The sequence below is a fragment of the Brevibacillus sp. LEMMJ03 genome, assembly GCF_007197875.1.
GTDB lineage: Bacteria > Bacillota > Bacilli > Brevibacillales > Brevibacillaceae > Brevibacillus > Brevibacillus thermoruber.
On record NZ_VKJN01000008.1, the window covers coordinates 1 to 57671 of the forward strand.

Annotated in this window: 57 protein-coding genes and 3 pseudogenes; 13 read left to right on the plus strand and 47 right to left on the minus strand. The window is 59.1% G+C overall.

Annotated elements, in window-relative coordinates; all coding sequences use genetic code 11:
- From FOI68_RS23780 to FOI68_RS11525, 5 genes are all read left to right on the plus strand, one after another.
- The coding region (locus FOI68_RS23780) for a hypothetical protein (RefSeq protein WP_221935119.1) at positions 1-217 on the plus strand (217 nt) is incomplete at its 5' end.
- Positions 218-820: 603 nt separating this feature from the next.
- The gene (locus tag FOI68_RS11510) at positions 821-1264 is read left to right on the plus strand and encodes a hypothetical protein (RefSeq protein ID WP_143863271.1); all 444 of its coding nucleotides are present in this window, start codon (positions 821-823) and stop codon (positions 1262-1264) included.
- A gap of 22 nt (positions 1265-1286) precedes the next feature.
- Positions 1287-1646, plus strand: coding sequence for a DUF1878 family protein (locus FOI68_RS11515; protein ID WP_143863272.1), 360 nt, complete (start codon positions 1287-1289; stop codon positions 1644-1646).
- A gap of 621 nt (positions 1647-2267) precedes the next feature.
- Positions 2268-2744 carry an ImmA/IrrE family metallo-endopeptidase gene (locus FOI68_RS11520; protein ID WP_143863273.1) on the plus strand — a complete coding sequence of 159 codons (477 nt, stop codon included), beginning with the start codon at positions 2268-2270 and terminating at the stop codon, positions 2742-2744.
- A 119-nt stretch (positions 2745-2863) separates the two neighbouring features.
- Positions 2864-4507 carry a recombinase family protein gene (locus FOI68_RS11525; protein ID WP_255433443.1) on the plus strand — a complete coding sequence of 548 codons (1644 nt, stop codon included), beginning with the start codon at positions 2864-2866 and terminating at the stop codon, positions 4505-4507.
- Here the strand turns inward: FOI68_RS11525 and FOI68_RS11530 are convergent.
- From FOI68_RS11530 to FOI68_RS11610, 17 genes and pseudogenes are all read right to left on the minus strand, one after another.
- Positions 4455-5519 (minus strand): annotated as a pseudogene (locus FOI68_RS11530) (YifB family Mg chelatase-like AAA ATPase); the annotation flags it as partial. The gene FOI68_RS11525 and the pseudogene FOI68_RS11530 overlap by 53 nt on opposite strands.
- Positions 5520-5770: 251 nt before the next feature.
- Positions 5771-6130: a YraN family protein gene (locus FOI68_RS11535; protein ID WP_143863275.1), complete on the minus strand. Its 360-nt coding sequence runs from the start codon at positions 6128-6130 to the stop codon at positions 5771-5773.
- Positions 6127-6420 carry an EscU/YscU/HrcU family type III secretion system export apparatus switch protein gene (locus FOI68_RS11540; protein ID WP_029100193.1) on the minus strand — a complete coding sequence of 98 codons (294 nt, stop codon included), beginning with the start codon at positions 6418-6420 and terminating at the stop codon, positions 6127-6129. The genes FOI68_RS11535 and FOI68_RS11540 overlap by 4 nt, the downstream gene beginning before the upstream one ends.
- Positions 6417-8399 (minus strand): hypothetical protein, encoded by a 1983-nt coding sequence (locus FOI68_RS11545; RefSeq protein WP_143863276.1) that lies wholly within the window; start codon positions 8397-8399, stop codon positions 6417-6419. Before FOI68_RS11545 ends, FOI68_RS11540 begins: the two co-directional genes overlap by 4 nt.
- A 39-nt stretch (positions 8400-8438) precedes the next feature.
- A complete protein-coding gene (locus tag FOI68_RS11550; RefSeq protein ID WP_029100191.1) occupies positions 8439-9215 on the minus strand; it encodes a ribonuclease HII in 777 nt (258 codons plus the stop codon).
- A gap of 92 nt (positions 9216-9307) precedes the next feature.
- Complete coding sequence (gene ylqF / locus FOI68_RS11555) at positions 9308-10198, minus strand: ribosome biogenesis GTPase YlqF (protein WP_029100190.1); 891 nt, start codon at positions 10196-10198, stop codon at positions 9308-9310.
- A gap of 40 nt (positions 10199-10238) precedes the next feature.
- On the minus strand, positions 10239-10796 hold the full coding sequence (gene lepB / locus FOI68_RS11560) for a signal peptidase I (RefSeq protein WP_029100189.1): 558 nt from the start codon (positions 10794-10796) through the stop codon (positions 10239-10241).
- A 129-nt stretch (positions 10797-10925) separates the two neighbouring features.
- Complete coding sequence (rplS, locus tag FOI68_RS11565) at positions 10926-11273, minus strand: 50S ribosomal protein L19 (protein WP_029100188.1); 348 nt, start codon at positions 11271-11273, stop codon at positions 10926-10928.
- A gap of 147 nt (positions 11274-11420) precedes the next feature.
- Positions 11421-12173 (minus strand): tRNA (guanosine(37)-N1)-methyltransferase TrmD, encoded by a 753-nt coding sequence (gene trmD / locus FOI68_RS11570; protein WP_029100187.1) that lies wholly within the window; start codon positions 12171-12173, stop codon positions 11421-11423.
- A 13-nt stretch (positions 12174-12186) separates the two neighbouring features.
- Positions 12187-12705, minus strand: coding sequence for a ribosome maturation factor RimM (gene rimM, locus FOI68_RS11575; protein WP_029100186.1), 519 nt, complete (start codon positions 12703-12705; stop codon positions 12187-12189).
- Between the two features lie 44 nt (positions 12706-12749).
- The gene (locus FOI68_RS11580) at positions 12750-13166 is read right to left on the minus strand and encodes a YlqD family protein (RefSeq protein WP_029100185.1); all 417 of its coding nucleotides are present in this window, start codon (positions 13164-13166) and stop codon (positions 12750-12752) included.
- Between the two features lie 64 nt (positions 13167-13230).
- On the minus strand, positions 13231-13458 hold the full coding sequence (locus tag FOI68_RS11585; RefSeq protein WP_029100184.1) for a KH domain-containing protein: 228 nt from the start codon (positions 13456-13458) through the stop codon (positions 13231-13233).
- A gap of 23 nt (positions 13459-13481) precedes the next feature.
- Positions 13482-13754, minus strand: a complete 273-nt coding sequence (rpsP, locus tag FOI68_RS11590) for a 30S ribosomal protein S16 (RefSeq protein WP_029100183.1) — start codon at positions 13752-13754, stop codon at positions 13482-13484.
- A gap of 114 nt (positions 13755-13868) precedes the next feature.
- Entirely contained in the window at positions 13869-15278 is a 1410-nt protein-coding gene (gene ffh / locus FOI68_RS11595; RefSeq protein WP_029100182.1) for a signal recognition particle protein, read from the minus strand.
- A 10-nt stretch (positions 15279-15288) separates the two neighbouring features.
- A complete protein-coding gene (locus tag FOI68_RS11600; RefSeq protein WP_029100181.1) occupies positions 15289-15627 on the minus strand; it encodes a putative DNA-binding protein in 339 nt (112 codons plus the stop codon).
- Positions 15628-15746: 119 nt separating this feature from the next.
- Positions 15747-16511: an anti-sigma factor domain-containing protein gene (locus FOI68_RS11605; protein ID WP_029100180.1), complete on the minus strand. Its 765-nt coding sequence runs from the start codon at positions 16509-16511 to the stop codon at positions 15747-15749.
- A complete protein-coding gene (locus FOI68_RS11610; RefSeq protein ID WP_029100179.1) occupies positions 16504-17091 on the minus strand; it encodes a sigma-70 family RNA polymerase sigma factor in 588 nt (195 codons plus the stop codon). The genes FOI68_RS11605 and FOI68_RS11610 overlap by 8 nt, the downstream gene beginning before the upstream one ends.
- A gap of 199 nt (positions 17092-17290) precedes the next feature.
- Between FOI68_RS11610 and FOI68_RS11615 the strand changes: the two genes are divergently transcribed.
- The 3 genes from FOI68_RS11615 to FOI68_RS11625 are packed head-to-tail and all read left to right on the plus strand — an operon-like array spanning position 17291 to position 20372.
- Positions 17291-18445: a COG1470 family protein gene (locus FOI68_RS11615; protein WP_044899101.1), complete on the plus strand. Its 1155-nt coding sequence runs from the start codon at positions 17291-17293 to the stop codon at positions 18443-18445.
- A 3-nt stretch (positions 18446-18448) separates the two neighbouring features.
- Positions 18449-19399, plus strand: a complete 951-nt coding sequence (locus FOI68_RS11620; RefSeq protein ID WP_143863277.1) for an ABC transporter ATP-binding protein — start codon at positions 18449-18451, stop codon at positions 19397-19399.
- Complete coding sequence (locus FOI68_RS11625) at positions 19386-20372, plus strand: ABC transporter permease (RefSeq protein WP_143863278.1); 987 nt, start codon at positions 19386-19388, stop codon at positions 20370-20372. Before FOI68_RS11620 ends, FOI68_RS11625 begins: the two co-directional genes overlap by 14 nt.
- A 47-nt stretch (positions 20373-20419) precedes the next feature.
- Here the strand turns inward: FOI68_RS11625 and FOI68_RS11630 are convergent, their stop codons facing one another.
- The 8 genes from FOI68_RS11630 to FOI68_RS11665 form a co-directional block, all read right to left on the minus strand.
- Complete coding sequence (locus FOI68_RS11630; protein ID WP_185973929.1) at positions 20420-21505, minus strand: Ger(x)C family spore germination protein; 1086 nt, start codon at positions 21503-21505, stop codon at positions 20420-20422.
- A complete protein-coding gene (locus FOI68_RS11635; protein WP_052660282.1) occupies positions 21489-22622 on the minus strand; it encodes a GerAB/ArcD/ProY family transporter in 1134 nt (377 codons plus the stop codon). Before FOI68_RS11635 ends, FOI68_RS11630 begins: the two co-directional genes overlap by 17 nt.
- Positions 22619-24124: a spore germination protein gene (locus tag FOI68_RS11640; RefSeq protein ID WP_255433445.1), complete on the minus strand. Its 1506-nt coding sequence runs from the start codon at positions 24122-24124 to the stop codon at positions 22619-22621. The genes FOI68_RS11635 and FOI68_RS11640 overlap by 4 nt, the downstream gene beginning before the upstream one ends.
- A gap of 159 nt (positions 24125-24283) precedes the next feature.
- Positions 24284-25285, minus strand: coding sequence for a signal recognition particle-docking protein FtsY (gene ftsY, locus FOI68_RS11645; protein ID WP_029100172.1), 1002 nt, complete (start codon positions 25283-25285; stop codon positions 24284-24286).
- A gap of 12 nt (positions 25286-25297) precedes the next feature.
- Positions 25298-28870: a chromosome segregation protein SMC gene (gene smc, locus FOI68_RS11650; RefSeq protein ID WP_143863280.1), complete on the minus strand. Its 3573-nt coding sequence runs from the start codon at positions 28868-28870 to the stop codon at positions 25298-25300.
- A gap of 499 nt (positions 28871-29369) precedes the next feature.
- Positions 29370-30716, minus strand: coding sequence for a glutamine synthetase family protein (locus FOI68_RS11655; protein WP_035294851.1), 1347 nt, complete (start codon positions 30714-30716; stop codon positions 29370-29372).
- Between the two features lie 45 nt (positions 30717-30761).
- Entirely contained in the window at positions 30762-32096 is a 1335-nt protein-coding gene (locus FOI68_RS11660) for an APC family permease (protein WP_143863281.1), read from the minus strand.
- A gap of 11 nt (positions 32097-32107) precedes the next feature.
- Entirely contained in the window at positions 32108-33265 is a 1158-nt protein-coding gene (locus tag FOI68_RS11665; protein ID WP_143863282.1) for an amidohydrolase family protein, read from the minus strand.
- Positions 33266-33521: 256 nt separating this feature from the next.
- Between FOI68_RS11665 and FOI68_RS11670 the strand changes: the two are divergent.
- Positions 33522-35068, plus strand: a pseudogene (locus FOI68_RS11670) (sigma 54-interacting transcriptional regulator).
- Between the two features lie 59 nt (positions 35069-35127).
- On the opposite strand, the gene rnc reads toward FOI68_RS11670, so the two are convergent.
- The 16 genes and pseudogenes from rnc to FOI68_RS11755 all read right to left on the minus strand — a co-directional run bounded on the left by rnc (position 35128) and on the right by FOI68_RS11755 (position 48676).
- A complete protein-coding gene (rnc, locus tag FOI68_RS11680) occupies positions 35128-35829 on the minus strand; it encodes a ribonuclease III (RefSeq protein ID WP_185973930.1) in 702 nt (233 codons plus the stop codon).
- Between the two features lie 39 nt (positions 35830-35868).
- Positions 35869-37104 (minus strand): beta-ketoacyl-ACP synthase II, encoded by a 1236-nt coding sequence (gene fabF / locus FOI68_RS11685; protein ID WP_143863286.1) that lies wholly within the window; start codon positions 37102-37104, stop codon positions 35869-35871.
- A gap of 138 nt (positions 37105-37242) precedes the next feature.
- A complete protein-coding gene (acpP, locus tag FOI68_RS11690; protein WP_029100164.1) occupies positions 37243-37476 on the minus strand; it encodes an acyl carrier protein in 234 nt (77 codons plus the stop codon).
- A 93-nt stretch (positions 37477-37569) separates the two neighbouring features.
- Complete coding sequence (fabG, locus tag FOI68_RS11695; protein ID WP_143863287.1) at positions 37570-38310, minus strand: 3-oxoacyl-[acyl-carrier-protein] reductase; 741 nt, start codon at positions 38308-38310, stop codon at positions 37570-37572.
- Positions 38304-39254, minus strand: a complete 951-nt coding sequence (gene fabD, locus FOI68_RS11700; protein WP_143863288.1) for an ACP S-malonyltransferase — start codon at positions 39252-39254, stop codon at positions 38304-38306. The genes fabG and fabD overlap by 7 nt, the downstream gene beginning before the upstream one ends.
- Positions 39255-39269: 15 nt before the next feature.
- On the minus strand, positions 39270-40274 hold the full coding sequence (locus tag FOI68_RS11705) for a beta-ketoacyl-ACP synthase III (protein WP_143863382.1): 1005 nt from the start codon (positions 40272-40274) through the stop codon (positions 39270-39272).
- A gap of 5 nt (positions 40275-40279) precedes the next feature.
- Positions 40280-41287, minus strand: coding sequence for a phosphate acyltransferase PlsX (gene plsX / locus FOI68_RS11710; protein ID WP_035294859.1), 1008 nt, complete (start codon positions 41285-41287; stop codon positions 40280-40282).
- A gap of 21 nt (positions 41288-41308) precedes the next feature.
- Positions 41309-41893 carry a transcription factor FapR gene (fapR, locus tag FOI68_RS11715; RefSeq protein WP_029100159.1) on the minus strand — a complete coding sequence of 195 codons (585 nt, stop codon included), beginning with the start codon at positions 41891-41893 and terminating at the stop codon, positions 41309-41311.
- 136 nt (positions 41894-42029) lie between these two features.
- A complete protein-coding gene (locus tag FOI68_RS11720) occupies positions 42030-42995 on the minus strand; it encodes an ABC transporter ATP-binding protein (RefSeq protein WP_143863289.1) in 966 nt (321 codons plus the stop codon).
- 12 nt (positions 42996-43007) lie between these two features.
- A pseudogene (locus FOI68_RS11725) lies at positions 43008-43796 on the minus strand (ABC transporter permease).
- Position 43797: 1 nt separating this feature from the next.
- Positions 43798-44577, minus strand: coding sequence for an ABC transporter permease (locus FOI68_RS11730; protein WP_143863290.1), 780 nt, complete (start codon positions 44575-44577; stop codon positions 43798-43800).
- A gap of 290 nt (positions 44578-44867) precedes the next feature.
- On the minus strand, positions 44868-45632 hold the full coding sequence (locus tag FOI68_RS11735) for a DeoR/GlpR family DNA-binding transcription regulator (RefSeq protein ID WP_029100157.1): 765 nt from the start codon (positions 45630-45632) through the stop codon (positions 44868-44870).
- 275 nt (positions 45633-45907) lie between these two features.
- Positions 45908-46078 carry a 50S ribosomal protein L32 gene (gene rpmF / locus FOI68_RS11740; RefSeq protein ID WP_081656575.1) on the minus strand — a complete coding sequence of 57 codons (171 nt, stop codon included), beginning with the start codon at positions 46076-46078 and terminating at the stop codon, positions 45908-45910.
- 138 nt (positions 46079-46216) lie between these two features.
- Positions 46217-46732 carry a YceD family protein gene (locus FOI68_RS11745; RefSeq protein WP_143863291.1) on the minus strand — a complete coding sequence of 172 codons (516 nt, stop codon included), beginning with the start codon at positions 46730-46732 and terminating at the stop codon, positions 46217-46219.
- An 85-nt stretch (positions 46733-46817) separates the two neighbouring features.
- Positions 46818-47885, minus strand: coding sequence for a SepM family pheromone-processing serine protease (locus tag FOI68_RS11750; RefSeq protein WP_143863292.1), 1068 nt, complete (start codon positions 47883-47885; stop codon positions 46818-46820).
- The gene (locus FOI68_RS11755) at positions 47882-48676 is read right to left on the minus strand and encodes a patatin-like phospholipase family protein (protein ID WP_029100154.1); all 795 of its coding nucleotides are present in this window, start codon (positions 48674-48676) and stop codon (positions 47882-47884) included. Before FOI68_RS11755 ends, FOI68_RS11750 begins: the two co-directional genes overlap by 4 nt.
- Before the next feature lie 220 nt (positions 48677-48896).
- On the opposite strand from FOI68_RS11755, the gene ylbJ reads away from it, so the two are divergent.
- Complete coding sequence (ylbJ, locus tag FOI68_RS11760; RefSeq protein ID WP_143863293.1) at positions 48897-50126, plus strand: sporulation integral membrane protein YlbJ; 1230 nt, start codon at positions 48897-48899, stop codon at positions 50124-50126.
- Between the two features lie 4 nt (positions 50127-50130).
- Here ylbJ and coaD read toward each other — a convergent pair whose 3' ends face one another.
- Together coaD and rsmD are read right to left on the minus strand one after the other, a co-directional pair.
- Complete coding sequence (gene coaD / locus FOI68_RS11765) at positions 50131-50616, minus strand: pantetheine-phosphate adenylyltransferase (RefSeq protein WP_065066716.1); 486 nt, start codon at positions 50614-50616, stop codon at positions 50131-50133.
- Positions 50613-51221, minus strand: coding sequence for a 16S rRNA (guanine(966)-N(2))-methyltransferase RsmD (rsmD, locus tag FOI68_RS11770; RefSeq protein ID WP_044899083.1), 609 nt, complete (start codon positions 51219-51221; stop codon positions 50613-50615). The genes coaD and rsmD overlap by 4 nt, the downstream gene beginning before the upstream one ends.
- Positions 51222-51602: 381 nt before the next feature.
- On the opposite strand from rsmD, the gene FOI68_RS23445 reads away from it, so the two are divergent.
- Positions 51603-51746, plus strand: coding sequence for a hypothetical protein (locus FOI68_RS23445; RefSeq protein WP_176703238.1), 144 nt, complete (start codon positions 51603-51605; stop codon positions 51744-51746).
- A 101-nt stretch (positions 51747-51847) separates the two neighbouring features.
- Here the strand turns inward: FOI68_RS23445 and FOI68_RS11780 are convergent, their stop codons facing one another.
- Positions 51848-52330, minus strand: coding sequence for a GNAT family N-acetyltransferase (locus FOI68_RS11780; protein WP_255433446.1), 483 nt, complete (start codon positions 52328-52330; stop codon positions 51848-51850).
- 90 nt (positions 52331-52420) lie between these two features.
- Entirely contained in the window at positions 52421-52780 is a 360-nt protein-coding gene (locus FOI68_RS11785; RefSeq protein WP_143863295.1) for a hypothetical protein, read from the minus strand.
- A 134-nt stretch (positions 52781-52914) separates the two neighbouring features.
- On the opposite strand from FOI68_RS11785, the gene ku reads away from it, so the two are divergent.
- Positions 52915-53841: a non-homologous end joining protein Ku gene (gene ku / locus FOI68_RS11790; protein WP_143863296.1), complete on the plus strand. Its 927-nt coding sequence runs from the start codon at positions 52915-52917 to the stop codon at positions 53839-53841.
- Positions 53842-53884: 43 nt separating this feature from the next.
- Positions 53885-55021: a cation:proton antiporter gene (locus tag FOI68_RS11795; protein ID WP_029100149.1), complete on the plus strand. Its 1137-nt coding sequence runs from the start codon at positions 53885-53887 to the stop codon at positions 55019-55021.
- Here the strand turns inward: FOI68_RS11795 and FOI68_RS11800 are convergent.
- Positions 55018-56499, minus strand: coding sequence for a YcdB/YcdC domain-containing protein (locus FOI68_RS11800; RefSeq protein ID WP_185973931.1), 1482 nt, complete (start codon positions 56497-56499; stop codon positions 55018-55020). The genes FOI68_RS11795 and FOI68_RS11800 overlap by 4 nt on opposite strands.
- Before the next feature lie 154 nt (positions 56500-56653).
- Positions 56654-57532: a cation diffusion facilitator family transporter gene (locus FOI68_RS11805; RefSeq protein ID WP_029100147.1), complete on the minus strand. Its 879-nt coding sequence runs from the start codon at positions 57530-57532 to the stop codon at positions 56654-56656.
- Positions 57533-57671 lie beyond the last annotated feature (139 nt).

Here is a 57671-nt window from a genome sequence, read left to right on the forward strand (position 1 = left end):
GCCGAATTTGCCCTGGATAACCTTGGGCTTTGATCTCATCAAACAAAACGACAGCATTGAAGCAGCCTTCTTCCATTATCGCTTTGATATAGGGTTTAAATGGATCGAGAATGCTTGTTTTTTTAACAGATCGTTGGTATTTCGTAGGCTCACCCTTTTTCAGCCACTTACGAATCGTTTTTTCGATCCCTCCCTAATGAATCAGCAATTTGTTTGATATTCATTCCTCTTTGTCTCATGTCTTTGATCAAGTAGAACTCCCCATTCTTAAGCATATTTTCTCTCCTCCAGGGAGAGATTTTCTGCCGAAAGTGGGGAATTTTCAAGTGCCGTTATTGAGGATTTTAACAGTGCCGTTCACAGATGTACACACGGCGACACATGTCGGGCAAAGCTCGTCATATTACGGATTAGAATAGACCAATTTTTGGTACACAAAAAGTCGGCTGACTGCTCAAAGGTAACCACATGAAGTAACCAAACAGTTATAATATCCACTTCATACGTGACCACAAGAGTGGAGAAAATGGACTGGGTTTCTAATCCCACACGCTCTGTCGGGATGACCTGGATAGGCAACTGCAAGTAACCAGGTTTATCAATCGTTGTGGCGTGGAGCGAATACATTACAGGTTTCAGGATGGCAACCAGCGCAGCGTGCTATCCAAAACGTCTAGATTATGGAGCGGTATTACAAACTCGATTTTGGAGTTACCAGACAGGCTACGGATTAACTATTTTTAGGGGGAATCTATTGCAAAAAATATAATAAATTAGTATAATCAGTATATGGAAAATATTTTCAAAGGAGGATAATGATATGCTTAGAAAGACCATTGCCCCTATTGTATCTATGGCTGTATTGGGAGTCTCTTTAATTGTACCTTCCTCTGCTTACGCATCTGGAAGTAGTGTAATTCAAACAAAACCGATTTCCGTCTCTACTACAGGAAATATCCAACAGAAAGTAGAGGCTCAGTGGAGAGCAAAGGTTACTAAAGAAGCTATTAGAAAACTTGCTGATTTGATAGACAGCGACTACATTGATAATATTATTGCTGAACTCCCAAAAGGTAAGTATAAAAAGGTTCTTTTAGAAAGTCGCTCTTACATTGTTGAAGAGCTTCATGAATTGGCTCGTCTAGGAGATCAAGTAGAGGAAAGGGTACGAGATGTAATTGTACAGGCAATTATGAGCAATACGTCGGCTTCTAGCTCTGTAGCCAATACAATTGCTAATATCATAGTATTCTTATTCTTGTAAAGGAAAGGATTTAGGATACATCATGAAACACGAATCGTTAGAAGAGAAAGTTGAACGCCTAGAGATGTATATTGATTTATTGCGTCAGATTGCGATTGATGCGGATGAATATTGCCTTTGGGACTGGGTTATTTCACGAGGCTTATCAGTAGATCAGTTCAATAACCTGAAGCAAATTTTAAAGCATCATGTTCAAGTCCTCATGCTCGCTGAAAAAGAGGAAAAAGTGGATATTCCAACGTTTGCCGAATTGTCAGCAAAATTAATAAATATATTGCATACGGAAGATCGTCCAGCTGACACTAAGACTGTGATAGACGTTCTCAAACGAGCTATAAAAATGCCTGCGTATAGCAGGTTACAACACTATCTTTCACAATAAAAAGGTATCTTTACAACATACGAAGAGGGAGGGAGACAAGCTCCCAACCTCTTACGTTAGCCGGACCTCTTACTGTGGCAGAGTAAGGAATCCTTTACTTTTGTGAGCCAATCCCCGAAGACATTTATCTCTGAGCATTAACCTATATAAAACTATTCAAACAAACATTCGTTGTAAACGCCGACATATTTGACCTACCCGGTGATTTTTTGTGGATAGGTGGAAGGGGGATACGGGGTTTCCAGTCCTCATCTTCTCACGAAGTCGGTAACTCTTCCCCCTAACATTGACTGATTAGGAATGGGGTAGAGCTAATCCTTGATATTCCATCAAATATTGGATCGTCCCTATCAGTTCCCCCATACACCGAAATCTTGTTGCTGGTTCTCGTGCCGTTTATAAGAGAGTTTTATTTCCACAAACTTCTCAATTTGAAAACTTTCTTTTCCGTGATCTTTTTCCCATCGGTAACTCCACTATAGCAAACCTCCTTAGCTCCCCTTATTCAAGCAACAGACAAGATCTAGAAAAATTTTACACAAAATAGTATAATGCGAATAGTTCAATTCAACTACTTTTGATTTTATCACGAACATAGATTCTCAATCGAGGTGAAGGATTTTGAAACTCACGTATTCCCCTACTCCTCTGGAATCATGGGTCTCGCGATTCTACCTATCCCTCGGTATTCGCGAGCCCATTGATCTAGTTGAGTCCCGAATCGCGAAAGCCTTAAACATCTTTCTTGTGTATAAGGACGTCCCCTCAATGTCGTACGAATTTGGACGTTTCAGGAGCATCACCATAGACAAAAGGCTTCCCGCCAAAATTCAACGGGAACGTTTTTACCATGAGCTTTGTCATATCCTCCGTCACGCTGGACGACAAATCATGATGCCTAAAGCGTTTCGAGAGCTTCAAGAGTGGGATGCGAGGAATTTCACACGGTATGCTGCGTTGCCTTTACATATGCTTACAGCTATTGATGTTAAGCAGCCGGGAATTATAGAAGTATTATCGGACCGGTTTATGGTGACTCCGGAGTTGTGTGCGGAAAGATTGAGACGGGTCAAAGAAAAAATTTATAATTCAGCTTGAAAAGTTATCCCGGGTAAATGTTGCCAGAGATTTTTTGACCAATTCCCCCAGCAGGGGAATTCATTTAGATAGCAAAATCGAACATATATTCTCACACTTAATGAAACAAGGAGATAACTATGTTGAACCGATTAGTCGTTTATGCGAGGGTATCGTCAGACGACCAAGCAGAACGCGGTACAATCGAAAACCAGTTAGAGTTCGCACGAAAGTATGCTGACCTCCACCAACTTGAAATCGTGAAGTGGTACAAGGATGACGGGGTAACAGGTACCATTCCCCTGGATGCTCGAGCTGCGGGGCGAGAACTTCTTGAGGACGCTAAGAACGGCCAGATCGATCTCCTCCTCATCTATCGGCTTGACCGATTGGGCAGATCAGCGCGTATCATTTTGAACGCCGTACATGAATTAGAAGGCTACGGTGTAAAAATCCGTTCCATGACCGAACCCTTTGACACTGGTGACCCTTCTGGCCGCTTCCTCCTCACTATCTTGGCCGGTGTTGCTGACCTGGAAAGAGAAACGATCCTGGAACGTATGTGGTATGGTGCTAACCGAGCAGCACGTACTGGGAAGTGGCTTGGAGGCATTGTTCCCTATGGTTATCGGGTTAACCATGAAGGGTTTTTGGAGATTAACGAAGATCCCCTCCCCCACTCCGATATGAGCGAAGCCGGAGTAGTCCGGTTAATCTTTCACATGCTTGCGAACCAAGGACTCTCCTGCATCAAGGTTGCCGATTACCTAAACGCCCTGGGTGTTCCGACTTCATATACAAAAGATGATCGGAAAGTAACACGCGGCAAACGTAAGGAGAAAACCTCAGGTATCTGGCGGCCAGCACGAATCCGCAACATCATTATCAATACCACCTACAAAGGGATTCACCAGTACGGGAAACGAAGTAATAAGAAACGTGAAATTATTGAGCGTGAAGTTCCGGCCATTGTTAATGTGGAAACATGGGAGAAAGCTCAGCAGGTACTAAAGAATAACCGCCTTGAAGCTCTCCGTAATGCAAAAAATCGCTATCTGCTGCGTGGACTGATGAAATGTCAATGCTGTGGTTTAACTTATGTAGGCATTAACTATCCAGGGAGTAAAAGAGCTTTGAGGGGCTATTATGTTTGCACGGGAAAACAGGCATATCGGGGGCCGCTGCGGGGAAAGTGCCCATCAAAGAACATCCCCCAAGATTGGATAGAGGATCTGGTATGGAACGATTGCCTTACCTTTATCCATTATCCTGGAGAAGCTCTTAAAGAGATTGCGGCAACGATGGAAACCAAACAAGCAGAAAAACACGATCTGGAGTCCGAACTTGCCGTCATCCGGAAAGCAATCGATGACAAGGACATTGAGCGGCAGAGCATTCTCGATCTCTTCCGCAAAAACATCATCACCTTTTCAGACTTGGAAAAACAGATTCAGAAAATCAACCAGGAAAAGGCGTTCCTGGAGCAACGGCTGCGTGATATACAGGGTTCATTGCAAGCTGACCAGGATTACGCCACGAAAACAACGAACGCGATTCAACTACTCCACGAGTTACGGGACAAGCTGAATGACAAACCTTCGTTTGAACTAAAACGCGAGATTGTCAAAACGCTTGTCCAATCCATCCAGGTCCATACCATCTACGAGGAGCATACCAAACGACCGCGTGCATCCGTTACCATTAAATATTCCTTTTCCAATGATGTTATTCACACGGACACGGATTCATCGATCCCACCAGAAGGAAGCGGGCGGGAAACGTAAACACCTGTCTCGACCGCCCGATCGTCACCACGCCCGCTTCCAACGGCTGTCTGAGCACCTCCAGCACGTGGCGGGAGAACTCCGGCAGCTCGTCCAGGAACAAAATGCCGCCGTGAGCTAGACTGCACTCTCCAGGGCGCGGAATCTGTCCGCCTCCCCCGATCAGGGCGGCAGCCGTGATCGTATGGTGCGGCGAGCGGAATGGCCGCTCGCGGATCAGACCGCTGTTCCGCGTCAACTGGCCGGCGATGCTGTAGATCTTGGTCACGTCGTACGACTCGTCCGTGGTCATGTCCGGCATGATGGAGGGCAGACAGGTGGCAAGCATGGTCTTGCCGGAGCCGGGAGGGCCGACCAGCAGCACGTTATGAAATCCGGCGGCCGCCACTTCCAACCCTCGTTTTACAAACGTCTGCCCGCAGACATGGGCGAAGTCCGAATGGTTCATCTGCGCCTGCACGGACCTTTTTTGAGGGTCGCGGCGAGATTCGGCGGCAGGCGGCTCCAATCCCCGCGTCCAGTACCCGATGGCGGCAGCCAGATTGGGGGCCGGAAGCACGCAGATGTCCACCAGGCGCGCTTCCGCGGCGTTTTCCTCCGGCAGGATCACATGGGTAAACCCCTGCTTCCTGGCTTCCAGCAAGATGGGCAGCACGCCGGAAACCGGGCGCAGCGCCCCGTCCAGCGCCAGTTCGCCGAGCACCAGCACGGCTTCCGGGCGCGGCGGTATTTGTTTGGAGGCCTGCAAAATGCCGATCGCGATGGCCAGGTCAAACCCCGACCCCTCCTTGCGCAGGTCGGCCGGAGCCAGATTGACCGTAATCCGCTGCATCGGATAATCAAACCCGCCATTGCGCAGCGCCGCTCTCACCCGGTCGCGCGCTTCCTTCACGGCTGAGCCGCCCAACCCGACCAGATCGAACTGGGGCAATCCGTTGGCGATGTCCGTTTCCACCGCAACCAGCATCCCGTCGATACCGTAGACGGTACCGGCAAAACTGCGTGCATACATATGGCTTCCCCCCGACTACATCTCCCGTTCCTTACCTCAACCGTACGAAAAGACAGCATCCTGCCGCAAGAAAATCGGCGGGAAACACCGTGCCGTGCACAAAAAAACGCCTTCCAGCGCAAGCCGGAAGGCCAAGTGATGGTGCTTGGAGGAGTTTCATCGCGTCGAGTACACTACATTCTACGCCGCCCAACAGGCATCTGCTGTAGACATATCCCCAGTGGGCGGCCGATTTGGCGCCCGTTTTTGCGTTAAAAGGCGTTGACGATGTGTTCGATTTCCGGCGATTGGTCCGGGCGGCAGCAGATCGCCACAACGTCAAAGCGAAAACGGGGCACCGGTTTAGCGCGATTCTGCAGGTACGCGAGGGCCAGTTCCCGCAATTTTCGCTGCTTTCGCCACGTAACCGACTCGGCCGCCGTGCCGTACGCCGTGCCCGTCCGCGTTCGCACCTCCACGAATACGAGAACATCACCGTCCCGGGCGATCAGGTCGATTTCTCCCTGCCGCGTGCGCACATTCCGTTCCAGGACGCGGTACCCTTTTTGCTGCAAAAACAGTTCGGCCATCTGTTCGCCGCGCTGCCCCAGCGCGCGCCGTCCGCGGCTCATCGCTTGTTTCGCCCTCCCTTGTCGAGGCGGTAGACAAACGCAAGCACTTCCGCCACCACCTGGTACAGCTCGGGCGGGATCTGCTGGTTGAGGTCCAATTTGCCCAACACCTCCACCAGCGACGGGTCCTCCTGAACAGGGATGCCGTTTTCCTTTGCGGTTTTCAGGATGTTTTCCGCCACATATCCTTTTCCTTTGGCCACGACGACGGGCGCTTCCATCGTTTTGGCCTGGTAGCGGAGGGCGACCGCCTGTTTGCGCTTCACATTCGCATCGGAGGCGTTGTTCATACGCGAATGTCCACTCCCTTGTAATCGGCCAGGAACCCGGTTCTGCTTCCCGTGGCGGCAGCCGCCGCCTGGGGCTGGCTGTCCGGAATTCCCTGCACCCGGAGTCCGGACAATTGGTATCCCGCTTCATGGAGCTGGCGGGCAAATCCCTCTTTCATTTCCTGGGCCAGCGCCTCCACCCACGGCGTGTTGTTGAAGAGCTGGACGCTGACGATCCGGTTGACGATGGCCACGTCGACCATCGTCGTGCCGAGCTCGTTCAGTTCGAGATGGAAAAACAGGCGGCAGTTCTCCGGGTCCAGTTCGCCTCCCCCGCGCTTCTTGGCTTCAATCTGCACATACGCCGTCTCATCCCCCTGCTGCGTGCGGATGGGAATCTGCATGACCACCTGCGACAGCGTCTGACTGGAGGGCTGCACCAGCATCAACTGCTGTCCGGTGATGTGCTGAAGCAGCGCGTCCGCCGTGTCGCGAAGCGCGGCGGGAACGGCGTTGGCCGTCTCTTGGGAAAGCTGCAGCAGCAGCGCTTTCACGCTGTCCAACTGCCGCTGGGCAGCGGCATCCATCCCGTGGGCCAGCGCACGGCTCATCAGATCCCGCTCGTGCCCAAGCCCCAAGCGCTGAAACAGCTCCTGAATCGGATGGCCATGCGCAGAAGCCGCCTGTGCATGAGCCGCTGCATTTGCCCCGGTCGTACCGCCGGCTGCCGGAGACGGAACAGACAAGTGGCTGCTTCCAGCTGCCTGATTGGTCGAGGCCGGATTTGCCACACTCGTTGCGCCGTTGACCGTCGTCGCTGCAGCGGTGTTCGGCGTTCCCGTACCGTGCGGACCGGACGTGGCTGCCTGAGGCGTCTGCCCCCCGTTACGGGTTGACGCTGAATCAGCAGCGGTTCCTCCAACGGGCAGACCGCTGCTGCCTGCAAGCGGAACGCCTTGCTGTCGGCCATTCGGCGCCAGCGCCTCCCCCATCTTCGCTGTCCCGCTGCCCAAAGGGGTGGCCCCGGTTAAGGTACCGTCTGAAGCAGCCGTCATCCCCTGCCGAGGAGCATCCATTCCGTTTGACCCGCTGCTGCCGGTGGCCGCGGTCATCGCATGGGGAGACGTTTCCAGCCGAAGGGCACCCGCCGCTGCGGAGGACGGAAGCGGTGCTTGCGCCTTTCCGTTTGTCCCGGCCGCATTCGCTGTCCCTGCGGAAGGCTGACCGTTTTCGCCATGGGACATCCGGTCGTCCGTTCCCTGGTGATCGGGCAGCAGCACCGCCAAACCGGCCACCGCCTGTTTTAACTGGCCGACCAGGGTGAGGAGCGGAGCGGCAGCGGGTGCCGAAGGGGACGTTGCGAAGGACGCGGCAGCCGATCCGTTTCGGCTGGCCTGTCCTCCCGCACGCTCCCCGTGCGTCTGCAAAAACTGCTCCGCCTGCTGCAAAAATGCCTGAATCGCCTGACTGATCGGCTGTTTCGACAAAAAGGTACGCAGCCCGGCCACGACGTCAGGCGTCAGCGGCAGGTTTCGTTTTGCCGCGAGAAGAAAAGCGTCGACGGTCTCCTTGCTCATGCCCAGGCGCTGCGCGATGGCGGCAAACGCCTGCACCGTCTCGCGGGTAACCGGCAGCCTGGCCTGCACCAGCTCCTGCACGATCGCCCTGTTCTCCTTCGTGTCGTTGAGGCCCAGGGAGCGGATCAGCCCTTCCAGCGACGCGTCCGCCGCTCCTCCGTCCCGCGTCGTGCCCAGCACTTTCAGCGTTACCACTCCGGCAGACGGCTGTACCTGCAGCCACGCTTTATGTCCCGCTTCCAGATTGGCCTCCAGCCTGGCCTGGACCTGCATGCCGCCGATCTGGACCAACGCCATGCTGTCGGGGTACGTTCTCAGCACGGTGCCGGTAAAGACCTGGCCCGGCGTGAGCTCGACCGGCTTGGGCGCGGAGACGTTGGCGCGTTGAACGAGCGACTGTACTAATTGCGAGGGGGAAAACATGGGAAACCTCCTCCTTTGTAACCCGGACGGGAACGCTTCTCAGGCCCGCTCCTTCACCCCTGTAAACGTCCGCCGGTGAATCGGCGACGGGCCGTACCGCTGAAGGGCGGCCAGGTGTTCCGCCGTCCCGTAGCCGGCATTTTTGTCAAAGCCGTATTGGGGATACTGTACGGCGTATTCCGCCATCAGCCGGTCGCGCGTCACCTTGGCGACGACCGAGGCGGCGGCGATGGAGACGCTCTTGCCGTCCCCGCCGATGATCGGCAGTTGTTTGCAGGGCAGATCGGGAAGCTGTACGGCATCGATCAGGCATACGTCCGGTTCGATCGCCGCATCCTGGATCGCCAACCGCATCGCTTCGCGCGTCGCCTCCAGGATGTTGATCTCGTCGATCCGCTCGGCGGACACGATTCCGATGCCGACTGCCAGCGCGTCCCGTCTGATGACTTCATAAAATCCTTCCCGTACCGATGCGGGCAATTTCTTCGAATCGTTCAGCCCCGGCAGGTAAAAATCGGCCGGCAGGCAGACGGCACAGGCGACGACCGGGCCTGCCAGCGGGCCGCGGCCCACTTCGTCGATCCCGAAGAGATGCACGTGGCCTTCCTCCCGCAGGGCGCGCTCCACCTGCGTCATCGCTTCCCACTGTTCCGCCAGCCTGGCCTGCCGGGCCATTGCGCCCTCGAGCTGGCGCGCCAATTCCTGTACGCCTTTTCGGCTGTCCTGCCGCAACCATTGTAAAAAATCTTTGGGGATCTCGTCCATTTTTTCGATGAGCTCCCGTATTTCCTTTATCGACAGTTCCGCGAGATTCATTGACGGCTTTCTCCTTATGTATCCAAAATGTGTCCGCCTGAACGGAAAAACCCGCCTATCCGGCGTGGATAGACAGGTTTTCCCGATCTCCTTCAGGACAGAGAGGGCGGCTTTCCGATCGGCTCCTCCATCTCCCAATCGGCGGGGCGCTCCAGGGAGACAGGCCCCAGCTTACCCGAGCGCAGGTCGCGCAGGAACAGCTCGGCCGCCTTGTCGTAGTCGATCTCTCCGCGGGATGCCAGGCATCCCCGCTTTTTCCCGATCTCCTCCAGCATCTCCACCCGGTCGCTCGGGAGCGTTTGCAGTTTGAACCGCTCCTGCAGCCGCTCCGGGTAGTAATGCATCATGTAGCTGATGGCGAACAGGGCCACGTCGGTAAAATCGATCAGCTCGTCCTTGATCGCCCCGCTCGCCGCCAGCCGCAGTCCCACCATTTGATCTTCAAACTTGGGCCAGAGGATGCCGGGGGTATCCAACAACTCGAGCGTGTCGCCCATTTTCACCCACTGCTGGGCTTTCGTCACCGCAGGACGGTCTCCCGTCTGCGCCACGGAACGCTTCGCCAGCCGGTTGATCAGGGACGACTTGCCGACGTTGGGGATGCCGAGGATCATGATCCGCACGGCGCGGGCCTGCATGCCCTTCTCGGCCCGCTTGGCCAGCATCTCGCCCGCCAGTTCCCGGCACATCTCCGGCAGTTTGCCCACACCTTTCCCGCTCAGCGCGTCAATCGGCAGGGTGCGGATGCCCTGTTCGCGAAAGTAGCTGATCCACTCGTCCGTCACCTGGCTGTCGGCCAGATCGGCCTTGTTGAGCAGGATCAGCCGGGGCTTTCCGCTGATGATCTCGTCAATCATCGGGTTGCGGCTGGAAAGCGGGAGACGGGCGTCCAGCAGTTCGATCACCACGTCAATCTGCTTCAGTTTCTCCGTAACTTGTCTGCGGGCCTTTGCCATGTGGCCAGGGAACCACTGAATCGTCATGATGTCTCACCTGCCTCGGGTGTGTGATAAAGGGAGGTCGTCAGCGGGCCAGGCGGATCTGGGAGAGCGGCCAGAAGACGAATTCCGCCCGTCCCACGACCCTGTCCAGGCTGATCGGGCCGATCGCCCGGCTGTCGTGGCTGTTCAGGCGGTTGTCCCCAAGCACGAAAATCTCGCCTTCTCCCACTTGGATCGGTCCAAAATCGTTGGTCAGCGGAACGCCCAGTTTCGCCGCCTCTTCCCGGTTTTTGGCCAGGTACGGCTCGTCCACCGGCTTCCCGTTGATCAGCAGTTGGTCGTTGCGCACCTCCACCGTGTCTCCCGCGACCGCGATGACCCGCTTGATGTAATCGCGGCTTTCTTCGGCGTGAAACACGATGATGTCGCCGCGCTTCGGCTGCGTCAGGTGGTAGACCGCCTTGTTGACCACCAGTTTTTCGTTGTTATGTAACGTCGATTCCATGGATTCGCCTTCGACGATGAACGGGGCGAACAGGAAGGTACGGATGAGAAATGCTAACGCGATGGCTATGCCGAGCGCCTTGATCCATTCCCACGTCTCGTTTTTGGCGCGGCTGGAGGTAACTTCTTCGCTCATGGGTCCGATCCTCCCGCATTGTGCCTTGGTGGACGCCCGGTTCAGGGAACGCGTCCGTGTTTGGATGGAATAATGGGAAAAAGAGGCCTGGCAAGCAGACCAGACCCCCTTTGTATGCAAAACATGCGATTATTTGCGAATTTCCTTGATGCGGGCTGCTTTCCCCACGCGATCGCGCAGGTAGTACAGCTTCGCGCGACGAACTTTACCGCGGCGCACAACCTCGATCTTGTCGATCTTCGGCGTGTGCAGCGGGAACGTACGCTCAACGCCTACGCCGTAAGAAACCTTACGAACGGTGAACGTTTCGCTTACACCCGTGCCGCGACGACGGATCACAACGCCTTCAAACAGCTGAATACGCTCGCGCTGACCCTCGATAACCTTTACGTGAACACGAACCGTGTCACCAGGCCGGAACGCAGGAATGTCCTGTTTCATTTGCTCTTTTTCCAATTCACGGATCACTTGGTTCATCCTCAATTCCCTCCTTCCGCTCAGACGTTCTTACCCGTCCTCACAAGACTCAGCTTCGCGCTGAGATCCGGGTAGCGGACCGCCTTAGTCAGCGGGCAAAATTGCCACAAGAAGTATATTAACACACCGGACATGAATCCACAAGAGCTATTCCGGTCCGGAACCCGAATTTTTTTCCTCTTCCTCCAGCTCGGCCAGAAGTGCTTTCCACTCATCGGGCAGCTCGATCTTTTCCAGCAGATCAGGCCTGCGCTCCCTGGTCCTGCGCAGCGATTCCTTCAGCCGCCAGCGCTCGATATTGGCGTGGTGGCCGGAGAGCAGGATGTCCGGCACCTTCCACCCGCGAAACTCCGCCGGACGGGTGTAGTGCGGATACTCCAGCAGCCCGGTGGTAAACGAATCCTTCTCCGCGGACGCCTGATTGCCCAGCGCCCCCGGCTGCAGCCGGACGATGCTGTCGATCACCACCATCGCCGCGAGCTCGCCGCCGGTCAGCACGTAGTCGCCGATCGAGATTTCGTCCGTGACGAGGTATTGGCGGATGCGTTCGTCGTATCCTTCGTAGTGGCCGCAGATGAAGACGAGATGCTCCTCCCGGGCCAGCTCCTCAGCCAGCTTTTGGTTGTACGGCCGGCCCTGGGGACACATCAGGATCACCCGCGGCTTCACGTCGCCGGCCACGGACTCCACGGCGCGAAAGATCGGCTCCGGCTTCAGCACCATGCCGCCTCCCCCGCCGTAGGGCGTATCGTCAACGGTGCCGTGCTTGCTTTCGGAGTAATCGCGAAAGTTGATCACCTGAAACCGGACGATGCCCTTCTCCTGCGCTTTCCCCAGGATGCTGCTGTTGAGGACGCCGTCAAACATCTCGGGGAAGAGCGTCAAAATGTCGATTTTCACGATCCGTCCCCCTTCACAGCAGGCCTTCCATCAGGTGGCAGACGACCCGCTTGCCGGCGATGTCCACTTCCTTGATGCAGTCGTCGATAAACGGCAGCAGAATTTCGCCGCGCTTTCCTTTTACCACCCACACATCGTTCGCGCCAGGCTGCAGCACGTCGACGATCCTGCCCAGTTCTTCCCCCTCGTCGGTGAATACCTGGCAGCCGACCAACTGGTGGATGTAATACTCGTCCTCCTCCAGCTCCATCAGCGCTTCTTCGGGAATCTTCAGCTCGCCGCCCTTGAACTTTTCCACGTCGTTGATTGACGGGTAGCCCTGGAAGCTGATGAGTTCAAACCCCTTGTGGGAACGGCGGGAGGCCACCTTCAGCTTCAGCGGCTCCGCCAGCGACGGATGAAACAGAAACAGTTCGCTCCCTTTGCGGAAGCGCTCGTCGGGGAAGTCGGTGGTCGAAATCACCTTGACCTCCCCCCGCAGCCCGTGGGTGTTGACCAGTTTTCCCACGGTGTAGTAACGCGTTTGGCTCACGCGCCTTCTCCTCCTTTCGTGGGGATGATGTACGGGCGCATCGACTATTCGCGGGGCGTTTGCCGAATCTCGTGAATCCGTCCGTCCTTTACCATGATTTCCGTTCCGGACATGATTTCATCCCACACATCTCCGACGCGAATCTGGACGGGACTCTGCACGGTCGCATATTCAATCTCGCTGCCCTCCGGCAGGTTTTCCGCCTGCCGCAGTTGAAACTGGAGCTGCTCCAGCTTTTCCTTGCGCTGCCGTTCCTCCCGGGCGATCCGCTCCTGCACCAACTGCAGCGCCTCGGGCGACCGCTTGCGGGCGTCCGCGAGCAGTTTTTTGGCCTGAAACTGCCACTGCTCCCACTCTTCCTGCCGCCGCCGGATCTGTTGGCGGTACTGTTCCACCAATGCGGCGCGGGAGGCTTCCGTCATGATCACCTTCACCTGAACCGTACGCAAAATGGTAAGCACGTCCGTCACTCCTCTCGAAGGCCGCCTGCATCAAAAAAGACTGGGACAGCTCCCAGCCTTTTTCTCAGACAATCTCAACCGTGACCCGCTTATCCGTATGGACGGAGGCGGCGATCACGACGGAGCGCAGCGCCTTGGCAATTCGTCCCTGTCTGCCGATGATCTTCCCCATGTCATCGGGGTGCACCGACAGTTCGTAGACGAGTGTGCGCTCTTTTTCCACAGCGTTTACACGAACGTCATCAGGATGATCGACGAGAGCCTTTGCGATCGTTTCGACCAGTGCTTTCATCATCGGACCTCCGGATGACCGGCTTACTTGCCGAATTTCGTTTCGTGTACTTTCGCCAGAACGCCTGCTTTGGACAGCAGGTTGCGAACCGTGTCAGTCGGAGCTGCACCGTTCAGGATCCATTTCACCGCTTTTTCGGTATCGATCTTCACCACAGCCGGTTGTGCAACCGGGTTGTAGTAACCGATTTCCTCGATGAAACGGCCGTCGCGCGGAGAACGGGAGTCAGCCACTACTACGCGGTAGAACGGCGCTTTCTTGGAACCCATGCGCTTCAGACGGATTTTTACTGCCATGCTGTTTCACCTCCTGTATGGATCAACGCAACGGTCAACTCGTCGCGTTGGCATCTCTTTTATCTGAACCATCGCGTCACCTGCCGGAGCAGGGCGCGAAGAGATCATACGAGATCACTTGAACGGGGGCTTGAAGTTGAACGGGAAGTTCATGCCTCCCGGATTGCCGCCGCCCTTGCCCAGAAAAGGAAGGCCAAAGCCTTTTTTCTTCGCCTTCTTTTTCATCTTGTCGGCCACGCCGGTGAACTGTTTCATCATCTTCTTCATTTCTTCAAACTGCTTGATGAACCGGTTCACTTCCTGGATCGACGTGCCGCTTCCGGCCGCGATCCGCTTGCGCCGGCTGGCGTTCAGCAGCTCGGGGTTGGCCCTCTCCGCTTTCGTCATCGACTTGACGATCGCTTCGACGCGGGCAATCTGCTTTTCGTCCACCTTGAGCTGGCCCTTCATCTTGTTCATGCCCGGCAGCATGCCGAGAATGTCTTCAAACGGGCCCAGGTTGCGCAGCTGCTGCATGGATTCGAGAAACATGTCAAAGGTGAACTCCCCTTGACGCATCTGCTTCTCCATTTCCCGCGCCTTTTCTTCGTCAACCGCCGCCTGCGCCTTTTCGATCAGGCTGAGCACGTCGCCCATCCCGAGAATGCGCGACGCCATCCGGTCCGGATGGAACGGCTCCAGCGCGTCCAGCTTTTCGCCCATCGCCGCAAACTTGATCGGCTTGCCGGTGACGGCCTTGACGGACAACGCGGCACCGCCGCGCGTGTCGCCGTCCAGCTTGGTGAGTACCACGCCTGTCAGCTCGAGCTGGCTGTTGAAGCTTTCCGCCACGTTGACGGCGTCCTGACCGGTCATCGCGTCGACGACGAGCAGAATCTCATCCGGTTTGGCCACGTCACGAACCTGCTTCAGCTCTTCCATCAGCGCTTCGTCGATGTGGAGCCGGCCGGCGGTATCGATCAGCACGTAGTCGAGATGGTTCTCTTTGGCGTGCTCAATCGCTTGTCTGGCGATCTCCACCGGACTGACCTGGTCGCCGAGGGAGAAAACCGGAACGTTCAACTGTTCGCCCAGCACCTGCAGCTGCTTGATCGCCGCCGGACGGTAGATGTCCGCCGCCACCAGGAGCGGTTTGCGGTTCTGCTTTTGCAGATACTTGGCCAGTTTTCCGGTCGTGGTCGTCTTACCGGCACCCTGCAGCCCCGCCATCATCACGACGGTCGGCGGCCGGTTGGCAACGGCCAACTGGGCGACGTGTCCGCCCATCAGTTCGATCAGCTCTTCGTTGACGATCTTGATGACCATCTGGCCGGGCGTCAGGCTTTTCAGCACCTCTTGCCCGACGGCGCGCTCCTTGACGCGCGCGATAAAGTCTTTGACGACTTTAAAGTTGACGTCGGCTTCCAGCAGGGCCAGACGAACTTCGCGCATCGCTTCGTTGACGACGGTTTCGTCGATCTTGCCTCTGCCGCGCAGTTTGTCAAACGCGTTCTGCAGCCGACTGGTCAAGTTTTCAAATGCCATGCGAGCCCTCCTAATCCATCTCCGACAGTTGGTGGAGCAAAGCTTGCAGTTCCTCTCTTGCCTCGCTGTCCGCGAGCTCTTCCACGATCCGCCCGATGCGTTCCAAGAGAGCCTGGCGCTGTTCGTGCTTGGCGGCCAACAGCAGTTTTTCCTCGTACTCAAACAACTGCCGCTCCGCCCGCTTGATGTGGTCGTACACCGCCTGTCTGCTCACTTCGTGCATCTCGGCAATTTCTCCCAGCGACAAATCATCCAGATAGTACAGCTCCAGATATTCCCGCTGCTTGCCTTTCAAGAGCGGCGCGTAAAAGTCGAACAAGAGATTTACCTGATTGGTCTTCTCCAGCATGAAACCAATCCTTTGCTGAGAGGTACTCGATTATGTCCTGTAAAGTGATTCTCCTTTACAGCACGATAACTATACTACCCAATTCTCCATGCACTGTCAAGGTTTTTTATTGACACAGTTTACGGACGAATGTTCACGAACATCGCCTCCGGACCGGTGGGGGAAAAACTGCCCCCTTTCGGTTCGATGCTGACGGCGATGTTCTTGACCCGGCGAATGTCTCCGTCGTGGACATACAAGTGCGCCATCCGTCCCTTCCATTGTAACACACCTGCGTTTGCCCTGCTGTCTCCGATGATGAACCAGACCTGATAATCCTTCTCTTCCAGCGGGTCCAGTCCTTCCGCCAGGATCAGCAGCTCGTTGGACATGTCGTTGATCCAGACGTATCCCCTGACGTTGGTCCGCATCACGGGCACCGCTTGATGCAGCACCGTTTTGGGGTCGTTGACGATCCGGTTCTGCCTGAGGAACAGGGACGTGGCGGGTTCACCGTGGAAGACGGGGGCCGGCTCCGCCCGGTCCATGACGTCTCCTCGCAGCGGGACCAGAGCCAGGGCCGCCAGCAGGACGCAGGCCGCCGCCGAGGACAGGACCGCCGCACGACGCCGCCGCGGCCGCCGGCTGCGCGCATCGATGGAGCGAAGCAGCCGCGTTTTCAGACGGGGTGAAGGCTCCGTTCTCCGCGCAGGCGCATGAAGTTCAGCGGGTTCTCCGGCTCCGCCGCTTCCGTCCAGAATCGCCGACCACTCGCGGTGCAGAGCCGAACAGCGGGAACAGCGATGCAGATGCCGCGCCAGTTCCTCGCTGCGCCCGGCGGAGAGTTTGCCGAGAACCAGGTCAATCACGTCTTCTTCGTTTACGCCGCAATGCTTGTCACTCACGCTTATCGCCTCCCTTGCCGCTTCCGTACCATCCCGTCTCCGCCAACTGCTTGCGCAGGTTGTGCAGTCCGTAGCGAATCAGCGACTTGACCGTTCCGATCGGCCGGGCCATGATGTCCGCCAGTTCCCGATGGGTTTTCGCCTGAAAATAGGCCCCGTAGACCGCCTGCCGCTGCGGCTCGGGAATCCCGTTCAGCACGTTCCGCACCGTTTCCCGTTCCAGCTTTGCCAACACCGTTTCTTCCACCGAGTCGCCCTGCAGCGGGTGGGGGTCCGCCGCCTGTTCCCGCTGCTGTTTGGCCTGGGTCCTGCGCAGGCGGTCCATGCAGCGCGACTTGGTCTTTACCGCGAGCCACGCCTCGACACTTCCCCGCTGCCGGTCGTACTGCGCCGCCGTCCGGTAGGCTTCGAGAAAAATGTCGTGACACAAGTCCTCTGCCTCCATCGGATCGTGCAGCATCCGCAGGGCGACGCGGTAGACGAAAGCGGCGTACCGTTCGTAAAAGGCTTCAAACGCCGCCCGCGAGCCGCGTCCCATTTCCCTGAGCAGGCGCTCCCCTTCCAGGTTCTGTTCCGACACGCCCTTCCTCCCCCTTTGCCGATGCCTCTTTCCCAATTTTCTTGTAACAAAAAAGGCGCGAATGCGCAATTGGGATCAGCACCATTCCCGCTGTTCGGGACCTCCCGAAAATTTTTTGGACGCCGACAAATCCAACCGCGCATGCTTCCGCGTATACGGGGTGAAACCAACTATCAACGATAAAGGGGGAATTGACATCATGAAGCGCAAGTGGAACCGGCAGTGGGCGCTGGGACTGGCGCTGGCCCTCGGTCTCGCCGCAGCCGCCTCTGCCCGGGCCGACGCCGCGGGAGCGTTGAGCCTGTACACGCCGTATCCCGCCATCACAGTGACGCCGGGTGAGTCCATCCAGTACAACGTCGATCTGATCAACAACGGAAGCGCCATCGAAAGCGCGGAGCTTGAGGTGGAACATCTGCCGGCCAAGTGGGAATCGGAAATCACCGCCGACGGGTGGAGCGTGCAGACGATCGCCGTCAAGCCCAAGGATTCCCGCTCCGTCACCCTGCAGGTGGACGTCCCGCTCGACGTGAACAAGGGGACCTACCGCTTCGAGCTGAGCGCCAAGGGGAAAGCGGTCCTGCCGCTGACCGTCACCGTCTCGCAGCAGGGCTCGTTCAAGACGGAGCTGACCAGCGAGCAGCCAAACATGGAAGGACCGGCGGACTCCCAGTTTCAATACAGCGCCACCCTGCGCAACCGGACTGCGCAAAAGCAGCTCTACTCCCTGACGGCGCAAGCGCCGGAAGGTTGGGACGTGCAGTTCAAGGCGGACGGCAAGGCGGTCACGTCTGTGCAGGTGGACGCCAACGGCTCGAAGGACATCGACGTCGAAATCCGTCCGCCGAAAAAAGTGAAATCGGGATCGTACAAAATCCCGGTGAAGGCGGCCACCTCCTCCACCTCCGCCCAATTGGAGCTGGAAGCGGTGATTACAGGCACCTACGGCCTGGAAGTCAGCACCCCGACCGGCGTGTTAAGCACGGACGTCACCGCCGGCGGCACGCGGACGCTGCAGTTGAAGGTGACCAACACCGGGACGGCCGATCTGCGCAACGTGGAACTCTCCGCAAGCACGCCCGTCAACTGGGAGGTGACCTTTGAACCGAAGCGGATCGACAAACTGGCAGCGGGACAGAAGGCGGACGTGACCGCCACGATCAAGGCAGACAGCAAGGCAATCGCCGGAGACTACGTCGTCAATGTCAGCGCCACCGCGCCGGAGGCCTCCGCGGATGCGGAGTTTCGCGTCGCCGTCGAAACGTCGGTGCTGTGGGGCTGGTTGGGCGTACTGGTAATCCTCGCCGTCGCGGGTGGTGTCACCTACCTGTTCCGCACCTACGGGAGGCGGTAACACATGGCGGAAGACGTCATTACACTGTCTGCCCTGACGAAAGAGTACGGCGGGTTCAAAGCGGTTGACAACTTGACCCTGACCATCCGCCGCGGCGAAATCTTCGGCCTGTTGGGGCCGAACGGCGCGGGAAAATCGACGACGATCCTGATGATGCTGGGGTTGACGGAACCCACGTCGGGCACCGTCCGGGTGGCGGGCCACGACCCGACGCGCGACCCGCTGGCCGTCAAGCGAAAAGTGGGGTACCTGCCGGACGACGTGGGCTTCTACGACGACATGAGCGGCCTGGAAAACCTGCTCTACACGGCGCGGCTGAACGGCATTCCCGACGAGACGGGAAAAGAGCGGGCGCTCCGGTTGCTGGAGCGCGTCGGCCTGAGCGAACACGGCCACAAACGGGCGGGAACGTTTTCCCGGGGGATGAGGCAGCGGCTGGGGCTGGCCGACGTCCTGATGAAACAGCCCGAAGTGATCATCCTCGACGAGCCGACGCTGGGCCTTGACCCGGAGGGCGTCCGCGACTTTCTGCACCTGATCCAGCGGCTGAGCAGAGACGAGGGGATTACCGTCCTGCTCTCCTCCCACCATCTGCACCAGGTGCAGCAAATCTGCGACCGCGTCGGCCTGTTCGTGGCGGGCAGACTGCTGGCGGAAGGCAACCTGGCCCAACTGTCGGCCCAACTGTTTGCCGACGAGCCGATCCTGATCGAAGCCGATGTGCGGCCGGCCAGCGAGGAACTGGTGGAGCAGTTGGCTAGGCTGGAACCGGTGATTCGCGTCGAGCGTCGGCAGGACGGGACGCTGCTCCTCTCCTGCAGGACGGACGCGGCCCCCGAGATCGCCCGGCTGGCCGTCGAATCCGGCGCCGCTCTCCACCGCCTGAACACCAAAGCGTACGGGCTGGACGAAATCTATCATCGCTATTTCGAAGGGGGGGATGTCCGTGTTTGACCGGTTTGTTCGTCCCCGCGCGGAATCTCTCCACCCGTTTTGGGTGATGGTGCACAAGGAGATGGCCGACCACCTGCGAAGCTGGCGCTTTGTCATCCTGGTGTCGATTCTGGTCCTGACCTGCATCGGGTCGCTGTACACCGCCCTGTCGACGATCCGGGAGGCGGTGCCCAAACAGGACGGCGGCGCATCCTTCCTGTTTTTGAAGCTGTTCACGATCTCGGACGGCACGCTGCCGCCGTTTATCACCTTTGTCAGCTTCCTCGGCCCGCTGTTGGGAATCGGGATGGGCTTTGACGCCATCAGTTCGGAGCGCAACAAAGGCACGCTGAGCCGGCTGTTGTCCCAGCCGCTGCACCGCGATACCGTGATCAACGCCAAATTTGTCGCGGCGCTCATCGTCATCAGCGTCCTGCTGTTTGCCCTGGGATTCCTCGTCATGGGGCTTGGACTGATCGCCATCGGCATTCCGCCCACGCCGGAAGAACTGGGGCGCATGGTCTTCTTCCTGGCGCTGAGCGTGCTGTACGTGGCCTTTTGGCTGAGCGTGAGCATCCTGTTTTCCACCCGCTTTCGCCAGGCGGCCACGTCCGCGCTGGCGGGGATTGCCGTCTGGCTGTTCTTCAGCGTCTTTTTTCCGCTGCTGGTCAACCTGACGGCCGCTGCCACCGCACCGGCTGCGCAGACGCCGGAGAACGTGCTGTCCCATCAGCAGTTTGTCCTGAACCTCTCCCGCCTGTCGCCGAGCCAGTTGTTCAGCGAGGCCACCACGACGATGCTGACGCCATCCGTCCGCAGCCTGGGGCCGCTGACGATGGAACAAATTTACGGAGCGATTCCCAGTCCGCTTCCGTTCGGCCAAAGCCTGCTTCTGGTCTGGCCGCAGGTAACGGGACTGCTTGCGGCTACAGCCGTTTGTTTTGCCGCCTCGTACGTTCTGTTCATGCGGCAGGAGGTTCGCAGCCGCAACTAACAGGCAAGAAGCCCTTGCTGCTGCCGACAGGCCATGCAAGGGCTTCGTCATCTTTTCATCTTCAGCAATCCCAGACTTTCCAGCTGCAAATGCACGTCCACATGGACAGGCATGGTGGGCCACGCCGCTTTCCACGCTTCCTCAGTGTACGGCTGCGAAAAGGGGCCCAGGGTGCGCTCTCCGATCCGCAGCGGGTCAATCCTCAACTGCTGCAGCTTTTTCACAAGAAGGGCGGCCTTCTGTTCCAGAACCGCTTCCAACTCCCTCGTCAACTGCTGCGCCGCTTCCGGTTGGCTCAGGTCCCGCTCGCCCTGGTATTCTTCCACCCTCCCGGTTCCTTCGATGTAAATCTTCACATCGCCTGTAGGTTGTACCGTCACCTTCGTTTCCGTGTGCAGCGACCCCAGCGTAACTCCTCGTTCCGGCAGGGGCAGCGACTTTTGAAATCGCGTCGGTCGGTTGAGGATTTGGAACAGGGTATCGTCCAGCGCCGTGATTTCGCCCACCATTTTGCCGTCGCGAAACAGCGCCGTTCCTTCATAGATCAAATCGGTTCCGTTTGCGGTGAACAGCGGCATCTGCGGATCTGCATAAGGAGAAAAATACGCTTCCATAAACCGGTGCAGATTGGTCACCGTGATTTCCCCCTGCCGCTCATAGTGAGCCAGCATCTTGTACAGATAAAAATCGATCATTTCCTGCTGTTTTTCGACCTGCTGGTTCAAGTACGCGAGAAAATCTCCTTCCACGACGATCAGATACAGGCGGTCGGAGATTTCGGGATCAAGCATCATGGTGTTGACAATGGGCAGGAGGTCTTCCTGGGCGAGACTTTTGGAAATAAAGAGCATGCGCAGCTGCCCGCTTTTCATCTCGCGGTAGTACTTCTGGTTCAGTTGGATTCGTCCTTCCTTCATCAGCCTGACGTTTGCCGTGATCATCCGTTTCTTTTCCTCGCGCAGAGGCGGGATCAAGGTTGCCTGCTCCAGGTGTTTGTCCGCGCCCCGGTCGACATACAGCAGGATTGTCGGCGAGATTTCTTCAATGATGCTGCTTTTCACCGGCCATGAGCCGCAGCCGGACAGCATCAGCAGCATCGGGACGATCATCAGGCTGTTACTGCGCTTTTTCACTTTTTCGCCTCCTGGATTGCATGGCATGCAGCACAAGAAACAGGGCGGGAGTCAATGCAAAGGATGCCCCGCCGACAACCATCTGCAGTTGTTCCCACATGCGTCTTTGGATTTCCGATGTCCACAGCCAGCGATCGACAATCAACAGATACCCTCCCACCGCCAAAAACACCATGAACAACCCTCCCGCATGCGGCGGCTTGCGGATTCGCTTCAGCAGAATGCGAAGGGCCCCGTATACATAAAGCATCAGCAGCGCGATCACCAGGACAACGGGGGCCATGTAAGCGGGCACCACGATCATTTCCACGCGTTCAAAAAAAGGAAGCTGGATGTAACGAATCAGTTGGATCAGCGCAATATCAACGGTTTTCAAATAGGGAGAACCGAAAAACAGCAGCGAAACGAAAAAGAAATACACGTATTCGAAGAGTGACACAACGTGCCCCGCCAGGAAGTATTTGGTCAGCGGCTTTCCCCCTGTCCACGGCCCCAACACAACGAAATATTCCGGCCCGGCAAACGCCGCCCATACGAACAGCAGGGATTCGAGCCAGTGGGAGGGCCACTGCAGCGGGATGATCGGATACAGATGGGAATAGTTCGCTTCCGGCGGCAACAAAAAATACCCGTACAGGACGAGGATCCAGGCGGACATCAGAAAGGCGATCACGCCAAAACGAAGCACCGTCCACATCCCGTGTTTCGCCAAATAATATCCGGCGAACATCATCAGAACGATGAACGTCCCGGTATTGACGGAGGGAAACAGGATCTGGTGCACGATGCCGACATACCCTTTCACGACAATCGTCAATTTCAGCAGCATGATGACCAGGCAGGGGACCATCAACACGCGCATCCACACGCTCCCCACGAACGGCCGCCATCCTTCCGTTTCATGCTGCTGGTAACTGGCTTCCAGGCCCTTTCCGATTACCCACAGGTTGAGAAGAGCCAAACATCCGGCAAGCAAAATGATCCAGACCATATACGGTTGAACCAGCACGTTCGGCAGGATCAGCATGAAGTAGCCGACTTGCATCCTGTTCACCAAAACAGCCCACATCCATGGCTGAAGCGGCTTGTCATGGGCAAACAACGAACTGCTCTTCATCGGATCTCCTTTTTCATTCTCGATTTCGCCACCGGTCGCAGGTGCGCAGGCCGCTGTTTCATCATCTTCAACGGCAGCCGAACGATCGTATCCTTCCAATCTCGCCAATACATCGGGGTAAGGGGAGCAAAATACGGCTGCTTCAAGGACGTGAGCCCGGTTAAATGGATAAGCACCCACACCATTCCGAAAATGATTCCCCACATCCCCAGCCAGGCGGCAAGGATGAGCAGGGCGAACTGGATCAATTTGCTGGAATTCGTCATCAGGTAATTCGGCACCAGAAACGACGCGATGGCGGAGACGGCAATGTGGATGATCAAAATATTGCTCGCGACATTCGCTTCGACGGCAGCCTGACCGACGACAATTCCCCCGACAATCCCGAGCGTCTGGCCGGACTTGGTGGGCATCCGCAAGCTGGCCTCCTTCAGAATCTCGAGGGTGAGCAGCATGAACATGGCCTCCCAGATCGGGGTAAAGGGAATCTCGCTCCTCGACTCCATGAGCAGGTACAGCACTTCCAGCGGAATCGAATAGTAATGGTGCGTGGTCAGCGCCACATACACCGGCGTCAGGACGATGGCAAACAAAAAGGCAAAGAAACGAAGGGACCGCAAGAAGCTGCTGACCATCCAGCGGTGGATGTAATCCTCGGGAGACTGAAACAAATCAAAAAACGTAACGGGGGCAATCAGCGCAAACGGCGTATTGGCGACCAGCCAGACAATTTTTCCGCTGGCCAGTGCGGCGGCTACCGCGTCCGGCCTGTCCGTCTGCTGAAACTGCGGAAAAACGCTTCCCATGTGATCCTCCAAAAACGCACTGACATGCGACGAGTCAAAAAATACATCGAAATCAATGTTCGATGTCTTTTCAAATGCGAGCCGGATGTTTTCCGGATTGGCAATTCCCTCGATGTATAGCAGCGCGACGTTTGTTTTGCTCAACGTTCCCAGGGTAAACAAACAGTACTTCAGTTCCGGCACGGGCAAACGCCTGCGGATCATGGTCAGATTGTGATCCAACTGCTCGCTCAGGCTGTCCTTGGGTCCGTAGACGATGGCTTCCTGCTCCGAGCTTTCAATGGAACGGCTGATGGTGCTGGGAATATGCACGGCAAATACCTGCCCCTCGCCAAACACGATGACGGCGCCCTGCAGGGTTTGTTCAATCGCCTTTTCGAGATTCGGAACCGGCTTGACCTGATCGGAAATGATGGCGCGGCTTGCGCAGTCGTAATCCCCGTGTACCAGCGGGAGCAGAATCCCCTCCCGCAACTGGTCCGCATCGATCAGGGAGCGAACGTAAAACAGCGTGACAGCCTGGGCATTCACCTGCAATTCTTTCACACAGGCATCATGAACGTGGCAGAACCGTTTCTGAAGCTCTTCAACCGACAGGGACGAATCGGTCCGGGTCTGTTCGTCCCCGTGTGCAGGTTCGTCTTTGTCATGAAACGCCGAAAACATGTCAGGGAACAGCCTTCGAAGAATGTTCATGTGACACACCGCCTTTTCGTTCACCCTAAATAGGGAGTATTTCCTTCGAGGGTGACAGGCATACAAACGGATGGGGGGGCACTTCCGGTTCACCCCATACGAAAAAAACCTGTATCACTGTGAAAGCGATACAGGTTTCCTGTCCTTATCAACACCTTGTTACTGCTGCTCCTCCGCGGTCTCCTGCGCAATCAGCCCGGCAAACAGCGCGTGCACAAACTGCTCAGGGTCAAACGGCTGCAGGTCGTCCATCTTTTCCCCGAGGCCGACGTATTTGACGGGGATGTTCAGTTCGTTGCGGATGGCGATGACGATCCCGCCTTTGGCCGTCCCGTCCAGCTTGGTCAGCACAATGCCCGTCACGCCGGCCGCCTGGCCGAACGTCTTGGCCTGGGAGAGCGCGTTTTGCCCCGTCGTCGCGTCCAGCACGAGCAGCACCTCATGCGGGGCTCCCGGCAGTTCCCGCTGCACGACGCGGTGCACCTTGCTCAGCTCTTCCATCAGGTTGACCTTGTTCTGCAGGCGTCCCGCCGTGTCGCACAGGAGCACGTCCACGCCGCGCGACTTGGCCGCCTGGACGGCGTCGTAGATGACGGCCGCGGGGTCTGCTCCCTGCTGGTGCTTGATCACATCCACACCGACGCGCTCCCCCCACACCTCGAGCTGTTCGATCGCGGCCGCCCGGAACGTGTCCCCTGCCGCCAGCAGCACCTTTTTCCCCTGCTGTTTGAACATGTGCGCCATCTTGCCGATCGTGGTCGTCTTGCCCACGCCGTTGACGCCGACGAACAGGATGACGTTCAGCCGCCCGTCCTGCACGTTCAAGCCGGCGTCCCGGCTCTGGTCGTTTTTCAGCAGGGCGACCAGCTTTTCCGACAGGATCGGCTGCAGATCCATGGCGTTCTCGATTTTTTGCTTGCGCACCTCGTCGCGCAGTTCGTCAATCAGCTCCATCACGGTGTTGACGCCGACGTCGGCCGTGATCAGGATCTCTTCCAGTTCGTCAAAGAAATCGTCGTCGATTTTTTTGTACCGGCGAACCAGATCTTCCACCTTTTCCACCAGCAGATCCCTGGTTTTGGCCAGACCTTCGGTAAATTTTTGCGTAACCGCCTCCGACTTTTGCACGATGGCGTCACGCAGACGCTTGAAAAAGCTCATGGTCATCTCCCTTTACGAAGCGGATTCGATGAATGTTTTGGTATCCTCCAGCTTGACCGAGACGATTTTGGACACGCCGCCTTCCTGCATCGTCACCCCGTACAGCACATCGGCGCTCTCCATCGTCCCCTTGCGGTGGGTGACGCAGATGAACTGCGTCTGGCTGCTGAACTGGTGCATGTACTCGGCGAATCGGTTGACGTTGGCTTCGTCCAGCGCCGCCTCCACCTCGTCCAGCACACAAAACGGCACCGGCTTGACCCGCAGAATGGCAAACAGGAGAGCCATCGCGGTCAGCGCCCGTTCGCCGCCGGACAGGAGCGCCAGGTTTTGCAGCTTTTTGCCGGGCGGCTGCGCGACGATGTCAATCCCCGTCTCCAGCAGGTTGTCCGGATTGGACAGCAGCAGGTCGGCGCGTCCTCCGCCGAACAGCTGCACGAACACGTCGCGGAACTGTTCCCGGATGGCGTCAAACGTCTCTTTGAAACGGCGGGACATCTCGGTGTCCATCTCTTCGATCACTTGATAGAGCATCGCCTTGGCCTCGTTCAGGTCGGCCTCCTGCGCGCTCAGGAACTGATGGCGCTCAAAGAGCCGCTCGTACTCTTCGATGGCGCCCAGGTTGACCGTGCCCAGCGCGGCGATCTCTTTTTTCAGGCGGTTGACGATCTGCTGCTCCTCCGCCATGTCGCCGCGGGGCGGGTATTTCTGCTTGGCCAGGTCGTAGCTGATTTCGTATTCTTCGGAGAGTTTGTTCAGGAGGTGATCCAGTTCCACCTCGAAGCGGTTGGCCTTCACCTCTTCCTGATGCAGTCCTTCCTCGAGCGCCTTCACCTGCTTGCGGATTTCCCTGACCTCCTGCTCCACCTGCTCCTGCTGATGGTAGAGCGTGGCCCTCTCGCTGCGCCGCTCCTGGATCAGTCCCGCGACGCGCTCCTTGTCCTGCCGCAGCTCGGCGATCTTCTGCTCCAGTTCGCCGCTGGACGACTCGTTGGTCCGCTCCAGCTCGTCCAGCGAGGCCAGCGTCCGGTTCAATTCCTCCCACTCCCGCTGCAGCGACGCGCGCTGTTCCGAGAGCCGCTCCAACTGCTCCACGCGGGACTGGTGTTCCTGCTTGACCTGGGCGTCCAGCACCTTCAGGCTGGTGATCTTCTGGTTCATCTCTTCCTTGGATTCGAGCTGCTCCTGCCGCTTCGCTTCGGCGGCGGCGATCCGTTCGGACAACTGCTTCTCTTCTTCTTCCATGACGGCCAGGGCGGCCTCAAGTTCCGCCAGTTTCCGTCCGGCTTCCTCCATCTCCCGGCGGTACCCCGCGACGTCCTGATCGACGAGCATGGCCCGTTCCGCCAGCGAGCGGCCTTCCGCTTCCGTCTGCTGAAGCAGCCCCTTTACTTCCTGTTCCTTCAGCCGCAGCGATTCCCCCTGGGTGCGAAGCTGCTCCTGCTCCTGCTCGATCCGCTTGAGTTCTTCGGCCAGTTGTTCCATACGCGTAGTATGCCCGGCAATGGCCTCTTCGATCTCGGCCATCTGCGCCTCCAGTTCTTCCGCCTGACGGCTGCGGCCCAGCAGGTTGGTCGTATTCTTTTTCAGCGCGCCCCCAGTCATGGAACCGCCGGCGTTGACGATGTCCCCTTCCAGCGTGACGACGCGGCAGCGGTAGTTCAGCGCCCGCGCCACGCGGTTGGCCTGCTCCAGCGTCTCCGTGACGATGACATTGCCCAAAAGGGATTCGACAATGGGACGGTACGTCTCCTCAAACGAGACCAGTTCGCTGGCGATGCCGACCACGCCGTCCTGCCTGCCCAACAGCCGCTTCTCGTCCAGCTGCAGGCTGCGCGGCCGGATGACGTCCAGCGGCAGGAAGGTAGCCCGTCCCGCATTGTGCTGTTTCAGGTAGGCGATCGCCGCCCGGCCGGCCGCTTCGTCGTCGACGACCACGTTCTGCAGGGCGCCGCCCAGCGCCACCTCCACGGCGGTCTCGTACTTTTCCGGCACCGTGACCAGTTCGGCGACGGCCCCGTGAATCCCTGCAAAGCCGCGCTCGCGGGCCTTGAGGATTTCTTTGACCCCCTGCTGGAACCCGGCAAATTCCGCCTGCATCTCCCTCAACAGGTCGAGCCGCGATTTGGCCGCTTCCCGCTTCTGCTCCCACTGACGCAGTTCCCGGCGGGACGCCTCCAGGCGGGCTTGTCCCTCGCGAATCCGCTCGATCGATTCCTTGTAACGGGTGAGTGTCTCCTGAATCGACCGGTCAATCTCCTGAAGCTGTTCGTTCAGCTCGGCCAGCTTGGCCTGGCGGGCCGCCTCTTCCTGATTGAGCCGCTCTTTTTCCTGCTCCAGCCGCTCCGCCCGGGCCTGGCTGGTCTGGCTCAACTGCTGCTGGTGGCGGATTTCGTTGCGCAGATTGGCCATCGCGTTCAGTTTTTCAAAGTAGTCCCCTTTCAATCGCTCCACGTCGTCAGTGAGCGACTGGATCATGGCGGAAAACTGGTCTTCCGCCTCCTTCAGCGACGCCTGCGCATCGGCCATGCGCCGCCTGGTTTCCTCGACCCGCTGCTGTTCTTCTGCCAGCTCGGCCTCGACGGCGTGCCGCTTTTCCGTGATACGGTGCATCTGTTCCATCGTCTGCTGCCGGTTGGCGGCCAGGTTGCGCAGCCGTTCCTTGAGCACTTCCCGCTGGCCTTCCACTTTCTCCGTCTCTTCGCTCACGGAAAGCAGCACTTGCTGCAGTTCCTCGATCGATTGGTCGATCTGGCTGACGTGAAAGCGGGCCTGCTCCAGGTCGGCTTCCCGCTTCGAGGCCTGGGCCGTCTGTCCGGCCAACTGCTCCCGCAGCTCCTGCACGCGGCGGCTCGCTTCCTCCCATTTGGCGTGCGCCGCCTCGATCTGCTGGACGTAGAGCGCCACCTCGTGCTCCATCAGCGTCTGACGCAGTTCGTTGTATCTGCGGGCGGTGTCCGCCTGCTCCTTCAACGGACCGATCTGTTCGTTGATCTCGCTGACGATGTCGTGAATCCGCACGAGGTTTTGTTCCGTCTCGTCCAGTTTCTTCTCCGCTTCCCGCTTGCGGGTTTTGTACTTGACGATGCCGGCCGCTTCTTCAAAAATGCCGCGGCGGTCCTCCGCCTTGGTGCTGAGAATCTCCTCGATTTTTCCCTGCCCGATGATGGAGTAGGCCTCTTTGCCGAGACCTGTGTCCATGAACAGCTCCATGATGTCCTTGAGCCGGCAGGCCCGGTTGTTTATGTAGTATTCGCTCTCACCCGAACGGTAGACCCGGCGGGTGACAGAGACTTCCGTATATTCCACGTCGAGAGAACGGTCGGTATTGTCCAGCGTCAACGTCACTTCCGCAAAGTTGAGCGGCTTGCGCGTATCGCTTCCGGCGAAGATGATGTCTTCCATCTTTGCCCCGCGCAGCGATTTGGCGCTCTGTTCGCCTAGCACCCAGCGGATCGAGTCGGACACGTTGCTCTTGCCGCTTCCGTTCGGCCCGACGACCGCAGTCACTCCGGGCACGAATTCCAACTCGGTCCGGTCGGCGAACGATTTGAACCCAACCAGTTCCAGGCGTTTCAAATACATACTGACGGTCCTCCTTAAAAACCCGTCCGGCGCATGCGATCACACGCCCGCCCGTCCGGCGCTGCCGCCTGCCGAGCGGGCCCGTTTCGCCGCCGGGCGGGGGCCCTGAAAGAAAGCCCCTGCTGGGGAACAGGAGCAAGTCATCTGCGTAAAACCCAATGTGAGATAAGTGTACCATAGAATAACGGCCGAACGAAGACCTTTCCCCCAACGGTCCGGGACAAAACCACCCCGTGCCGCCCTTTTCCGGCAGACGGAAAAACAGTCTCCGCCCCTTTCATGTTTCGTCGTCCGTTCCTCTGCGCACCGCCTTGTCCCGCTTGCGGAACAGGGGGACGTGTTTGGCACAAAAGGCCCACTGCGAAGCAGGCAGCGTTTCGGGCTTGCCCGCAACTGTAATAGTTTATCACAGAACGGCCGTTTGTCGAAGAAAAAAGAAGCTCCTCCCCGGCATCCCGCCGAAGAAGAGCGTGTTCCGTTCGCCTGCGTCCCTTTCTGGTCAGAACCGCTGCGCAAACAGCCGGCGTTCCCAGTCGCTCACGTGCCGGGTGTATTTCTCCCATTCCGTGCGCTTTACCTTGAGATACTCTTCCCAGATCTCGCGGCCGATCGCCTGTGCCAATACGGTGTCCTGGCTCAGGCTGTCCACCGCCTCTTCCAGCGTCCGCGGCAGGCGTGCAATCCCCCGTTCCTGCATCTGCGCCTCGGTGAGCCAACTGACGTCGTCGCTCGCCGGTTCGCCGGGATGAATGCGGTTGTGTATGCCGTCGAGGCCGGCCGCCACGAGACAGGCGGACAGCAGGTACGGATTGCAGGTGCCGTCTCCGCCGCGGAATTCGAACCGGCGGGTGCGCCGCTTCTCCGGGATGCGCACCAGGACGGAGCGATTGCCTGCGCCGTAGCAGATGTGGGCCGGTGCCCACGTGCCCGGCCGCATCCGCTTGTACGAATTGATGCTCGGCGCGCCGATGGCGATCAGGGAGCGGCCGTGTTTGAGCAGGCCGCCGATAAAATGGTACGCCTTTTCCGACAAATCCAGCCCGCGCGGGTCGGTGTTGTCGGCGAACAGGTTCTCTCCCGCGTCGTTGTACAGGCTGATGTGCACGTGGAGGCCGCTGCCGGCCAGGTGCTCGAACGGCTTGGGCATCAGCGTGCCGATCAGTCCCTTGTCGCGGGCGATCTGCTTGAACACCTGCTTGAACGTCACCTGGTCATCCGTCGCCTGTAAGGCATGGGTGTAGCGCAGGTTGACTTCCAGTTGGCCCGGGCCGTATTCGCTGGAAATCTGTTCGGTCCGCACGCCCATCGCCTCCAGCGCGTGAACGAACGACTGAACGAAATCCTCCTGGATATCGACGCCGTCGGAGGAAAAACAGTGGCTGTCGTCGGCGGGGACGAGCCGGCCGTTCTCCTCCCGCAGCAGGTAGGCCTCCTGCTCGTAGGCCATGTACATCCTGCCGCCCATGACCGACTCCACTTCCGCCAGCAGCCGCTTCAGCGCATGGCGGGGGCAGCCCGGCCAGGGGTCGCCGTTTTCGTCCACCAGGTCGCAAAACATGCGGGCCGTTTTGCTGCGGTAGGGCAGGACGGCAAAGGTGGCAGGGTCCGGCACGGCAAAGAAGTCGCCGTCCCCGGCCCCGTACATCGGGTTGGGAATGTACTCGTCGAAGCTGTCGAAACTCATGATGGCGGTGCTGAAGTTGATACCCCTCTCCATCGCGTCCCGCAAATTGTCCGGGCGGATGGTTCTGCCCCGGGTCAGCCCGGCGTAGTCCAGAAACTCCACGCGAATGAATTCGATCTCCCGTTCTTTCACAATCTTCATGACATCGTCCGCTGTGTACATCGTGCGTTTCTCTCCTTCCCTGTAATCTGCTGCATGCGAAAAGGTTCACCATTCCATCGTCGTCGACTTGTCCTTGAACACGCGGCTGCGGATGAAGAGGTACACTGCCCCCAGCGCCAGCCAGACGATTCCCGCCTTGATCGCCAGCGGTTCCATGGAGGCCATCACGTAGGCGATCACGCCCATGCCGATCAGCGGGCAGAGCAAATGGGCGACAACCTGCCGGGATTTTTGGCGGATGGTGAAATGGATAATGACGGACAGATGGAGCACCACAAAACCGGTGAGCGCCCCGAAGTTGACCAGATTGGTGAGAAGCGGCATGTGGTTTTGAAAGCCGAGACTGACGATCAGCGACACCACCGCGACGAGCATGGTGCTTACGTAGGGCGTTTGGAACCGCGGATGGACCTTGGCCAAAACGGCGGGAAGCTTGCGGTCGCGCCCCATCGAAAACAGGATGCGGGAAATGGCCGCCTGAGCCACCAGCGCCGCGGAGATGCCCCACGACAAAACGGTGGCGAGGATGGAAACCGTCTTCAGCCACGCTCCCCCGGCGGCGCCGGCGATTTCGTAGAAAGCCGTGTCGAGACTGACAACCTGCATGCCGCGCCCCAGATCGCTCGCCACCCAGGTCTGCGCGATAAACAGAAAACCGACGGTGAAGAGTGCGGCCACGCTTGCCCGCCCGACCGCCTTGCTGCCCCCCTTCACCTCTTCGGAGAGCGTGGAAATCGCGTCAAACCCGAGAAACGAGAGAACCGCGATGGAGACCGCACTCATCACCAGATTCAGGTCAAAATGTTCCGCGTCATAGATCGGCTTGACGGTAAATCCGCTGCCGTTTTCCCCCAGCAGCGCAGTGACGCCGGCGATCAGAAACAAAACCAGCACGGCGAACAGGACGATCAGCGTGATCTTGTTGGCTCTCGCCGTGAACTCCACGCCGCGCACGTTGATCACCGTGTTGACGGCGAGAAAGAGCACGATCCAAACCCAGGCGGGAATCGCCGGAATCAGGGAGGTCAGCGCGTTGGCGCTCACCACGTAACAGAGGGAAGGGATCAGGATGTAGTCCAACAGGATCGCCCAGCCGGAGATGAAGCCCACGGTTTCGTGGATGCCGCGCTGCGCGTACGCGTAGACCGACCCGGCGACGGGAAACGCCTCCGACATGCGCGCATAGCTCAACGCCGTAAAGATCATCCCGGCCATGCCGATCAGGTACGCCAGCGCCACCATGCCTTTCGAGGCTTCGGCGACGTAGCCGTAGACGCCGAACGGCGCAATCGGCACCATAAAGATCAAGCCGTACACGAGCAGATCCCAAAAGCTGAGCGCGCGCTTCAGCTCCTGCTTGTAACCGAATTGCTCAATCATGCAAGCCCACCTCACCAGGCAATCTCGTACACCTCGGTAAAATTACGGTACAGCACCCCTTCGGCGATGTGCAGGGCCACGTCGGCATCCATGTAGTCACGCGCAATCCACCCTTCCAGCACGCGCGTGAAGCACTCCTTGAACAAGTGCACGCCCAGCCAGTTCATCTCCGGCAGGGTAAACGCGTCCGAACCGTACATCACCTTGGAAAACGGCGCAAATTCAAAGACGTGCGAGAGAATCCGCTCCACCCCGTGGCCGATAAACGGATTCTGCAGGGAAATGTCCAGGTAGACACGGGGCAGCACACTGACGATAAAGGCGGCCTCCTCCACCCACGGATAGCCGCCGTGGACCAGGTGCACCTTCGTGTCGATGTACTTCTTGTCGCGCAGAAGATCCAGGAGACAGGCGGGGTTCGCCTTGGTCAGCACGACCTCGCCGTCGCCCACGCCGGTATGAATGTGCATCGCCTTGTCGGCTGCCGTACATTCTTCCAGGGCGACGTGCAGACAGTAATCGCGCAGCGCCTTCACGGCTGCCCGCGGATCGGAGCAGAATGCCGCGTACTCCTCCGCTGCCGCCTGCTCGTCCATCGGGCCGATCTCCAGACCGCTGCGGTAGGCGATGATCGTTTTCAACCCGAGAATGCGCTCCCCCCTCAACGCCTCGCGCAGATCGGCCCGATACCGCTCGGCAAACGAACCAAACTCCCCGCACTCGTCCCGCAGCCTGACCATGACCGGCTCGATGCGGTACACTTCCCAATACGGCACGCCCGTCATGTCGGCGTACGCCTGCCCGGACAGACGCGGCTGCGGATAGCCGAAGTCCAGCAGCAGTCCGGCGATGTTGGCGTCACGGAACAAGGCCCGGGTGTACGCCCGCGGATCGCTCGCCTGCCGGTTGCGCCAGGCCACCACCTCCTCCAGCACCGGGTCGCAGCCGAAATACGCTGCCAGGCGCTGAATGGTGATCTGCGTGTACATGTTGGTTCCGGGAACGGGCCGCTTGGGATGGCCTCGTTCCACCGTTTGGAACATGCCGGGGACAACGGATAGGGAAAGCTTTCGAACAAATTCTGCAGGCGACAGGGGGGATGTCTGCTGCAGATACGGGTGGCAGTGGACGTCCACCGCCTGGATGGGACTGAGATCCAGTGTCATCATGATCCTCCTTTCAGGGGCTGTCGCACGTTTCCGGAAGCAATCCGCATGCCAACTGCGCCTGCGGCATTCAGGCGGTTTCACAAGGGGGCGAACGGCAAAAAAAGGAGCGCCGAAAAAACTTTTGCGCAAAATATTTTTTGAATCAATTGAATATTTGGATAAATGATCCTATAGTGAATACAGGAATGCTGCCGTTTCGAAACGGCGTTTCCGGCAAACGACAAACATTTTGCGCCGGGAGGGGGCTTTTTTCGCCATGACTGTGATTGCGCTCAACGACGTGTGGAACGCCTGCTTTGATAACATGGTGATCGTCGACCAGGACGGCAGCGTGCTGGACCTCAACCGTTCGGCCATGCGCCTGTTTTCGCTCGGCCCCGGGGATTTCGCCGGCGTCTCCCTCTGCGAATTGCTGGGCGACAAGTCGTTTGGCCGGTATCTCAAGGCGGACAAGGAAACGACCGGCATCTCCGTCTGCATCGGCACCCAGGAGCTGATTGCCAACGTGGTCCCGCTCTCCCGCAACCTGGAGCAGACGCGATACCTGATCATCCTCAAGAACATGACCCAGCAGCAGCAGTTGAAATACCAACTGCAGGCCATGAACGAAACCAAGCTCCTGTACGACGCCGTGCTGGACGAACTGGAGGAAGGGGTCTGTGTGGTAAACACGGAGGGTCGGATCCTCTTTTACAACCGGAAGATGGGAGAAATCGACCTTCGCGAGCCGGCGTCGGTCAGAGGCAGACGCATGTTCGACGTGTGGCCCGCGCTTGACGAGCAGGCCAGCACGCTGCTTGCGGCAATGAAACTGTCCAAAACGCTGCACCATCGGGAGACGCACTTTACCCCGAACGGCCGGGCGGTGACCACGCTCTCGCGCACCGCTCCCTTGTTTGTGGGCGAACAGAAACGGGGCGCGATTCAGGTGCTGCGGGACATCACGGAGCAAAAGCAGTTGGCCGAATCCATCCAACAGCTCCGCAAGGCGGACGAGACGAAGGCCGCCTCCCCCCGGCCGCTCCCCGGGCAGAACCAGACGCGCTTCCGGTTCACGGACATCGTCTACGTCAGCCGCGAGATGGGACAAACCGTGGAACAGGCGAGACGGGCGGCACGCTCTTCTTCCACCGTGCTGATCATCGGCGAGACGGGCACGGGAAAGGAGCTGTTTGCACAGAGCATTCACAACGAAAGTCCGCGGCAATCGGCCCCGTTTATCGCGCAAAACTGCGCGGCCCTGCCGGAAGGGTTGCTGGAAGGCCTGCTCTTCGGAACCGCCCCGGGCAGTTTTACGGGGGCGGTGGACAGGCCGGGCCTGTTCGAACAGGCCAACGGCGGCACGCTGCTGCTGGACGAACTGAATGCGATGGGCCCCACTCTCTGCATGGCAGGGCGCTTGACGTGAAGGTAACCGGCTTTGACCCGGACGTGTACCGCCACCTGCTGGCTTTCGCCTGGCCGGGCAATGTCCGCCAGTTGGAGCATGTGATCGAGGGCTGCCTCAATCTCATGTACGACGACGGCCCGATCCGGTTCGAACACCTGCCGTACGCGTTTCGCGAAATGATCATCCGGCAGCTCCCCGACTCTTTTCTGGATGCGCCGCAGACGGTTACGGCGCCTGTTCGCCTGTCCGGCAGCCTGGAGGAACAGGTTGCGCGGCTGGAGCGGGAGCTGATCCGCCAGGCCCTGCGCGAAGCGAACGGAAACATCACCAAGGCGGGGGAGCGGCTGGGGATTTCCCGCCAAAATTTGAACTACAAGCTGAAAAAGCACGGCATGTCCAAAGGCCCGGCCTAAACGAAAAACCCGTTCTCCCTCTTTGGTAGAACGGGTTTTCTCACGGATCAGCGAACGGTCTACTTCGCCCCCAGTTTGATCAGCGCCCGGGCGGCCGCCTGCTGTTCCGCCTCTTTTTTGGAACGCCCGCTGCCCATGCCGAGCGGACGGTTGTTCAGGAGTACTTCGGACACGAACTCCCGGTTGTGCGCCGGCCCCTTTTCCTCCACGATGCGGTAGTGGATTTCCCCCAGATTGTCCTGCTGGACGAATTCCTGAAGCTGACTCTTGAAGTCGGTGATCTGGGCAAACTCCCCCTTGTCCACTCGCGGATAGACGTACTTCTCCATGAAGTGAAAGACCGCGTCCAGTCCCTGATCCAGGTAAAGCGCGCCAATAAATGCCTCAAACACGTCCGCCAGCAGCGCGGGCCGCTGCCGGCCGCCTGTCAGTTCTTCCCCTTTTCCCAGCAGAACGAGATCGCCAAAGTGAAGCAGTTCGGCAAATTTGACCAATGACGGCTCGCAGACGATGGCTGCCCGCAGTTTCGTCATTTCCCCTTCGCTCATTTTGGGAAAGGTCTTGTAGAGAAATTGCGAAACGGTCAGTTCCAGGACGGCGTCGCCGAGAAATTCCAGCCGCTCGTTGTCCTGGATGCGCTTGCCGCGCTGCTCGTTGACATAGGAAGAATGGGTGAAGGCTTGCCGCAAGACGTTCTCGTCGCGAAATCGAATGCCGATGGTTTCTTGCAGCTCCGAGAAGTTCATGACGCTCACCACCATTCTTGAAGACTTCCTGCTCTTCTTTCCGGCAGGAACCATTTACGCCTCAAACCGCTTCAAGACGATCGTGGCGTTGTGACCGCCAAACCCGAACGAGTTGGACATGGCTACGTTCACGTCCGCCTTGCGCGCTTGATTGGGTACGTAGTCGAGATCGCACTCCGGATCGGGGTTTTCCAGGTTGATCGTCGGCGGCAGAATCTGATCGCGCAGGGCAAACGCCGACGCGATCGCTTCAACACCCCCGGTCGCCCCGAGCATGTGACCGGTCATCGACTTGGTGGAGCTGACCGCCAGCTTGTAGGCATGGTCGCCAAACACGCTCTTGATCGCTTGCGTTTCCGAAATGTCCCCCTGACCCGTAGAGGTGCCGTGTGCATTAATATAATCCACTTCCGTCGGTTCAATACCGGCGTCACGCAGCGCGTTTTTCATGCAGCGGGCCTGCCCCTCCGGCGACGGCGCGGTGATGTGGTAGGCGTCCGCGCTCATGCCGTAGCCGATCACTTCCGCCAGGATGGTCGCCCCCCGATTTTTCGCGTGCTCCAGCTCTTCCAGGATGAGCACGCCCGCTCCTTCGCCCATGACGAACCCGTCGCGGTCGATGTCAAACGGACGGCTCGCCTTTTCCGGTTCGTCGTTGCGGGTGGACATCGCTTTGGCGGAACAGAAACCGGCAAACGCCATCGGTCGGATCGTCGCTTCCGCACCGCCGGTGATCATCGCGTCGGCGTGGCCGTGCTGGATCAGCCGGAAGGCGTCGCCGATTGCGTTCGTCCCCGTGGCGCACGCGGTAATCGCGCTGGACGTCGGCCCTTTTGCCCCGTACTGGATGGAGACGGCCCCGGACGCCATGTTGGCGATCATCATCGGGATAAAAAACGGGCTGACACGGCGCGGTCCTTTTTCCATCAGCACCTGGTGCTGCTCTTCCCAGGTAGCCAGACCGCCGATACCTGATCCGATGTATACACCCACGCGTTCCGCATTCTCAGCCGTAATCTCCAGCTTGGCATCTTCCATCGCCATTTTGGTGGCGGCCAACGCAAACTGAACGAATCGGTCTGTACGTCGGATTTCCTTTTTGTCCATGTACGCCTCGGGATTGAAATCCTTCACTTCCCCCGCAATCTGCGTAGGGTAGTCGGAGGCGTCAAACGCCGTGATGCGCCCGATTCCCGATTTTCCTTCCAGCAAGCTGTTCCAGAAGGTCTGCGCGTCGTTTCCCACGGGGGAGATGACGCCGACACCGGTAATCACCACTCGTCGTTTCATTACGATCACCTCTATTGAAAGTCAGCTCTCAGCTTCCTTGTTCTTCGCCTGGTTACGGTTGGAAAAGCTCTGCGGCAAAATCGAGCCGGGTGTGTGAAGGGAGAAGTCCCGCGTGACACGGGACTTCCACTGAATGGACTACTTGTGAGATTCTATGTAAGCCACAACCTCACCAACAGTAGTGATTTTTTCAGCGTCTTCGTCAGAGATTTCCATATCGAACTCGTCTTCCAGCTCCATCACGAGTTCCACAACATCCAGAGAGTCGGCACCCAGGTCCTCTTTGAAAGAAGCTTCCAAAGTCACCTTGGATTCCTCCACACCCAGACGATCGACGATGATTTTCTTCACACGTTCCAAAGTATCTGCCATTCTGCTTCACCCCCTCTCCCCGTATTATAGTGGATGAGCCTGCAAAACACCAGTTGAGTCAGGCTCTTGCTGCTCGTGCGTGTCGCGCGCGCCTCACATGTACATGCCGCCGTCCACGTGCAGGGTTTGGCCGGTCATGTAGTTGGCCGCGTCCGAGGCGAGGAACAGGACCACCCCGGCGATGTCATCCGCCTGGCCGAGACGGCCCAACGGAATCTGGCCCAGCATGGACGCCTTGACGTCCTCGGGCAGGGTCGCGGTCATGTCTGTGTCGATAAAACCGGGAGCGACCGCGTTTACGGTAATGCCGCGGGACGCCAGTTCGCGCGCGGCCGTCTTCGTCAATCCGATCACGCCGGCCTTTGCTGCCACGTAGTTGGCCTGGCCGGGGTTGCCCAGCACGCCGACGACGGAGGTGATGTTGATGATCTTGCCGGAACGCTGTTTCATCATCGGACGGGTGGCCGCTTTCAGGCAGTTGAAGACGCCTTTCAGGTTGGTGGCGATCACCTCGTCCCACTCTTCCTCTTTCATCCTCATCAGCAGATTGTCGCGCGTGATGCCGGCGTTGTTGACGAGAATGTCAATGGTGCCGAAGCGCTCCAGCGCCTCTTTGAACATCTCGTTTACTTCTTCGGCGTTGGCCACGTTGGCGCGGATCATGATCGCCTCGCGCCCCAGTTCCTTCACCTTGGCCACCGTTTCCGCGGCCGCCGCCTCACCTCCGGCGTAGTTGACCACGACGTTGGCCCCCGCTTCCGCCAGCCGAAGCGCGATCGCACGGCCGATGCCGCGGGAAGCGCCGGTGACCAGCGCGGTTTTGCCTGCTAGCATAATACCCCTCCGTTCAACAGTTCATGTAACGATTCCATATCCTGAACGGAAACGATGGTCGTCCCCGCCGGCGCAATCTTTTTGATCAGGCCGGCCAGCACCTTGCCCGGGCCGATCTCCACAAAGGTGGTCACGCCCTGATCCGCCATCCACCGGACGGAATCCTCCCACAGTACCGGAGCCGCCACCTGTTTCACGAGGTTGTCGACGATCGCCCCCGCTGCCGTCTCCGGACGGGCGGACACGTTGGCCACCACCGGCACCCGGGCGTCTTTCACGTCCACGTCGGTCAGCACGGCCTTCAGCTTTTCCGCCGCGGGCTGCATCAGACTGGAGTGGAACGGGCCGCTGACATTGAGCGGCAGGACGCGTTTGGCGCCGGCCGCTTTCGCCTGCTCACCGGCCAACCGCACGCCCTCCGCCGTACCAGAGATGACGATCTGTCCGGGGCCGTTCATATTGGCCGGCTGAACGGGATGGCCGGAGGCGGTCACCGCTTCGCAGACGTCCTGCAGGGCCTGCCGCTCCATGCCGAGGACGGCCGCCATCGCTCCCTGTCCGGCCGGCACCGCTTCTTCCATAAATTGGCCGCGGGCGCGCACCACTTTCACCGCGTCGGCAAACGCCATCGCCCCGGCGGCTACCAGTGCCGAATACTCGCCCAGGCTGTGGCCGGCCACGTAATCCGGCGTCACGTCCGCCCGTTTTTCCCGAAGCGCGGCCAGGACCGCGACACTGGTCGTCAGGATCGCCGGCTGCGTGTTGACCGTCAGCCGCAGCTCTTCTTCCGGTCCTTCGAAGCAGAGGGACGACAGCGAAAAGCCGAGTGCTTCGTCCGCACGTTCAAACACGTCGCGGGCGGCTGCGGACTGTTCTGCAAGCGACCGGCCCATTCCGACGAACTGGGACCCCTGTCCCGGGAAGACAAATGCCACTTTGCTCATGAACGATTTCCTCCTTTAAGCCGGTGTGGTGGACCACTTCAACAGGCCCGCTCCCCACGTCAGACCGCCGCCGAAGCCGACGAGGACGACGTTGTCGCCTTCTTTCAGGCGCCCCTCTTCCACCGCTTCGTCCAGCGCGACGGGGATGGAAGCGGACGACATGTTGCCGTAGCGATCCAGGTTGATCGCCACTTTGTCCTCCGACAGGCCGAAGCGCTGGATGGCCGCGTCAATGATCCGCTTGTTGGCCTGGTGGGGAACCAGCAGGTCGATCGCTTCCTTCGGCGTCCCCGACTTCTCCAGGACCGCTTCCGTCGCCGAATTCATGACGCGGACGGCAAATTTGAACACTTCACTGCCGGTCATCGAGATGTAGTGCAGGTTTTTTTCCACCGATTCGCTGGAGGCCGGAATCCGCGAACCGCCCGCAGGCTGACACAGGAGCGGTCCGCCGGAACCGTCCGCGCCCAGCTCAAACGCCTGGAATCCGAAGCCCTCGCCCACCGGTCCGAGCAGGGCCGCACCGGCGCCGTCGCCAAACAGCACGCAGGTGTTGCGGTCCTTGTAGTTCGTGATCTTGGACAGGGTTTCCACCCCGACGACGAGCACGTAGCGGTACATTCCGTTGGCAATGAACTGGCTGCCCGTGGCGATCCCGTAGAGGAACCCGGTGCAGGCCGCCGATACGTCCAGCGCGGCCGCTCGGGAAGCGCCCAGCTTCTCCTGCAGGATGCAGGCGGTCGAAGGGAACATCATGTCGGGCGTAACGGTGGCGACGATGATCATGTCCAGCTCTTCCGGACTGATCTTGGCTTTCGCCAGCGCTTTTTTGGCCGCTTCGTACGCCAGATCGGACGACGCCTGATCCGGTGCGCTGATGCGGCGCTCGCGGATTCCGGTGCGAGTGACGATCCACTCATCTGACGTTTCTACCATTTTTTCCAGGTCAAAATTGGTCAACACCCTCTCCGGCGTGTAGGAACCTGTCGCCAAAATCCCTACGGGGCGCAATTCCTTCATTGGTTTCACTCGCTTTCTCCCGATTTGTTTTTCTGCAGTGCGTCTTGAATAAACCCGTTCACATCCTCAGCCACAAAGCGGACGGCGCTGGCAATCGCGTTTTTGATCGCGCGCTCGTCGGACGATCCGTGCGCCTTGATCACGGGCCGGCGCAGTCCCAACAGCGGAGCGCCGCCGTATTCGGCGTAATCCATCCGCTGCTTGAAGCGGACCAGGCTCGGTTTCAACATGGCCGCACCTACTTTATTAATCAGGCTGGAAGTAAACTCCTGCTTGAGCACGGAAAAGATCGTGGAAGCCGTGCCTTCCATCGCCTTCAACAGCACGTTGCCGACAAAGCCGTCGCAGACCAGCACGTCGCACGCTCCCTGCATCACGTCGCGCGCCTCCACGTTGCCGACGAAGTGCAGGTCGGCCTGGGCCAGCAGCGGAAAGACGGCCTTGGTCAGTTCGTTCCCCTTGCCCTCTTCGGTCCCGACGTTCAAGAGACCGACCGTCGGGCGTTCGAAGCCGAGCACTTTTTCCGCGTACAGGCTGCCCATCACGGCGTATTGGAAGAGATGATGGGGCTTGGCGTCCATGTTGGCTCCCACGTCAAGCGTCAGCGTCGCCCTCCCCTTGATATTGGGGATAAACGCCGCCAGCGCCGGCCGCTCGATGCCTTCCATACGTCCCGCGTACAGCAGGCCGGCCGTCATCAACGCTCCCGTATTGCCCGCCGAAATGGCCGCGTCCACTTTTCCTTCCCGGGCCAGTTCGACGGCCACCACGAGCGACGCCCCTTTTTTGCGCCGGACGGCCCGTACCGGTTCGTCGTCCGGTTCAATGACTTCTGACGCCGGGTGGATTTCCAATCCTGCAGGAAGCTCCCCCGGAAGTTCGCGTCGAATCGCCTGCTCGTCGCCGACCAGCACAACCTCAAGCGACGAATCCTCCCTGACTGCCTGCAAAGCGCCCAGCACCGTGCTGCGCGGCGCGTTGTCGCCTCCCATCGCATCCAATGCAATTCGCAACCGTGTCTCCTCCTTATGCTGTCATCCATTTCGCTTTGCGACATCGGACATGCCGACGACGCGGAACGTGGCGGTAAAGACCAGCTCTCCCTGCACCTTGGTCTCCACCCGCACTTTGCATTCGTCCCCGTTTCGGCTGCGCACAACGGCCTTGGCCACCAGCTTTTCCCCCAGCCGGACCGGACGGACAAAGCGGATGCGGGCAGAAGCGGTCAGCGCCACGTCGGCGTCGATGACCGCCACCGCCAGCGAGTTGGCCTGGGCGAATATGTAGTGTCCACGGGCGATTTGCGTCCGTGCAAAGACATGTTCTTCCTTGATTTCCAACACGGAGATGGCCTGTACGTCGAGCTGCAGGTCGACAATTTCCCCGATCACTTCGTCAATCCCCAGCGATTTGACCGGGTCCAGGCTCCTTTCCGCCACCGACTTGATCCGCTCCCGCAGTTCCGGGATGCCCAGCTCCAGGCGGTCCAACCGTATTGTTTGAATGCTGACCTGAAACAACTCTGCCAGATCCTCGTCAGTGGCGAAGGGATTTTCCTGAAGCGTCTGCACCAAACGGGTCTGGCGGTCTTTCTTTGGCAAGCGGGCGATGGGTAACACCCCCTCGGCGTCCGTATTCGATCGCATAAGTTGCGAGCAGTTTTTAATACCAGGTACTAATCAAGTATAAGGGAGAAGCAGCGGAATGACAAGCGAAGATCGCCGCAGTCGGCAAAAACGGGAAAGATGTCCCCCGTCAATAGATGCGCTTGATCACCTCTTCGATGCTCGGCTCGTTCATGCGGATGTCCAGCGGCTCTCCCCACTTGGCCACTTCCGCCAGCAGGCGGGGGGACGAGGTTTTTCCCTTGTCGAAATACACCGTCACTTCGCTGCCGCTCCGTTCGATCCGCTCCACGCCTTCCGGAAGCGGGATGTCGCTGGGTGGTGTGCGATACTCCACGTGAATCACGCTGGGCAGCCCGATTTGCGCCCGCAGGTCGGCGAGGCTTCCGTCCATGATTGTTTTCCCGTGGTTGATGACGATGATCCGGTCGCAGAGCTGCTCGATGTCGTCCATGTCGTGCGTCGTCAGCACAATCGTTTTTCTCCGGCTCCGGTTTATTTCTCGGAGAAATCCGCGGATGCGCGTCTTGGCTACCACATCCAGCCCGATCGTCGGCTCGTCCAGAAACAGGATGGGCGGATCGTGCAGGAGCGCGGCGGCCAGGTCGGCCCGCATCCGCTGTCCCAGCGACAGCTTGCGGACGGGTGTGTCAAAAAACTCGTGCAGGTCTAATAGGTCGTGAAACAGCTCCACGGCCCGCCGGTAACGAACGTCGTCCACCTTGTACATCGCCTGCAGGATGTCAAACGAGTCGCGGACGGGCAGATCCCACCAGAGCTGAGTCCGCTGGCCAAAGACGACGCCGATCCGACCGGCCACCTGGATTCGCTGGGTCTGCGGACTGTACCCCGCCACCCGGATGCTGCCGGCGGACGGATGGAGAATGCCGGCCAGCATTTTGATCGTCGTCGATTTCCCCGCTCCGTTCGGCCCGATGTACCCGACGAACTCTCCCTCGCCGACGGTAAAGGAGATGTCGTCCACCGCTTTCCGCTCCACCCGCTCGCGGCTGAACAGCGCGCGCAGCGAAACCAGCGGCCCCGTTTTGGGCGCGGGGAGAAAAAACGATTTGCTGACGTTTCTCGCTTCAATCATCTCGCATCCCTCCTAGCTTCCCGTACTGTGATAGCCGCGAATGCCCCTGTTCCAGAAGCGCACCGCGACAAACACCGACGCCGCCGCGACCAGCGGCGTCAGGAGCGGATCATACCAGTCTCCGCCCTTGCCGAGAAGGTAGCGCATCGGCACGTAGTTGACAAAGGCGACCGGGATTACGGAAAAGAACAGCCCCTTCAGCCACCCCGGATAAAGACTGACGGGATAGTTGGACGCGTTGGCCGGGGCGTAGAGGGTAAACGTCTGCAGGTCCTTGGTCTGGTGCGTCCAGAAGCAGAGGGTCGCGGTCGCAAGCGAGAGGGCAAAAAAGATCGCGCTGCCCGCCAGCAGCGCCACGGGCGCGTACAGCACGACGTCCCACACCGGCTTCCCCTGCGCGTGCAGCCCGGCGACGGCGACGCCAAAAACAGCCAGCCCCTACACGATCCCGCCGATGCGCCCCAGCTCCAGGTTTCGCGTCAGCAGCAGCGCGAGCGGCGAGAGGGGGCGGATCAGCAGTTGATCCAGTTCGCCCTGCAGCACATACCGTTCAAACTCGTGCAGTTCCGGCGCGAACAGCCGGTAGAGGGACACCGCCGACGACGAAATGGCGTACAGCACGCCCACTTCATGCACATTCCACCCGCTGACGTGGTCGAACCGCAGGAGGATGGCGGAGAGCACGAGAAAATCAAGGACCATGATCATCCCGGTCGTTGCCGCTGTCGTCAAAAAGTGGAGCTTGTACTGCATCTGGGCCCGGATGCTGGCACCAATCAATCGCAGGTACAGTCGAATCATGCTACCCTCCTTGGATTTCGATTTTGCGCCGGGCCTGCTTGGTCACCCGGAGGGCCAGCAGCGTCAGCGCAAGCGCCCAGGCGGCCTGCACCGCGATGCCGGTCGGCGGCGCCATTTCCAGATAGGTCCCCACGGGCTGGTAAAGCACCCCGGCGAACGGCAGATACGGGGCGATCTCCCCCAGCACGCCCGGCAGCAGATCGACGGGGATCATCTGTCCGCCGATGCCGAGCACAAGCGACATGAGAATGTAGTGAGCCCAGCGGATTTCCGTCGTCCAGAAGGAGGTGATCCCGACCAGGTAAAAGAGGAGCAGTCCCAGATAGACGGCCAGGCACAGGGACAATGCGGTCCACAGCCAGACAGCCGGATGCGTTGGCAGCCGGAATCCGACCGCGATCCCCAGGACAAGGCCGATGGGCACGCTGCGGAAACAGGCGTTGTAGGCGATTCTGCCCAGCTCGTGACTGAGGACGTAGAGCATGTAGTTGACCGGCCGGATCAAATCCAGGCTGACGGCACCGCTTCTCACTCCCGACTGAATGCCCAGTCCGGGGGAAAGAAACACGCTCACCCACAGCACGCATTGACACAGGCTGATGTAGGCGGCCATCGTCCGGATGTCGTACGGGCTGCTCGCTTCCTTTCCCGCCAGCACCCCCGCCCAGATGGCGATGTAGACCAGCCCGAAGATCGCGCTTGCCAGATTGTTGACCAGATGTGACAGACGATACTGAAGATTGCGTCGATAACTGCTGCGGACAATGCGCCAGTAAACCATCCGATCCCCCCTCGACACAGCGTCGGCGGCTTGCAAACAAATGTGAAGCCTTCACAGAGAGTCAGAGGAACGATTTTACCAACATGAGGAAAAGGTGTCAACGGGAAATGCTGCGGAGGACGAATCTTCCCAACTGCGAACGGAATGATTTCTGTCGAAGCCCTGCGGAGATGAATCCATGGAAAAGGGAAGCCCCGTAAGAGAGCTTCCCTTGATAAATTTGCCTGCTGTCACGCTGGTTCACCCGATCACGCCAGCCAGACAAAGTTTATCCCCGCCTGCAGTCCGATTCATTCCGAACCGGTTACGATCAGTTCCACTTCATGGACGCGGAGCGCCTCGGCGATCTCCTGTTCGGGGGCGCGGTCCGTCACGATCAGATCAATCCGGCCCAGGTCGGCGATCCGGTACAGCATGCTGCGCCCAAACTTGGAATGGTCGGCGAGAACGATTACCTGGTCCGCCCGCTTCATCATTTCCTTGATGAGAAACCCGTGCTCCTCCGAGGTGGAAACCAGCCCCGACGCCGTTATTCCACAGGCGCCCACGAGCAGTTTGTCCACATGGTAATCGGCGAGCATCTCCACCGCTCTCGAGCCGTACACGTACCGTCCTTCGGCGTGTACGTCTCCGCCCAACTGCTTTACTTGGATGCCTGGTCGTCCAGCCAAGAGCGCAGCCGTTTCAAACGAATTGGTAATGACCACATGGCCCGTCGTTTTCATGCATTCCGCTGCAAACTGGACAGTGGTGGAGGCATCCATCAGCAGGTAGTCCCCGTCTTTCATGAGGCGGGCGGCCGCCTCGCCGATCTTCCGCTTCCCGCTTACGTCCATCTGCAGCCGTTCCTGGTAGCTGTAGTCCTTCTTGGAGAGCGTTGGCAGGATCGCGCCGCCGCGCGTCCGCAAGATGGCTCCCCGCTCCTCCAGCTTGACGATGTCGCGCCTGGCCGTATCGCGGGATACGCCGAAGTGTTCCACAATCTCCTGCACGCTGATGCGCCGATGTTGTTCCAGATGCCGCATAATCGCGGCCAGCCTCTCTTCCTGATACATCCAGGGTTCAACTCCGTCCATTCGTCGGCCTTATTCTTCTACTTTCATTGTAAGCGATGTACGGCAAACACACAAGTAAAAACAAGTGTTTGTAAGTAAATATAAGCGATATTACTCGGAACGTGGATGTTTTTCCGCGTTTTCAAGGAGACCTTGTGCGGAATCGGGCATGGACCTCGCGCGAATACGGGGCATGAACGACAAGAGCCGGGACCTCCGGCTTCTCCCGTCCCCCAAAATGAAAAAAGCAAGGTGATTTCTCACCCTGCTTTTTCTTACTTCGCTACTTTTACACCTTTATAGTGTCCGCAGCTCGGGCAAACGCGATGCGCAAGCTTGTATTCGCCACAGTTATCGCATTTGATCATGCCTGGAATCTCTAATTTGAAGTGCGTACGACGCATTCTTTTACGGGTTTTGGAAGTTCTCCGCTGAGGTACTGCCATCTTCCTTACACCTCCTTCAACTGGCAAATGCTAAGAAGCTCTATTGGGTGGATGGTAAAGGCGCGAACGCTTCCGCCATCCTTCAAAAATGAGACGCTCGATCGACGGATCGGCTGTCCCATCTTGAAAACATAAGCATTACTTGCTGTCTTTGAAGAAGTCAGCCAGTCCGGCCAAACGCGGATCGATCCGCTCGTTTTTGCACCCGCACGCCTGCTCGTTCCGATTCACTCCGCACGTGGGACACAGTCCTTTGCAGTCTTCTTCGCACAGGGGAAAGGCGGGCATGGCGAGCAGGAAATCTTCCTGCAGCAGCGGGTCCAGTTCGATCTCGTCGCCTTCCAGCGGCAGAATGTCGCTTTCTTCGTCCTCTCCCTCCGCTGAATCGGCGGAGGCGAAGGTTTCCGCAAAAGGCACGGCCGTGTGCCGGGTAAAAGGCTTCAGGCATCGCGCGCAGACAAAGTCCACGTCCGACTTCATCTCGCCTTTCACGTAATAGAGGTTGCCCAGCTTGGCTGCCTCGCCGCTCGCTTCGACAGGGGTCAGCCCGCGAATCTCCTGATGGCGGCGCTTCAGCTCGTCGGCGTCCAGCGTCAGCCGAAACGGCAGCGGCTCACCTTTTCGATGGTCCAAATCGCTTACTTTGATGTTCACACCTTTTCACCTCAAGCACAACAAGGATGATTATAGCCTTTGCCCTTTGCTTTGTCAACCAATTTTCCTTGACAGCTCATCCGCATTACGAGCCTTTCGGTTTTTGCGCCTTGAGGAAAGCCAGCGCGTCGTCCACGGTTTTGACCGGGACCACCCGCATCCGGGACCCGATCCGCTTGGCCGTCGCCAGCGCTTCCTGGTAATTGGACACCGGCCCCTCGGCGTCGTCCGGCGCAAAAAAGATGTCGGCTCCCGCCTGGTCCGCGGCCACGACCTTGTGGTTGATGCCGCCGATTCGGCCAACCGAACCGTCCGGCGAGATCGTACCGGTCCCGGCGATCTTGTATCCCCGCGTCAGGTCGATCTCCTTGTTCAACTGGTCGTAAATCTCCAGCGTCATCATCAGCCCCGCCGACGGGCCGCCGATGCCTTGGGCAGTGATGCTGACCCGCTTCGGGACGATGATCTCTTGTTTGTTGTCGGGACGGATGCCGAGGCCGGGCGTTTTGGAATCAGGCAGCGGTGCCAGGGCCAGCTTGCGCTTTTCCTCCCTGCCGTCGCGGATCAGCGTCACTTCCACCTGGTCGCCCGCCTTTTTGGTCGACAGGTAGTGGAGCAGATCCTTGGCTTCGCGCGTCGGTCGGCCGTCCACCGCCACGATCACGTCGCCGATCTGCAGCACGTTTTTCGCCGGCATGCCCTCGATCGTGCCCATCACCCAAACGCCCTGGTTCTCGATCTTCACATCGTATCCGGCCAGGCGGAACGCGACGGCTTCCGCGATCTTCTGGGAGTTGTCCATCACGGCCAGCTCCCGTCTCGTAAAGTCTTCGTTGCTCTCGCCGCTGCCGACTACCAGTTCCTTTTTCATCAGCTCCGCGTCGGGAGACAGATGGGCGTAGAGATACCAGGCGAGATTGGCCTCTCCCATCCTGACCGTCGTCAACATGAACGCCCCTGTTTCGTCCTTCTTCCCGCCCTCGACGTCAATCATCGGGGCCAGTTCAATGGCGGAACCGGGCCGCGTCACATAGTACGGAGTCGGCACGAAAAACACCATCCCCAACAGGACGACGGCCAGCACAAACAGCCAGGGAATGGAATGTGCCCCCCGGCCCGTCCGGTTGCGCGTAATCAGCCTCTCCTCACTCATTGCTTTGCCTCCCAGTCGGCGATCAATTCCTTGATCCGTTCCACAGAGTCCAGTCCGGCGCGTTCGCCGAGTGCGATAATCTCCTCCACGCCGGTGTACGCGATACTGCTATAGTGTCCAACATCGGGACGGATTACGAGATCGGCAGCCAAAATCTGATGCCGCAGAATCTCCCGCTCCATGACGTCGATCGTCTGGGCGATCACGTCAAAAATCGTGGTGACCTTCATCGGCGTGTCAAACTGGGCGACATCGACGGCGATGACGAGATCGGCCCCCATGTCGCGAATGACCGTGATCGGCACCCGATCGATGACCCCGCCGTCCACCAGCAGGCGGTCTCCCACCCGTTCGGGCACAAAAATGCCCGGGATGGAAATGCTCGCCCGAACGGCCTGATCCACCGGTCCCTCCCGAAAGACGACTCGTTCCCCCGTCTCGATGTCGGTGGCGACGACAGCCAGCTCTTTGGGCAGTTCTTCGATGCGCTTGCCATGGGTCAGCAGGCGGATCAACTGCTTGATTTTTTCGCCCGCGACGAAACCCAGACTGGGAACGGTCAAATCCAGCCAATGTTTTCGCTTCAGGTTCAGCGCCAGTTTTTCCATCATGTGAGGCTCGATGCCGTTGGCGTACACGGCGGCGATCAAGCTGCCCATGCTGCTTCCGGCCAGCATGTCAACTTCGATGCCGTTTGCCTCCAGTGCCTTCAGCACACCGATGTGGGCAAAGCCGCGGGCTCCTCCCGAGCCGAGCGCCAGTCCCACTTTCGGTTTGCGCGTTGTTCCCATGCGCCACTCCCCCTCTCACAAACGTATGCAGGGTACCGCCGATCCTTTCGGACAAAGCAGACGGGCGGAGCATAGTTTTTGGTTCGGTCACGTAGACATGTACTATCTCGGCCGGTCGCCGGTCTTGCCACGCCGCCCATGAGCGCTGCGGCACCGCCATCGCCGGCTGCAGGGCCCGCCGGGGTTTCCCATTGCTCATTCGCTGGTATAGGAGGTAGCTATGTCGCGCCGCTCTCCGTTTCTTACGCTGCTGTTCGCCTTGTCGGCGATTGCCCTCGTCGTCATTTTGGTGTCGCACCCGCAGACGTCGTTTGAGGCGGCGCTCCGCGGCTTGAAAATCTGGTGGGAGGTGGTGTTTCCTTCCACCCTGCCCTTTATCGTTCTCTCCGAGATTCTGATGGGCGTCGGTGTCGTCCACTTCGCCGGCGTCCTCCTGGAACCGCTGATGCGTCCGCTCTTCAACGTACCGGGGACGGGCGGCTTCGTCCTGACGATGGGCTTTGCCTCCGGCTATCCCGTAGCGGCCAAGCTGACGACCCGCTTGCGGGAACAGGGCAGCGTGACCCAGGCGGAAGGAGAACGGCTCGTGTCGTTTACCACGACAGGGGACCCGCTTTTCGTCATCGGCGCGGTCGCCATCGGCTTTTTTCACAGCGAGCAGATCGGGGTCGTCCTCGCGTTCAGCCATTATGTCTCAGCCGTCCTGATCGGGCTCATGTACCGCTTTTACGCACCGTACGCTCCCTTGAGCAAGCCGCTGGAAAAAAACAGGCTTCCCCTGCCGCTCCGCGCGCTGCAGGCGATGCATCGGGCGCGTCTGCGCGACCGCCGACCGTTTGGCCGGCTGATGGGGGAAGCGGTCCAGTCCGCCCTGCACACCCTGTTGATGATCGGCGGCTTCATTATCGTCTTTTCCGTCCTGATTCAGCTTTTCGCCACCATCAACCTGACCCGGTTTCTCAGCAGCCTGCTGGCGGTGCTGCTCGGTCCGCTCGGTCTGCCGCCCGCCCTCTCCAACGGGATCATTGCCGGTCTCTTCGAGGTCACGCTTGGCGCACAGGCCGCGAGTGAAGTCCCCGCATCCGTCCCGATGATCTGGCAGGCGGCCATCGCCAGCGCGGTCATCTCCTGGGGCGGCTTGAGCGTGCATGCTCAGGTGGCCAGCATCCTCGGCCAGACGGATCTCAGGGTGGCGCCGTACCTGCTCGCCCGCGCGATTCACGCGGCCCTTTCGGCGGCGCTCACCTTTTTGGCGTGGGAACCGCTCACCGCATCTTCCTGGTTCAGGGGAAGCAGCGTCCCGGTCTTTCTGCCGTCCACGTCCGGGATTCCGGTCATGGACTGGTGGGATACCCTGCTTCACTCCGGACTGATCGCCGTCGTGATTCTCGCCGCATTGGCCCTGCTCAGCCTGCTCGTGCGCCTCGCCAGCAGGCACCAACCGCATTGATCGCTCAGGATTGTGCGGCAAACTTGGCGCGCAGCGCACGCTCCACGACGGGCGGCACCAGGTCGCTCACGTCGGCGCCGTACCGGGCCAGTTCCTTGACGATGCTGGAACTGAGAAAGGAATAGCGATGGCTCGTCATCATGAACAGCGTCTCGACATGATCATCCAGCTTCTTGTTGATGGAAGCCATCTGCATCTCGTACTCAAAATCGCTGACGGCCCGCAGTCCGCGAATCACCGCCCGCGCCTGACGCTGGCGGACGTAGTCGATCAAAAGGCCGTTGAAGGATTCCACTTCCACGTTGGCCAGGCCGGCCGTCGCCTCGCGCAGCAGTTCGATGCGTTCTTCCACACTGAACAGGGACTGTTTCTTGGCGTTGATCAACACCGCGACGATCACCTTGTCAAAGATTTTGGCCCCGCGGGAGATGATGTCGAGGTGTCCGTTCGTCACGGGATCAAAACTGCCTGGGCATACTGCGATGGTCATGAGATGGATGCCTCTCCTTCCGACGCCGTTTGCTCGGCGTGATGGTGTTCTTCCAGCTCGTGGGCATAGAGCGTGACCGTCGTCTCCCCGTAGGTGGCGACGCGCTCCACTACACAGCGGCCAATCGTTTCCGGCAGGCGGATGGCGCTGTCGTGTTCCGCCACGATCCACGCCCCGTCCGCAAGCAGTCCCAATTCCTGCATGACACGGAGGTCTTCGGCAATGTTTTGCTGGGCGTACGGCGGGTCGAGAAAGACCAGGTCAAACGCGACGCCGCGTTTCCCCAGTGCCTTCAGCGCCCGGGAAGCATCCGTGCGGTACAGCTCGGAACGGTCTTCCAGCCGGCAGGCGGCGATGTTTTGCTTGACGACCGCATGCGCTTTTGCGTCCCGTTCCACGAAAACGGCCCGTTCCGCTCCCCTGCTGAGCGCTTCGATCCCCAGCCCGCCGGTTCCGGCATAGAGATCCAGGGCCCAGCCGCCGGAAAAGTACGGGCCGATCATATTGAAAATGGATTCCTTCACCTTGTCGGTCGTGGGCCGCGTGCCTTTGCCGGGGACGGCCAACAGCCTGCGCCCCTTGTGTTCACCTGCGATGACTCGCATAATGCCTCACCTTTGTATGTATGGAGAATGAGAATGATTTCATACTAACACAACCGGTCTGCCGCGTAAAATTGTGCCGTGGAAAAAAATTGCGCCGTCCATGTATAAGAGCTGGAAGGTCTGGCAAAGAATATGGATAGCGACGCAACGGTGTCGCTGACAACCGCGGAGAAGACTTACGTTTCCCCATAAGCTCTTCCTCCGGTTTCTCCTCTCCCATAATTGAAAGGCGGTTTACTTTGGCGCGCTGCGTGTCTGATAGGAACATGCCGTGCCCAATCTCCCTTGGGGAGAAGTTAAACCGCTGCCTCATCGCCAATGGCGGTGGGGTATTTTTTTGTGTTCCGGGCGGCACACTATTCGAAAAAGGAGGCGGACCCCATGGCAGAAAAACGGCCGTCGAAGCAAAAACAGGAAGCCTCTGCCGCCCAGTCCCTCGCCGACCGCACAGGCGTCGGCACGGAAGCGGCGCGCCGCATGCAGTCGGAAGCCGACCAGTCTGATGTGACCAAACACGGGCAGTAAATGACGGAAAGCCAGCCGTGATGAGAAACGGCTGGCTTTGTATCGGAATCGGCTGGATGATGAAGCAGCGCAACCGGGGATGTGCCTTGCGCCGGGCGTTGTCAGGACTGTTCCCACGCGTAAACGTGCACCTGTTTCTCCCTGATGACAATCTCTTTTTCCCGGAACATTCCGATCTTTTGGGCAACTCGTACGGATGCGGCGTTTCCCGGTTGAATCAGGCAGATCAATCTCCTCAGCCCTTTCGCCGCTGCCGCGTACTCGCGAAACGCTCTCGCCGCTTCGGACGCGTAGCCGTTTCCCCAGTATTCCTTCGCCATCCAGTAACCGATCTCCGTCTCCGGCTTCCCGTCCACCGTCTGCGGCACCAGTCCCGCATGGCCGATGGGCCGCATATCCTGTTTCCGTACCGCCACCATCAGCCCCAGGCCGGAAGCGTAGGACCGCTGCACCCAATCGTAAAAGCGGGCGACCTCTTCATCCGTTCTCGGCCTGCCGTGCCCGATGAAGCGGACCACGTCCGGGTCTTTCAGCAGACGGGCAAGAAAAGGAAGATCGTCCGGGCAATACGGGCGAAAAAACAATCGGTCGGTTCCAGCATGCGAAATAACACTCCTCCTGTTATGGCCGGGCGTGCACCTCCCCTGCTCACCGCGATGTGCAGGTGGGCGCTGTTACTGGTTGGCCACCGCTTTTTTGAGCAGGCGAATATCCGTGTCGTGCTCTTTCACCAATTCCTGCAAATCGCGAATGACGCCCTCCGACTCCGTGTTACGAGCGACCTGCGCTTTGATCAGCACCACCTGGTCCTTGATCTCGCGCACGTCGCTTTCGATGATGTCCAAGCGGTGCTCAAACCGGTCCATTCGCTGCTCAAACCGGTCCATTCGCTGCTCAAGCCCGCCCATTCGCTTCTCAAGCCCGCCGATCCGCTGCTCAAGCCCGCCCATTCGCTGCTCAAGCCCGCCGATCCGTTCGTCCAGCCCTCTCAACTGCTGCCCCAATCCCGCGATCATGCTTTTCAGCTCGTCCATCGCTCTTCCCCCTTTTGCTTTCACTGTACAAAAAGAAAGCATGCCTTGTCGAGTAAAATGACCTGCATTTTCCTCCCGCTCGCTGACTCGTAGTGCAAATACTACGGACAGCAAACCCTGACAGGAGGTCTGACATGCACACGGTCTGGAAAGGTTCGATCAGCTTTGGTCTGGTCAATATCCCGGTGCGGATGCATACCGCGACGGAAGAGCGGGACATCCGCTTTCGCCAGCTTCACAGCGAGTGCCACACGCCGATCAAGTACGCCAAAATGTGCCCGCACTGCCAGCGGGAAGTGGACGCGTCGGAGATCGTGCGGGGATTTGAATACGAAAAGGGCAACTTCGTGATCATTCGCGACGAGGATCTGGAAGCGATTGCCCCGGAAACGCGGAAAGCGATCGAGATCCTCGATTTTGTCGATCTGAACGAAATCGACCCGGTTTACTTTGACAAAAGCTATTTTCTCTCCCCCCAGGACACCGGAGAAAAAGCGTACGCCCTGCTCCGGGCAGCGATGGAAGAAACGGGGAAAATTGCCGTTGCCCGCGTGACGATGCGCAACCGCCAAAGTCTGGCGGTGGTCCGGCTGTACGAACACTGCATCATGCTGGAAACCATCTTTTATCCCGACGAGGTTCGCCCCGTCTCACAGGTGCCGTCGCTTCCCGAAGCGGACGTCCCGCTGGCTGACAACGAGCTGAAGATGGCGGCGGAGCTGATCCGCAACATGACGACGCCGTTTGATCCGGCCAAGTACAAAGACGAATACCGCAGCCAACTGCAGGCGATGATCGAGAACAAGCGGAAAGGAGAGGAAGTGGCTGTCGCTCCGGCGGCTCCACGCGCCAACGTGATCGATTTGATGCAGGCGTTGAAGGAGAGTCTCGCCGCAACCGGCGGCGCGTCTGCTCCCGCCAAGCTGGAGCCGGAGCCGACGCCGGCCGCGCCCGCCAAAAAACGGACGGCGGCGGGCAAAGAGCCCTCTCAGGAGCCGGCCGCCGGCGCCACCACGACGACCACCAAGAAACTGAGGCGCAAAAAGGCGAAGTCGTCCTGATCCGCTGCATGTCCGTATTCCCTAGTAGAAAGGATGAGCGAACGTGCTCTTCTCCCTTCAAGTGTTCATCATCCTGCTGGTGACCAAGCTGGCCGGCGAGTACAGTGTGCGCCTGGGGCAGCCGGCCGTCCTCGGCAAGCTGCTCAGCGGCATCCTGATTGGTCCGGCCGTGCTGGGGGTAATCGAGCGTACGGAAGTGCTGCATGAGCTGAGCCAGGTAGGCGTCCTGCTTCTCATGTTCCTCGCAGGATTGGAAACCAATCTGGACGATTTGCGCAGGAACCGGAACGCCTCCGTGGCCGTTGCCGTCGGCGGGATGCTGGTACCGTTTGCAGGCAGCTATCTGGCTGCCCGTTTTTTTGGCCTGGAGCCAATCAACGCAGTCTTTCTCGGCCTGCTGCTGTCGGCCACATCGGTAAGCATCTCGGTCCAAACCATAAAGGAGCTGGGCAAGCTGCACACGCGCGAAAGCACGACCATTCTCGGCGCGGCGATTGTGGACGACATTCTGGTGGTCGCAGCCCTGGCGATCCTGATGAGTGTTCTCGGCGGCGCGGAAACGCCACTGCTTCTCGTCCTCGGCAAGAAAGCGGCGTTTTTTGCCGTCATCATCCTGCTGGGCTGGAAGGTTGTCCCCTGGGTGATGAAAAAGCTGGCCCCATTGCGCGTGGAAGAGGCGGTGATCAGCGCCGGGTTGATCGTGTGCTTCTTTTTTGCCTGGCTGGCCGAATCCCTGGGCGTGGCTGGCATCATCGGCGCGTTTGCCGCCGGACTGTCCATCTCCCGGACCGATTTCAAGGAGGCGGTGGAACACAAGTTGGAACCGATCGCCTACGCGATCTTCGTGCCCGTCTTTTTCGTCAGCATCGGGCTGTCCGTATCGTTTGCAGGTATCGGTGGCCAGGTGTGGCAGATCGTGGTTCTTTCCGTCATCGCCGTCCTGACGAAACTGGTCGGCGCCGGAGCGGGCGCACGTCTTACCGGTTTTTCCCGGCCGTCCGCCTTCGCCGTCGGCAGCGGCATGGTGTCGCGCGGGGAGGTGGCCCTGATTCTGGCCGCCATCGGTCTGGAGACAAAGCTGCTGCCGGCCGGCCAGTTTACGGCGCTGTTGATTGTGGTGATTGTGACGACCATGGTGACGCCGCCGATGTTGAAGCGCGCCTTTGCCAAAGCGCTCTAACCGTGCCGCCTTTCGCAAATCACCTCGCCGCTGCAGGCGTCAACGAGGCGGACCGGCAGTCCCGACTCCTTGTGAATGGCCGCATACTGCAGGCGGTAGAGGGACTGGCCGCCATCTCGGCACTGCTCCCACTGCAGGCGAAATACGGTTTCCTCCCGGAGACGACGCAGGGCTTCTCGAGGCGGCAGGGCGGGAATGATCGGCGCATGAATCAAGCCGTTTGGAGGCGCATCGAGCCCGGAAAAACGTTCGATCCGCCCTGTTGAGGAATGAACCGTGACGAAGAGGAACCCCGGTTCGCAGGGGATGCCGCCTCTTCGGACGCGAAACCGAAAATGTTCCCGTTCGCGGCGCTCGTCCCCTCCCTCGTCCGGGACATCCGATGCCAGTTCCAGCAGGGGCAGCAGTTCCGGCACCGCCCGCCGCAGGAAGGAAACGGCCCGCTCCAAACACTCCTCACGGGACAGGCGGAGCGTACCTGCTTCCTCTTCCCATCGCCAAAAGCTCAGCAAACGTCCCGTGTTCGCATCAAGCTGGGCCATGGCCGCACGTTCTTCCTGCCGCCTGAGGAAAAACTCTCCAATCGAGCGGTATGGGCGATCAGGCTCCTGCGAGACACGGTCGCGACGGCCCCAAACCACAGCCGTCTGGTTCTCCGCGGCGAACAACGCGGTCTGCTGAATGCGTTCGTAGTGGACAGGGTCAATCCCGATCAGTTCCTCCAGCGATTCGACGCCTTGTTCACAAGCTGAAACGGCTTCAGCCGACAGGGGGAGCCAGTTCACATCCTCTTCGTCCACCGCCGCTTTTGCCTGCGGGCCTGTTTCCGCCGAACATGTCAGGCAGACCGGCTCCGGTTCATACACCAGCCGCCACGTTCCTCCCCCGCCAGCGAATACGCTCTCCGGAAGCAGCTTCAGCACGAGCCTAAGCGTTACGTCGTTTTCCAGGAAACGCTCGCACACCGCCTCCCCCACCAACCGCGCGGGCGGTTCCGGCAGCGGCTGCACGCCGAAATAGGTAAAATCGGTCACCGCGCCGCTCCGATGCACCTTGACGCGGCAGCCTGACAGCGGCAGCGGCAATCCCAGCGCCTCCTGGCGAAAGTGAACCCAGATGCCGTTTTTTTCTGTGGTCACCGTCACGTGAGAGAATGCTTCCAGCGCCTTGGGATCGTGACTGGAAACGAACTGTTCCGCCCGCCGCCGTAATTCATCAACCGGCAGCACCGGGCGATGATCCCACTCATCGGGAACATCCTGCGTAAATTCAAGCAGCTTTCCCTCCGAACTGAACGTGACCGCAATCCCTTCCTCGCTGTCGGGCTTGACCCAGAGAAACGTGGCCTTCCCTTTTTTATGACGCCCCCCATCTTCGATCAGCAGCCGGTACGACGATGGGATGTCAAACAGTGACACCGCCCGCTTCCTTAGTCCGTCCAGCGCTGTCTCCATGTCTGCTGCAGCCTGTTTCCGCACGGTGCACAACCTCCTGAAACCTTTCGTTTTGTCTCCCTGATTGCCATGCTGATTGCCATGTTCATCCTGTTTCATCCACATTATACCAAAGACAGAAAGATGAAAAAAACCTGTCCCTTGCCCGCCTAACGGGCAGTGACAGGTTTTCGTGTCGTCAGCGCTGGGACCGTTCGTCCGGCTCGATGTGGATGTGCACGGCGTTGACGTTGTGTGCGGCCCTCATCCGCGCCTCGATATCCTCGGTGATCGTGTGGCTCTCCGTCACGTTCAGTCTGGGATCCACGTGAATCACGACATCGACCAGCACGCTGCTTCCGTGGTAGCGCGCCTTGATGTCCTTGATGTCCTTGACGCCGGGGATCTGGGCGATGGTGGAGCGCAGCGCTTCCAGTTCGCCGCGGTCAAACCCGTCCGTCAACCGGTGCGCCGCCTCGCGGAAAATGGACCACGCCGTTTTCAGGATGATCCCGCCCACCACGAGCGCGGTCAGCGGGTCCAGCCAATGCAGTTGGAACTGGGCGCCGGCCACTCCCGCAAAGGTGCCGACGCTGACCAGAGCGTCGGAGCGGTTGTCTTCCGCGGCAGCCATCAAGCCCTGGCTGTGGGTCGCCCGCGCGAGCCGCCGGTTGTAGCGGTAGACGCCGAACATGACGGCAGCGGTTGCCAGGGCGGTCCAACCGGCCAGCATGTCGGGCGCTTTCATCTCCGGGTTGAACAGCGAGGAGATCGCCCGGCTGAGGACTTCGATCCCGACCGCCAGCATGATGAAAGAGGCGACGAGGGCCGAAATGGTTTCCGCGCGAAAGTGGCCGTAGGGATGGTCGTGATCGGGCGGCTTTCGCGAAATGCGCAGGCCGATCAGCACGGCGACGGAAGCGACCACGTCGGTCGTGTTGTTCAGTCCGTCCGCCAGCAGCGCTTCCGAGCCTGCCGCAAGCGCCACCCCCACTTTCACCAGGGAGCAGCAGACATAGGCGATAATGCTGACCCACACTCCCCGTTCTCCCTGCTTCAGATTCGCGTACACATCCACCTGCATCACCTCAAGACTCCTTTTCACACGACCTTCATCGTACCAGACGACCCCCGAGTGGGTCTACAGAAACAGTTTTAGTCCGGGTCAGCATGATAGGGAGGAGGAAAATAAGTTGGACAGCTCCAAAACCTCTTGC

Bases quoted from the DNA above. Each gene is read 5' to 3' on its own strand.
- acpP (WP_029100164.1), bottom strand. From the start codon at position 37,476: ATGGCAGATACTTTGGAACGTGTGAAGAAAATCATCGTCGATCGTCTG.
- FOI68_RS11640 (WP_255433445.1), bottom strand. From the start codon at position 24,124: ATGAACATTCTTCGAAGGCTGTTCCCTGACATGTTTTCGGCGTTTCAT.
- ffh (WP_029100182.1), bottom strand. From the start codon at position 15,278: ATGGCATTTGAAAACTTGACCAGTCGGCTGCAGAACGCGTTTGACAAA.
- fabF (WP_143863286.1), bottom strand. From the start codon at position 37,104: ATGAAACGACGAGTGGTGATTACCGGTGTCGGCGTCATCTCCCCCGTG.
- rnc (WP_185973930.1), bottom strand. From the start codon at position 35,829: ATGGTGGTGAGCGTCATGAACTTCTCGGAGCTGCAAGAAACCATCGGC.
- FOI68_RS11615 (WP_044899101.1), top strand. From the start codon at position 17,291: ATGAAGCGCAAGTGGAACCGGCAGTGGGCGCTGGGACTGGCGCTGGCC.
- FOI68_RS11600 (WP_029100181.1), bottom strand. From the start codon at position 15,627: ATGCTGGAGAAGACCAATCAGGTAAATCTCTTGTTCGACTTTTACGCG.
- rpsP (WP_029100183.1), bottom strand. From the start codon at position 13,754: ATGGCAGTAAAAATCCGTCTGAAGCGCATGGGTTCCAAGAAAGCGCCG.
- rsmD (WP_044899083.1), bottom strand. From the start codon at position 51,221: ATGCGAGTCATCGCAGGTGAACACAAGGGGCGCAGGCTGTTGGCCGTC.
- FOI68_RS11545 (WP_143863276.1), bottom strand. From the start codon at position 8,399: ATGTTTTCCCCCTCGCAATTAGTACAGTCGCTCGTTCAACGCGCCAAC.
- FOI68_RS11705 (WP_143863382.1), bottom strand. From the start codon at position 40,274: ATGAAGGAATTGCGCCCCGTAGGGATTTTGGCGACAGGTTCCTACACG.
- FOI68_RS11735 (WP_029100157.1), bottom strand. From the start codon at position 45,632: ATGTATCAGGAAGAGAGGCTGGCCGCGATTATGCGGCATCTGGAACAA.
- FOI68_RS23445 (WP_176703238.1), top strand. From the start codon at position 51,603: ATGGCAGAAAAACGGCCGTCGAAGCAAAAACAGGAAGCCTCTGCCGCC.
- FOI68_RS11730 (WP_143863290.1), bottom strand. From the start codon at position 44,577: ATGGTTTACTGGCGCATTGTCCGCAGCAGTTATCGACGCAATCTTCAG.
- FOI68_RS11635 (WP_052660282.1), bottom strand. From the start codon at position 22,622: ATGAAGAGCAGTTCGTTGTTTGCCCATGACAAGCCGCTTCAGCCATGG.
- rpmF (WP_081656575.1), bottom strand. From the start codon at position 46,078: ATGGCAGTACCTCAGCGGAGAACTTCCAAAACCCGTAAAAGAATGCGT.
- fabD (WP_143863288.1), bottom strand. From the start codon at position 39,254: ATGAGCAAAGTGGCATTTGTCTTCCCGGGACAGGGGTCCCAGTTCGTC.
- coaD (WP_065066716.1), bottom strand. From the start codon at position 50,616: ATGACCATCGCAGTATGCCCAGGCAGTTTTGATCCCGTGACGAACGGA.
- lepB (WP_029100189.1), bottom strand. From the start codon at position 10,796: ATGAGCGAAGAAGTTACCTCCAGCCGCGCCAAAAACGAGACGTGGGAA.
- FOI68_RS11540 (WP_029100193.1), bottom strand. From the start codon at position 6,420: ATGAACAACGCCTCCGATGCGAATGTGAAGCGCAAACAGGCGGTCGCC.
- FOI68_RS11655 (WP_035294851.1), bottom strand. From the start codon at position 30,716: ATGTACACAGCGGACGATGTCATGAAGATTGTGAAAGAACGGGAGATC.
- FOI68_RS11750 (WP_143863292.1), bottom strand. From the start codon at position 47,885: ATGAGTGAGGAGAGGCTGATTACGCGCAACCGGACGGGCCGGGGGGCA.
- FOI68_RS11525 (WP_255433443.1), top strand. From the start codon at position 2,864: ATGTTGAACCGATTAGTCGTTTATGCGAGGGTATCGTCAGACGACCAA.
- ku (WP_143863296.1), top strand. From the start codon at position 52,915: ATGCACACGGTCTGGAAAGGTTCGATCAGCTTTGGTCTGGTCAATATC.
- FOI68_RS11785 (WP_143863295.1), bottom strand. From the start codon at position 52,780: ATGGACGAGCTGAAAAGCATGATCGCGGGATTGGGGCAGCAGTTGAGA.
- ylqF (WP_029100190.1), bottom strand. From the start codon at position 10,198: ATGACGATTCAGTGGTTCCCTGGCCACATGGCAAAGGCCCGCAGACAA.
- FOI68_RS11755 (WP_029100154.1), bottom strand. From the start codon at position 48,676: ATGGGAACAACGCGCAAACCGAAAGTGGGACTGGCGCTCGGCTCGGGA.
- smc (WP_143863280.1), bottom strand. From the start codon at position 28,870: ATGTATTTGAAACGCCTGGAACTGGTTGGGTTCAAATCGTTCGCCGAC.
- FOI68_RS11550 (WP_029100191.1), bottom strand. From the start codon at position 9,215: ATGAATCTCGCGGAACTGTCGATAAAGGAAATACGGGAGCTCATCGAA.
- FOI68_RS11585 (WP_029100184.1), bottom strand. From the start codon at position 13,458: ATGAAAGCACTGGTCGAAACGATCGCAAAGGCTCTCGTCGATCATCCT.
- ftsY (WP_029100172.1), bottom strand. From the start codon at position 25,285: ATGAGCTTTTTCAAGCGTCTGCGTGACGCCATCGTGCAAAAGTCGGAG.
- FOI68_RS11510 (WP_143863271.1), top strand. From the start codon at position 821: ATGCTTAGAAAGACCATTGCCCCTATTGTATCTATGGCTGTATTGGGA.
- FOI68_RS11720 (WP_143863289.1), bottom strand. From the start codon at position 42,995: ATGATTGAAGCGAGAAACGTCAGCAAATCGTTTTTTCTCCCCGCGCCC.
- rplS (WP_029100188.1), bottom strand. From the start codon at position 11,273: ATGAACCAAGTGATCCGTGAATTGGAAAAAGAGCAAATGAAACAGGAC.
- fabG (WP_143863287.1), bottom strand. From the start codon at position 38,310: ATGCTAGCAGGCAAAACCGCGCTGGTCACCGGCGCTTCCCGCGGCATC.
- FOI68_RS11665 (WP_143863282.1), bottom strand. From the start codon at position 33,265: ATGATGACACTGGATCTCAGTCCCATCCAGGCGGTGGACGTCCACTGC.
- ylbJ (WP_143863293.1), top strand. From the start codon at position 48,897: ATGTCGCGCCGCTCTCCGTTTCTTACGCTGCTGTTCGCCTTGTCGGCG.
- FOI68_RS11515 (WP_143863272.1), top strand. From the start codon at position 1,287: ATGAAACACGAATCGTTAGAAGAGAAAGTTGAACGCCTAGAGATGTAT.
- FOI68_RS11535 (WP_143863275.1), bottom strand. From the start codon at position 6,130: ATGAGCCGCGGACGGCGCGCGCTGGGGCAGCGCGGCGAACAGATGGCC.
- FOI68_RS11620 (WP_143863277.1), top strand. From the start codon at position 18,449: ATGGCGGAAGACGTCATTACACTGTCTGCCCTGACGAAAGAGTACGGC.
- FOI68_RS11625 (WP_143863278.1), top strand. From the start codon at position 19,386: ATGTCCGTGTTTGACCGGTTTGTTCGTCCCCGCGCGGAATCTCTCCAC.
- FOI68_RS11660 (WP_143863281.1), bottom strand. From the start codon at position 32,096: ATGATTGAGCAATTCGGTTACAAGCAGGAGCTGAAGCGCGCGCTCAGC.